This window comes from Nocardia fusca NBRC 14340 (assembly GCF_001618425.1).
Classification (GTDB): domain Bacteria; phylum Actinomycetota; class Actinomycetes; order Mycobacteriales; family Mycobacteriaceae; genus Nocardia; species Nocardia fusca.
The window spans coordinates 55,689-110,029 of record NZ_BDCU01000054.1; the positions used below are offsets into that span (position 1 = coordinate 55,689).

Consider the following 54,341-nt stretch of genomic DNA (forward strand, 5'->3'; position numbering starts at 1 on the left):
GTGATCGGCGGCCTGCCGGGGGTCGTCGTCGGAGTGGCGTTCACCGCGGTCGTCCTGGTGGGCTGGGCACGGTCGCTGTACGCGCGGCATCTGCTGCCGGTGCTGTTCGGTATCGCGCTGATCGAGGTGCCGGTCGTCTTCGAACGCGGCATGCTCGGCAGCGCCGAAACTCTCGGAAAATATCTGCAGGTCGTGGTGCTGGCCTGGCTGGTCCGGCTGGCCGTGGGCCAGTGGCGGCGCGTCCACGGACCGCCCGGGCCGCCCGGCGAACCCGATGGACAACCACCGGCCGGACCCGTCGCGGTACCGGTCGGCGCAAGCGTGAGAAGCGAAGGAACACAATGATGGAACTGCCCGACTACCTGCGCCTGCTGCGCCGCTACTGGGCGGTGCTGCTGGCGGGAGTGGCGCTGGGCGTGGGACTGGCGGCGTATCAGGTCCAATCGACGCCGACCACCTATACGGCCACCAGCACCCTGTACGTATCGATGGCCACCGGTACCTCGGTGGCCGATTCCTACCAGGGCGGTCTGGCCGCCCAGCAGCGGGTGCGGTCCTATCTCGAGCTCGTCACCAGCGACCATGTGGTGGACCGGGTCATCGGCCAGCTCGGACTGAATCTGGACCGTGACGAACTCCGCGCCGCGATCACCGCCGACACCCCGCCGGCCACCTCGCTGCTGCGGGTCTCGGTGACCGACGAGGATCCCGAGACCAGCCGGGTGCTCACCGACCAGGTGGTCGCCCAGTTCCGCGCACTGGTCGACGAACTGGAGACCATCGAGGTCACGGCGGCCCCCGCCGCGCGCGTCGCGGTCGTCGACGCGGCGCAGGCACCGGTCGAGGCGAGTGGCCCGGGCGGGGCCCGGCTGTACGCGGTCGGCGCACTCGCCGGCCTGCTGCTCGGTGCGGGCCTCGCCTACCTGCTGGATCGGCTGAACTCCCGGATCCGCGACAGCGCGGAACTCGCTGCGCTGGGACAGCCGGTGCTGGGCACGGTCGCACCGGGCACCGACCGGGAGCCGGCCGAGCTGCGGGCGCTGCGGGCGCGGCTGCCCGAGGCGAAACCGCTGATCTTCACGGCGCCGGACGCGAATCCCGAACCCGCCCTCGTCCTCGGCTCGGCCTCGGTACTCGGCGCCACCGGCGCACAGGTCCTGGTGATCGATGCGAACACGACCGGCCACGGTGTCTCGACCCTGCTACCCGAATCCGCGCTCCAGTCGCCCGCGGCGGCCGGCGACTGGCCGGTCCGGGACGGGAAGCAGGCCCGGGAGCTGGTGACCGCCGCGTCCGGCCGCACCTCCGCGGCGATCCGCGGGGAGATCTTCGACCCGCCGACGGTCAAACTCGATCTGCGGGGTAAGCCGGCCGCGGCGCTCGACGAGCTGCCGGCGCCCGCGCCGGCGGTCCCCACCGAGACCGGCGCGCGGGCGGCGGACGGGCTGGCCGCCGTCCTGCGCGAAGACGTCCATCTCGACGAGGCCTTCGTGGCCTGGCCGCAGCGATCGGTGGTCGTGCTGGCCCTGGGCAGCGCCGACGAACGGACGCCGGATCTGCTGGCCTCCGCGCGCTTCGAGACGATTCTCGGCGAGGTCGCGAAACGCTTCGACCGGGTGATCGTCGATATCGCCGACACCGATGCCCCGGCCGTCGCGCCGAAGGCGGCGGGCACTGTCGTGGTGGTGCGGCTCGGTAGCGGCCGGCGCGACCGGATCGAGTCGGCGCTCACCGCGCTGACCGCGGCCGGTGCCACCGTCTCCGGGGTGGTCGCGGTGGCGCCCCGCCGGACCTGGTGGCGGCGCTCGTGAGCGAACATCGAGCGCGCCGGGACGACGGAAAGCGGCGGATCCAGCGGCGTGATCTGCTCGCGGCGAGCCTGGGCGCCGCCGGAATCGGCGCCGTCACGGTCCCATTGGCCGCGTCCGGCCCGCCCGCGCCCATCGTGCTGGCGACCGGCACCGCCTCGCCGACCGTGCGTGATATCCGCGCGTTCGGCGCGGTCGGCGATGGGGAGGCCGACGATACCGAGGCACTGGCCGCCGCGTGCCGCACCGACGGCGCCCCACCGGTGGTGTATCTACCCGCCGGCGAATACCGGGTCACCGCCTGGCCCGACCTGCCCGACCACTCCGTCGTCTACGGCGACGGCGCCGATGTGACCACGGTGTTCTGCGACCGGGACACCACCCTGGTCGATCTGGAGGGCAAACAGCGGGTCCGGTTCGCGCGCATGGGGTTCTACCTCTCCGGGCCGCAGGCCACCGCGGTCCGGCTCACCGAATGCTTCCGCTGCAGCTTCGATACCGTCCTCATCCGCGGCAACCACCTCGCCGACAACTATCCCCGCTACGCCGCGCAAACGGGCGTGGTGCTGGAGGCGAACACCGGCGGCACCTCGTTCATCGACTGCGATATCAATAATTTCGGTGTCGGCCTGGCCACCTCCTGTATCCAGAACTACGTCACCTCCTCGAAGTTCTCCGGTAATCGCATCGGGGTGCTCGGCACCGGCAACGACCACAACGCCGGATTGTCGCTCACCAATGTCGAATTCGTCTCCGACAACGATCCGGCGACCACCGACCGCCACCTGTTCGTCGACGGCGCCGCCAACAACTGGTGGCTCACCAATGTGTGGTTCGAGGGCGCCGATATCGCGGTGCAGGTCGGTACCGCGGGCAAGGGCGGCCCGTCCCAGTTCGGCATGGTGAACTGCAAGGTCGCGGCGCGTTCGTGCGATATCGACCTGATCTATTGCCGGCAACCGTATCTGGCGAATATCGCATTCGACGCCGATCCCGGCGGCAGCCCGGCCGAACTGCGGATCGCCGAGGCCGGATGCCCGGAGGGTATCGCGGTGAATCTGATCTCCGGCGCGGGCACCGAGATCGGCCCCCGGGTGTTCCCCAGCAACTGGCAGGTCCTGGGCCGCGGCCAGACCCACCGGCCGACGTTCACCGGTCCGGTCACCGCCCGCGCCGAGGGCGCCGAGGAGATCCTGCGTGCCGTCGCCCCCGACGGCGCCGGCCTGGCCTCGGTGCTGGCGAGTGGGGCGTGGTTGTCCGACCACGCCGACGCCGGTGTCGTCCTCCGGGATCCGGAGGGCGGGTACTGGCGTCTCGTGGTCGCCCCCGACGGCGCCCTGCGCACCGCGCCGCTGGGCCGCGACCGCCCGGTGCGCTGAGATGACCGCACCTATCCCGGACACCCGCCGGCGGCGGTGGCGGGTGCCGGTCGTCCTCCTCACCCTGGCGAGCCTGGCGGCGGTCGCCGGATGGCCGGTATTCGTGCGACCGCAGGTGGATCCGCTCCGCCGCGCCGACGCCATCGTGGTGCTCGGCGGGACCCCGTACGAACGATTCGATGTCGGACTCGAACTGGCCCGGCAACAGTGGGCGCCCGAGTTGCTGATCGCGGCGTCCACCGGACTCGACGATCCGCGGATGGACCGTTACTGCCGTACCGGATACCCGTTCCGGGTGACGTGTTTCGAACCTCACCCGTGGACCACCCGCGGGGAAGCCCAGGAGATCCGCCGCCGGGCGGAGGCGGGCGGCTGGCGGCACATCATCGTCGTCACCTTCACCCCGCACGTCTCCCGGGCCCGCTATATCGTCGGCCGCTGCTTCGACGGTGAACTCACCATGATCGCCAGCCCGAGCCGTACCGACCCCGTGTTCCAGGCCTGGATGTATGTACGGCAGACCGCCGGATACCTCAAGGCCTTCACCGAATCCGGCTGCTGAGCCGCGAAGGAGCGAGTGTGATCACCGATTTCGGCCGCAGCGCCGGCGTCCAGGCGCGGCTGCACGACCTGGTGCCCGGTGGCGCGCACACCTATGCCCGCGGCGCCGACCAGTACCCAGAGCATATGGCGCCGGTCTTGGTGCGCGGACAGGGCTGCCGCGTCACCGATTGCGACGGCAACGAATTCGTGGAGTACGGGATGGGCCTGCGGTCGGTGACGCTCGGGCACGGCTACCGCCCGGTCGTCGACGCGGTGACCGCCGCCGTCGCCGACGGCGTCAGCTTCTCCCGGCCCACGGTCACCGAACTGGCCGCCGCCGAGGATTTCCTGGCGCTGGTCCCCGGCGCGGACATGGTGAAATTCGCCAAGAACGGCTCCGATGCCACCACCGCCGCGGTGCGGCTGGCGCGCGCGGTGACCGACCGGATCACCGTCGCCGTCTGCGCGCAGCCCTTCTTCTCAGTGGACGACTGGTTCATCGGGACCACCGCCATGTCGGCCGGAATTCCACCCCAGCCGACCGTCTCCTTCCCCTACGGCGACCTGCCCGCCCTGGAACAGGTACTGGCCGGGCGCGAGATCGCCTGCGTGGTCATGGAAGCCGCGACCGCGCTGCAGGAACCGCCGCCCGGCTATCTGTTCGGCGTGCGGGAGCTGTGCGACCGTTACGGAACGCTGCTGGTGTTCGACGAGATGATCACCGGATTCCGGTGGGCGGCCGGCGGGGCGCAGCAGGTGTACGGCGTGGTGCCGGATCTGTCGTGCTGGGGAAAGGCGATGGGTAACGGTTTCCCCATCGCCGCCCTCGCCGGGCGCCGGGAATACCTCGAACTGGGCGGTTTGCGGACCGACGCGGCCCGGGTGTTCCTGCTGTCGACCACCCACGGCCCGGAAACCGGTGGGCTGGCCGCCTTCCGGGCCGTCGTCCACGCCTATGCCACCACCGACCCGGTGGGCCGGATGGAGGCCGCCGGCCGGCGACTGCGGACGGGGATCGAGGAGATCACCGCCGAACTGGGTATCGGCGACCGGTTGTGTCTCGCCGGACGCCCGTCGTGCCTGCTGTTCCGGACACTCGATCCCGACGGCAACCCGTCCCAGGAGTTCCGCACACTCTTCCTGCAGGAACTGCTGCGACAGGGCGTACTCGGGCAATCGTTCGTCACCTCCGCGGCACATACCGACCGCGATATCGACCACACGATCGAGGCCTGCCGCCACGCCGCCGCGGTCTACCGGCGGGCACTCGACCAGGGTACGGTCACCGGCCTGCTCGAAGGCCGCCCGGTGGCGCCCGCGCTGCGCGCCCACGCCGCACCCCGCCGGCTGCTCACGGAGGTCGCCCGGTGACCGCGAACCCCGCCACCTCCGGCCCGGCCGCCCACACCGGCTCCAGCGAACGGCCGACGGCGACCGACCGGCCGGGCGGCCCCCGGCTGGCGATCGTGCACGAACGGTTCACCGAATACGGCGGATCGGAAGCGGTCGTCGGCGAACTGTGCCGGACCTGGCCGGACGCCCGGGTGTTCGCGCCGATCGTCGATCCCGCCGCCGCCCCGGCGATCGCGCATCCACCGTGGGACACCGTCTCCGGCACCCGGCTGTCCCGCCTCTACGCGCTCACCGGCAAGCGGTCACACGCACCGTTGCTGCCGCTGGTCCCCCGCGCGCTGCGCCGGCTCCCCCTGCGCGCGGATTTCGACGCGGTGGTGGTCAGCCATCATGCTTTCGCGACCCAGGCGGTCTTCGCCACCGACGCACCCGTGATCGCCTACGTACACAGCCCCGCCCGCTGGGCATGGGATCCCGCGTTCCGGGCCCGGGAAGCCGACGGCCCCGCCGGGCGCGCCGCGCTCGCCGCGCTCGGTGTGCTGGCCCGACGCACCGAAACCGCCGCGGCGCCCCGGCTCGCGGCGGTGGTCGCGAACAGCCGCGCGGTGGCCGACCGGGTCCGGGACTGGTGGGGACTGCCCGCCACGGTCGTCTATCCCCCGGTGCACCTGGATCGCTTCGTCCAGGATCCGGCGGTACCGCGGGAGGATTTCCTGCTGTTCGCCGGCCGTCTGGTCCCCTACAAACGCCCCGACCTGGCCATCCGTGCCGCCCAGCGGGCCGGCCTGCGCCTGGTGGTGGTCGGCGACGGCCGGTACCGCCGCCGGCTCGAGGCGATCGCCGGCCCGGAGACCACCTTCCTGGGCGCCGCCCCCGACGCCGTCCTGGCCGATATGTACCGCCGCTGCCGCGCCCTGCTCATGCCCGGGGTGGAGGATTTCGGGATCGTCCCGGTGGAGGCGATGGCCTGCGGGGCGCCCGTCCTCGCGGTCGGGGCAGGTGGCGCCCTGGACACCGTGATCCCCGGGCACACCGGCGGACATATTGCGGGCGGAACCGACGAGGAGGTGATCGACGGTTTCGCGGCCGCCCTCCGCGACCCGTCCACCACCGACCTGGACCCGGCCCGGATCCGCGCTCACGCGGAGACGTTCGCTCCCCCGGTGTTCCGGGCCCGCATGGCGGAGACCGTCCACCGTGTACTCCGAACCTGGAGCGTCCCTCCAATGCCGCCGGACGGCCACGGCAGTTGTGCGCCTTCCGGCGCTACTCGCCGAGCCGATCACGGAAAGGTGCGTACCAGTCCCGGGGACGCCCCTGGATCTCCCGTATCTCCCCGACCGTATCGTTGACGACGGCGAAACTGGTGAAGGTGAGTGGGTAGTATTCCGGCGCCATGGCGTCCCGGCGGGTCAGTACGCGGAGCTTGCCGCCGGTTCCTCCGTGCGTCTCCAGAATCGCCCGGAAACCGGCTTTTTCGTCCTGGTGCACCACCAGTGCCTGCCGCGACCGGGGTGCCGCGAAGGTGAGACGCCACACCGTCTCCCACCGGCCGTCGTCGAGTGCCGTGCGGCTGCCCCATACCGTGGGGCGCAGGTCGGCGGCGGAATAGTCGGGGGGTTCCTCTGTCATGTTTCGGGGGTCACTTTCGCGATCCATTCCATCTGATCGTTCAGCACGTGGAACGACCAAGGATTGAATATGGTTTCGTCCGGCACACCGTGTCCGACCGGCCGGACGGTGACCAATCCCTGCTCGACCAAGTTCTGATAGGTGGATTCCGGCAGTCGGCCGACCAATACGGTAGACGGAGAAGTCGCGGTGCTGTGCCGCAGGCCCCATTCGTACGCTGCCTGGAAACCCGGCGATTTCCCGCTGTCCACCTCATGGGTGAAGAACGCTCCGGGCCGGCTCACCGCCCCGCCGGCCGAGGCCGTCCGGGCCACCTGCGCATTGAGCCCAAACAGCATGATGTACTCGGCGTGATCGGCCGAGGTGCCGTGCGCGAAATCGCGGTGCGTACGGGCCGGTTCGCATCCCTTTGGCACCAGTCCCATCGGATCGCACCAGGTGAGGGGATTGTGCGGATACGCGACCGGATTCGGTGCCGGACCCAGCCCCAGCGGATCCCGGGTGAGATACCGTCCGGTGGCGGGATCGTACATCCGGTGCAGGTTGTAGTGCAGTCCGCTTTCGGGATCGTAGAGCTGGCCGGGGAACCGCAGCAGTGAATGCCGGCCGCCCGACCAGGTCGTCTCCCCCCACAGGGTGTGCGTGACCCCCGCGGCCACCTGCCCGGTCGCCGTCAGCAGCCGGATCGGCGCCCCGACAAGATCGGTCACGATGGCCGCGAACTCGCGTTCGGCACCGTCCTGGTCGATGATCTGGGTGAGCGGGATATGCGTGCCGGGCCGGTAGGACCAGTGGGTGGTGGTGTCCTCGGCCGTCTGCTCGGTCACCCGGTTCCCGTCCCAGGTGTACTCCGTCTTTTCGAGCACGGTCTCGTCGTCGGCCAGTCGCTGTTTCGCTGTACGCCGCCCCAGCGCGTCGTAGGTGTAACACCAGCGGTCACCGGCCGGGGTGCGCAACTCGGTCAGCTGATCGAACGCGTCGTACCGGTAGTGCCGGATGTCCGGGGTACGCGTGGGCCGGCTGGTGCTGCTGCGAACGAGCCGGCCCGCGGCGTCGTAGTGGAACCGGGTGCGATCACGGCGGACCAGCGTGTTCCTCCGATACTCGCGACGGTCCCGGCCGGACGACGGGTCCGGCGCGTCGGTCGATCCGGTGGAGATCACCGCAGCAGGCGTCCCACCTGTTGCGCCGTTCACCCCGGCGGACAGGATATTGCCGAGCCTGTCGTAGCGGTACTGCTCGAGGACCCGGTCACCGCTGACGATATCGGTGACGCGGCCGATCTCGTCGAGGGTGTATTCGCGGCGAACCGGCGCCCCGTGGCCTTCCACGGTCGCCTGCTCGAGCGGGTAGCCGTCCGGGCGCCAGACATAGTCGTCCCGCCGGATCGGTGCGCCGTCATCCGGCCCGGTGGCCGCCGTACCGACGATCTGCGCGATCGTGTGCCCCACCCCGGAATACACCCGGTCCACTGTGAGAGCACCCGTCCGCCAGCCGGTGTGGCGGCCGAGCCGGTCGTAGGAGAAGTCCAGGCGCCGACCGTCGCTCCGCATCCCCGTGACGCGGCCGGCCGCATCGTACTGCCAGCCGGTGACCACTCCGCTCGGTGCGCTGTACGTGACGCGCCGGCCGTGCCGGTCGTACTCGAAAGTGCTCGGCGCCCGGTCGTCGACCTGCTGGGCCAGCAGCCGGCCGTCCCGGGCATGAGCGAACCGGACGGTATGGGTGACGGCGTCGTGGAGACCGGAAACCGCGGTGGTCATTCGACCCGCCGCGTCGTAGGTGTAGTGCCGCCACTCACCGGTGTCGGCCACCACCTCGGTCGCCCGGCCGAGCACGTCGTAGCGGTGGGTACGAGTGACCCCGGTTGCCGTGGTCACGGTGGCGACCCGGCCGCACGGGTCCCTGGTGTAAACGGTGAGCGCGCCCGAGTAATCGGTTTCGCCGATACACCGGCCCGCGGCATCGTAGGTGTAGTGCCATGTATCGCCCAGCGGACTGGTGACCTCGACGAGTCGGCGCTGGGTATCCCAGGTATAGCGTGTGGTGGCGCCGTCCGGGCCGGTTCGGCTGCGCAGCAGATCGAAGGCGCCGTGGTCGAAGCGCGTCCGGTTACCCGCTCGATCGGTGTGTTCGGTGAGGTTGCCCTCGCCGTCGAACGCCCATCGTTCACCGTGGCCGTCGGGGTCGACGCGCCTGACGAGCCGGTCGTCGCCCGACCAGATGTAGGTCGTGACTCCGCCGAGGGCGTCGGTGACGGTGACCGGGCGGCCGAAATGATCGCGGGCGACGGTCGTGACCGCGCCGTCGGCATCGGTCACCCGCACCGGCAGTCCCGCCGCGTCGACCTTGATACGGGTGCGGGCACCGGTGGATTCGGTGACCGTGGCCACTGCACCCGACCGGTGGTGGCTGTATTCGGTCCGTCTTCCGTCCGGCGTCGTCATTGCCGCGAGATCGCCCGCCCGGTCCCACTCGCGAAGGTGCGACGCACCATCGGCATCGATGATCGCGGCGACCCGCTGCCGGTCGGTGTAGGTGATGCGGACCGGCAGCCCGTCGGGCCGAACGATCTCGACCGGATTTCCGTCGGCGTCGTATCGATAGGTGGTGGCGGCACCGTCGGCGGCGACCAGGCGCACCGGACGTCCGTCTTCGGCGTACTCGGTGAGGGTGCGTCCACCGACCGGATCGATACGCTCACACAATCGGAACGCGCGGTCGAACGAATACTCCGTCGCCGCACCGGCCGAGTCGATATGAACCGTCCGGCGTAGTCCCCTCTTCGGGTCGGTGGAGTACTCGAAGCGGGCATCCAGGATCCCCGAACTGCCGTGCTGAGCGACGACCCGGCCGCTACCGTCGTAGGTGTTGCTCATCCGATTGCCGTTCGAATCGGTCCACGACGTCATCCGCTGCTCGGCATCGTAGGTGTAGTGCGTTACCGCCCCCACCGCGTTGCGGACCGAAGCCAATCGACCTGCCCGATAGCGGAATTCCCGAACGGTATCGACACTGTCCTCGGCGGGTGCCCGCCCGAGGACACGAAGGGCGACCACCCGGCCGTTCTCGGCATCGATGCGCACTCGGTAGCCGCCGGAATGGTCGATGGCCACCGGGGTGCCGTCCTGGTCGTAGTGGAAACGGATCCGGTTGTCGTACCGGTCGCAGATGGCGGAGAGAACGTAGCCGCCGTGTTGCCGATCGACTGTGCCGGGTTCTCGCACAGCGAAATGCCAGGACAATTCCCGATCGGGATCGGTCACGACATAGCCGCCCGCTGTCCCGGCGGCCAGTGGCCACTGCGGTCCCCCATTGATCGGGAGGACGGGCCGATTCTGCTCCGGATGCGAGTAGACCAGCAGCAGGCCGTCCTCGCCGACGAAGGTCAGGGTGCCGGCGTCGACGACGACGCGCATATCGATCGTCGCCGACCAGGACGGGCCGAACCAGCGCCCGAAGCGATAGCCCGATCGATGCCGGCGCCGCAGCACCAGCGGCAGTACTCCGGGTAGCCGTAGATCGGTCGCCGGAAGCACGAATTCACCGGTGGCGACATCGACCGGATCATTACATACGGTCACCTGGTCAGCTGTTCGGTTCATTTCGGAGCGGTTCGTCAGGGCGGTGTGGGCTACGCCGCGATCGGCCGTGGCGCGGTCGATCGCATTTCGCTGCGCGGAGCGGGACTCCGTACCGAGCATCCGCGGTGTATCGAGCGGTGGGGCCGGTGTGGCGCCGCGAACCCCGGCGGTCGCCCGCGTCTCGGCGTCGATATGCGTCTTCGCGGCCACCTGCAACGCGTTGTCGTGGTTGGGGGAATGCCTGCTCCAACCGTCCGCGATGTTTCTCGCGATACCACCCAACCGTTGACCTGCGGCCACCACGAGCCTTTTCGACACGGACACCGACCGCCCTCCCGCTCCTCCGTCCCCTCCGCATGATCGCACAGGCCCGCCTCACCCGTGCTCGTCCTCCACCCCCGGTCACCGCGCACTCCCGCCGGAACGCGAGAGGCAGGTTCCGCACCGCGCTGAAGGCCGATGAGAACTATTGCCATCGATGCCTGCCCATGCAGTTTTCGCGCCTCCGGCACGATCCTCGGCTCTCTTGTCGGGCAGCGGGCGTTTCCGGATGCCGGGCACGGGTCACACCGCAGCGAGTCGCGGGCTTCGACGAGTCCCGCCGGGGGTTCACGCTGGCTCGCCTACCATGTGACTGCGCGGATCCGGGCCCTGCCGGTGCTCCGGCGGCGTCGGGACTGTCCGGCGCTGAACGGCGCCGCGTGGGCCGCCCGGGCGAGCCGCCCGCCGGAGTCGACACCGCGGCACCGCTCGGCCGCGCGACGATGCGTGTGGCCGGCGGCCGCGGACGGCGGCCCGTACCGAGAACCCCTGATCCGGAAGGCAGTATGAGCGCGACTTCGATCGAGAGCATTCTCCTCGGCAGCACCGACCCCGACCGTCTCCGCGCGTGGTATGCCCAGGTGCTGGGCGTCACGCTCGATAGCGACGGTTTCCTCGACTTCGGTGGTGTCGGTGTGCTCACCGACACCCGGGACGATCTCGCCCCGCGCACCGCCGAACCGGGACGAGTGATCATCAACTATCACGTGCCCGATATCCACGCCGCCGCCCGGCGGCTCGAGGCGTTCGAAGTCCCCTGGGTTTCCGGCGTGGAATACCGCGAGGCGGGACTGTGGTTCGCCACGGTCGAGGATCCCGACGGCAACTACGTCCAGCTGATCCAGACCACCCCCACCTACTGGGCCGAGAAGAAACGCCGCGCGGGCGCGACCGCGGGTCCGCTGGATCACGCCCGGGCAGCGGTCCGGTTGCCGGCGCGGGATCTCGGGCGTGCCCGCAGCTGGTACGCGCAGCGCCTCGGACTCGAGCCCGTCGAGGAACGGGACGGCGGGTTGCGTTACCGGTGCGGCGGTACCGAATTCGTGGTCTTCACGTCGACCGGCCGCGCCTCGGGCGACCACACCCAGATGGGTTTCACAGTGCCCGATCTCGATCTGACCGTCGCGCAACTGCGCGAACGCGGGGTGCAATTCGAGAGCGAGGTCGTCGAGGTGCGTGGTCACTATCCGTCGACCGGAGCATCCGGGGAACGCGCCACCTGGTTCCGGGACAGCGAGGGAAACCTGCTGGGACTGGGACAGTACGTCTACGACTGACCCGCCACGACCGGTATCCGGCCACCGCGGCACCGTCCGGCCGACCCAGGGCAGCGACCGGGGCAAACCCGCGGGCGATGAGGTGTCGGGGTGAATCGATAGTCTGCCGGAATGGTCAGACCGGATCCGGCACTGCGGCGTCTGCTGCGCGAAACAGGAAAGTTGCTACAACTGTATGGTTTTCACGGCGCCGACGCCCCCTGGGTGCGGGTCGAGCCGGAGGGCGTCGCATCCGTCGGCCGCACCCGGGTGTCGCGGACCTGGGCCGACGGTCAGCAGGTCCTGCGATTCGGCCTGCATCTCGACGCCACCCCGCGGGCATGGTGGGAATTCGGCAACTGGCGCAACGAACGGCTGGGACTGGCCCCGGTCCCGCTGGAAGAGGCCACCGGCCCGGACCTCATCGACGACCACGGCCTGCCCGAGGAGCTCACCCGGCCGTGGTCGCTGCGGGTCGATCCGGAGCAACCGGGCGGGCACGCACTACAGACCGATCTCGACACCATCCGCGCCGAACTCCCCCGCCGGGTCCACGCCTACGCGCGCCGGGCGATCCAGCTCGCCGACCCCGACCGCTACCTGACCGAACTCCTGGCGCAACCCGACGACCGCATCGGCACGCAGGAGGCGATCGTCGTCCTGCTCGCCGATCGCGGACCCGGACCGGAGCTCGACCTGGCGATCCACCGGCTGCGGACCTGCTCCGCCCACCGCACGGCGTCGGAGTTCACGGAGGAGGTCATCACCTACGCGCAGACCCGGGCCGCCACCGTCGTCTGAGCGGTGGCCGCGCCCGGGCAGTCAGCGGCGGAAGAGCCGGCGCACCCGGGCGCGAATCCGGGCGGCGCGTGATTCCGGTTCCGGGATCTCGACCGCCTGCTCGGCGGCCACCGCCTGCGCGAACCGGGCATGTAACTGCTCGCGGACCTCGTCCGGAGTGTAGGTGCGACGGCGGCGTTCGGCGCGCACCACCACCACACCGGTGGCCACCACACCGGCCGCTCCCGCCAAACCCAATACCTTCCACCACCTCATAACGCATAGGCTACGTCCATGGCGGGTGCGGATCTCGGTCTCGACCGGGCTGTCGAGATCACCAGGACAGGCGATATCTGGTTGTTCCGTGGGCATTCCACGGCCGACCGGATGATCCGGATGACCACGAACAGTCCGGTCAACCATGTGGGTATGTCGGTGGTGATCGACGATCTTCCCGCGCTGATCTGGCACGCCGAACTCGGCCGGTCGCTGCCCGATATGTGGTCGGGCACCGCGCATCGCGGCGCTCAATTGCACAATCTGCGCGATGCGGTGCTGACCTGGGCGAACCGTTACGGTCAGCAGGCATGGCTGCGTCAGCTCGAACCGCCCGCCACCCGGGAGATGGAGGACGGCGTGCTGCGCACGGTGGCGAGACTCGACGGCACCCCGTTCCCGTCCACCGCGGCCCTGGCCGGGCGCTGGTTCCGCGGCCGGGTCCGGCTGCCGCGCCGCCGCTCCCGCCCGCCTGCCGCCCGCGAGGTGGAGAACGCCTACTGCGCGGAGATCGTGGCAGCCACCTACCAGGCGATGGGGCTGCTCCCGGAGACCCGCAGCCCCGACTGGTACGACCCCGGCCGATTCTGGAGCGGGGACCGCCTGCGGCTCAGCGGCGGCCGTACGCTCAGCGGTGAGATCGCCGTCCACGCCCCGCCCGAGCCGGCGAACTGAAGTCGCCGGCCGGGGACTGCCACGGTCTACCGTGGCGCCCGGGAGTCAGCCGGCGGCGCGCTGATACGCCTCCAGCACGACACCGGGGATGCGGCCGCGATCGGGTACCTCGTGCCCGTTGCGCCGAGCCCACTCCCGCACCGCCTTCGCCGATTGCGGACGTTCCGGTGTCTGTCCTTTCACCCGGCGCTGTTTGCCGACTCTGCGGGCGAACGGCACCCACTTGTCCAGTGCCGCGCGGAATTCCCGCGCGTTCTCCTCGGAAAGGTCGATTTCGTACAGCAGTCCGTCGACTCCGAACGATACCGTCTCCGCCGCGACGGATTCGCCGTCCAGATCATCGACCATTGTGACAATTACCCTGCGCGCCACACCCACATCCCTTCACTCACTACACCACCGGCCGACCCGGCACGCGACACCGTACTGGTACCACCCTCGGATACCGCCTCAGAAACGCTGAGAAACCAATGAGAAAGAGGCACTTGGACTCTCGTCCGACAACGCCGGAGCGCCGCGGCGACTCCGGCAGGGTGGTACCGCTGCCCCGGAAAGGCTTCCGGCGCTGCCGTGTCCGGCAGTGCCCCGACGCCGGCTGCGGGGCCACCACCTCGGCATACAGCGCCCTCCGGTATGCCGACGGCGCTGCGCGCGGCAACGATCAGGTCACCGGCGCCCGTCCACATCCCGGCGACGGTGGTGGTTCCCGCAGGAATCGGAGCATCCGCTCGGCGGCCTCGCGCGCGCTGTGCCCGTCCCATATGGTGGGCACCTGCCGTTCCGGGATCCGGAACAGTCCCCAGTGCCGCATCCGGTAGTGGTTGGCGATCTGCCCGGTCGGCAATATCGCGTACACGACGAACCAGCCACCGCCGAAACACAGTTCACCGTCGCTGTGCCGGATGCTCTTGTGCACGTCGTATCGGCCGCCGCGCGCCCATTCGTTGAATACGAGCGCGTTGTACAACATTCGATAGTGATACAGCTCGGCGAACGTATGGACGCCGTCGCTGGTGTTCTCGTCCGCCTCGCCGTGCACGCCGCCTCCAGGTCGCTCACTGTGGTGGTGATCGGACGAGTACCCGATCCGGCTACCATTCGACGCGATGCACATCGACTCGATGCTCGATTCGCTGGACGGACTGTCCGTGGGAGATGCGCTGGGGCAGCAGTTCCCCGTCATGCGCCGGTCCCTCGACGATCTCCGGGCAGGTGAGCTGCCCACCGAGCGGCCCTGGGCGTGGACCGACGATACCGAAATGGCCTGCAGCGTGGTCGCCGAACTCCTGCGCAACGGTGCGATCGACCAGGATCGGCTCGCCTCCGCATTCGCGCGCCGCTTCCGGCCGCACCGCGACTACGGGTTCAACACGGTCGGGGTGCTGCGCCGGATCGGCGCCGGTACACACTGGCGGGACGCGGCCGGGGAGTTGTTCGAGAACCAGGGATCTCGCGGTAACGGGGCGGCCATGCGGGTCGCCCCGCTGGGTGCCTGCTTCGCGGGCGATCCGCAACGGATCGTCACCGAGGCCGCCCGGTCGGCCGAGGTCACGCATACCCACCCGGAGGGGATCGCCGGCGCGGTCGCGGTGGCGCTCGCCGCCGGCCTCGCCGCCCACACACGGCGGGCCGGTGTCCGGCCCGCCCCGGCGGAGTTCGTCACCGCCGTTCTCGACCGGCTGGCCGACAGCGAGACGACCCGGCTGATCCGCCGGGCCCGGTCCATGCTGGGCGCCTCCGCGCCCGAGGCCGCGCACGAACTCGGCAACGGCTCACTGGTCACCGCGCAGAACACGGTGCCGTTCACGATATGGGTGGCGGCGACCGCCCTCGACGACTACCCGGCCGCGATCACCACCTGTATCGCGGCGGACGGCGATATCGACACCACCGGCGCCATCACCGGCGGCATAGTCGCCGCCCACACCGGCACCGGGGCCGGCCGGGCCGGCGCGGTGCCGCGGCAGTGGCTCACCGCGCGGGAACCGCTGCCCCGCTGGTTCGACCCGGAACGCCGGCCACCCCGGCCGAAGGGGCTCGCCCGCATGCGCCGCTGGTTGCCCGGCGGCTCGTGACGGACCGGCGAGCACACGTTCATCGACCGGCGCCGATCGAATTTGGCAGCGCGTTATCGCAGGCGAGGCCGACCGGCGAGCTCAGTGGATGTGGTCCTGCCAGTCCGCCGGTACCCGATCTCGCGGACCGGGGACGGTCTGCGAGCTCGGATGATCCCGCGGCGGCGCGAGTTCCGGGCCGGCCCCGTACATTTCCCCGGACCGGTAGTCCCAGAACCAGTCCTCGCCCGGTTCGTAACTCTGCACGAACGGGTGCCCGGTCGCGGTGAAGTGCGCGGTGGCGTGCCGGGCGGGAGAGGAATCACAGCAGCCGATATGACCGCACTGGGCACACCGCCGCAGATGCACCCACCAACCCTGCGCCTTTTCGCATTCGACACAGCCCGGGCCGCTGGGCGGCACGGCCGGGTCGATGCCCTCGATGGCCTGAGACATCATGTACCTCCGCAAATGCCGATGGGGGACGGTTGTCGCGCCGCACGCCCACCGGGAGCAGCGCGGGGCCGGTAGCGGGAACTCGGACGCCGCCCGGCCACGACCGGAACCCTACCCGTCCGCAGGGCCGATCGCCGCGCACGCGGACCGATCATCCGAGGTCGGTGGACCTCCCCATCCCGTCCTCAGCCGAGCAGCCGAGCAGCCGGGCGTCGAGTCCGGCGAGGTAGTCGCGGCCGTAGCGACCGTTCTCCAGGGTTTCCAGTAGCGGCCGCGGCAACGCTCATCCGGCCCTTCGACCCGACCTCACCGCGCCAGGGACGCGCCCACCCACCCGGAACATATCCGTCCAGCCAGGCGCCTATGGCGGAGGGCGGCCCGAGGTCGTGGTGGCAGTAGTAGACCGCCTGCGCGGACGCGATACCGGCAGGGGTGTCGTGGGTGACGGCGGCCTGGATCGCGGCATGGTGGAGCACATCGTCCACGGTGGGCAACAGCCCGATCGGCGCGGCGCGCATGGCCGCACCGCTCTTGTCGCTGTCCGGCCGGATCCGGCGCAGGAACTCCTCGCCGTCGGAGACCGAGAGGAGGAAATCGTAGAAACGGCCCGCATAACCTTCCCGCCGATCACGGTGGAAGACCGTGACGAAGCGGTCCGCCAGGTTCGCGGGCGTCCACGGCTCGCCGGCCACGAGGAGTTCGGCGACGGCGAGACTCATCTGCGTGTCATCGGTGTAGGCGCCGGGTCGGATACCGGCGTGCCTCGGATGCTGCACGTACCCGCGCAGAGTGTTGTGTTCGGCCACGAATTGCGGCTCCGCGTATTCGAACCCTGCCCCGTAGGCGTCACCGACCGCGGTTTCGACCAGCACCGGTCCCCTCCCCGCCCGGCCGTCCCGCCGGTCACACCGATAGGGACCGAACGTACCCCGCCACCGGCACGGCCGTGCTCCGTTTCGCCGGCCCGCACCCGGGTACGCGCCCGACGCCGGCAGTCGCCGGCCACGGCAACGGGAGGAGAGCGGCATGGCGGATGTGCACGGACACCGGCTCACCGGAATCCGGGCGGCCACCACCCTGGTGGATCTGGGTTTCCCGGCGATCACCGCGGGGGTGATCGCGCGCCGCAGGCCGATGCTCGGACTGCTGGAACGTCTCCGTGCCGACGAACGCGCGATCGAGCGGATCCGCGCTCTGCGCGCGGAGTTCGGCCGCGGACCGGTCGAACTGGTGGTGCCCGGCCGCCGGATCGTCGTGGTCCTCGACCCCGAAGATGTCGGCCGCGTCCTCGACGAAGCGCCCGCGCCGTTCGACCCGGCGAATCGGGAGAAACGGGCCGCACTGGGACAGTTCCAGCCACACGGCGTGCTGGTCTCCCGGGGACAGGTCCGCGAACGGCGGCGCGCGGTGAACGAGGCGGCACTCGACACCGGCGCATCGCTGCACCGGCTCGCGACGCCGTTCGCGGCGAAGGTCGCCGACGAGGCACAGGATCTGCTCGCCCGCGCCCAGGGGCGCGGGGTGCTGGACGCCGGGACGTTCACGGCCGCGTGGTGGCGGCTGGTGCGGCGGATCACGCTCGGCGAGCGGGCCCGGCACGACGACGCGATCACCGACGAGTTGTGGCGGCTGCGGTCGGCCGCGAACTGGTCGTTTCTGGCACCCCCGCACCGCAAGCGCCGCGACCGGTTCCTCACCCGGTTGTACGACTACGTGGAGTCTGCGGAACCGGGCAGCCTGGCGGGCGCGCTGGCCGCGGTACCCGCTGCCGGAGCGATCGACCCGGTGGGCCAGATGCCGCAGTGGTTGTTCGCCTTCGACGCTGCCGGGATAGCGCTCTCCCGGACGCTGGCCCTGCTGGCCGACCATCCGGACCAGCGGGCGCGGGCCCGTGCGGAAGCCGAGGATCCCGGCACGGCCGGGTTGCGGCCCTATCTCCGCGCCTGCGTGCTCGAATCGATCCGGTTGTGGCCCACCACTCCGGTCATCCTGCGCGATACCACCGAGTGGACCCGGTGGCGGTCCGGCTCGGCGGAGTTCGCGCTGGAGCCCGGGGCGGCACTGGTGATTGTGGCTCCGGCCTTCCATCGCGATCGTGACACGCTACCCTTCGCCGACCGGTTCGTCCCCGAGATCTGGCTGGACGGGCGCGCGCAGCAGTATCCGCAGCTGGTGCCGTTCAGCGCCGGCCCCGCCGAATGCCCGGGACGGAATCTGGTCCTGTTCGTCACCAGCGCACTGCTCGCGCATATGGTGTCCGGGCCGGAGTTGCGCCTGCGCTCGCATCTCCCGCTCGGCCCTGCCGCACCACTGCCCGCCACCCTGAACAACTACGGCTTGGAGTTCACGGTCGTGCCCGGCGCCGAAGCCCCGAGAATCGCGGACGCCGCCCCGCGATGAGCACGGCCACCGCGGCCCGCCGCCTCGTCCCGGGGGGCCGCCCCCGGTCAGCCGAGCGTCGCGAGCAGGTTCCGGCAGGCCTGTTCGCAGCGCCGGCAGGCCTCGGCACACACCTCACAGTGCTCGTGCATGCCGGCGTGCCGCAGGCATTCCTCCCGGCACGCCGCGCAGGCGGCGACGCAGGCCTCGAGCAGTGGCCGAGTCGGTGCGGTGCGACCGCCGGTGTGCCGGGTGAGCACGCGACCGGTGGTATCGCAGATCTCGGCACAGTCCAGGTCGGTGCGAATACAGGCGACCAGGTCGGCCACCGTGGCTTCGCTGAGGCAGGAATCCGCGCATGCGGTGCACACCTGCGCGCACGAGAAACATTCCTCGATACACCGGGTCAGGGCGGTGCGGTCGATTCCGTCCAGGTCGTGGGGGTACAGGTCCAGCATTTCGGCCGCATGGGTCATGGCGCGCTCCTCGGTCCGGTCGGCGAACTTCCCGGGCGTGCTACCCAGCGACCGGGCCCGCACACCTCCGCCGGCGAGGCGCCGCATATCGCGACGCCGGACTCAGGTGTGCAGAACCTCCGACGGCGAGCGTCCGTAATGCCGGCGGTAGGCGATCGCGAAGCGGCCCGGGTGGGCGAAACCCCACCGGTGGGCGATGGTCGCGACGGTCCGCCCGTCCCCGGCCCCGGCGGCGCGCAGGTCGTCGTGCGCGCCGGCCAGCCGGAGCCTGCGCAGGTACCGCAGCGGTGTCGTGCCGAGATGGCGCCGGAACGCCAGTTGCAAGGCGCGCGGTGTCACGAACACCGCGGCCGCCACCTGCGTGATCGTCACATCCTCGTGCAGATGCGATTCGAGATAGGACACCGCGCGGCGCACCGTCTCCGGGTGGGCGTCGCGGCGGTCGGCGGCCGCGGCGTCGGTCACCGCCGTGGTCGGCATGGTGGCGAGCACGGTCGCGGCGAGGTAGTCGGCACCGGCCGCGGCGAGCAGTGGACTGTCCGCGGTGGCGGGATCGTTGGCGACCCGTTGCAGGTGGGTGATCACCGCCGTCAGCTGCCGGTTCGCCGCCTGGCTCACCGGTCGGTGGCCACTGAGCCGGAGGGTGTCCGCTGGGTCGCCGGCGGTCGCGAGGCGGTCCAGCAGCTCCGGGCCGAACATGGTGATGTCGTAGCGCGCGGAGCGGACCACCCCGGAATACGGCAGATCGTGCGGGGTGAGCAGGCCGGAGTCGCCGGAGGTGAAGGTGTCGCGTCCCCCACCGTGGTAATCCTCCTCGATCGTCCCGGAATGCACTGTCACCAGGCAGACCTTGTTCAGCGGGTCGGCGTCGTAGGCCATATCGAAACCCAGGTCCAGCCGGTCGAGACTGACCGGGCCGAGCATGTCGCGGCGGATGCGGGTGCGCACCCCCCGCTGGCCGTCGTTGCCGATCTGCATCCGGGTGTAGGCGTCGTTGAGGAATGCCTCGGTCGCACCGAGGTCCTCGCTGTCGAACGCCAGACTCTGCATGAGCAGCCTCTCGTCGGGTCGAACGCACCATCGTTCGTCGCGCAGGTGAAACGGTGGTCGTTCTCTTCTACGACACCATGTGTACTCGCCCGGATCAAACCGGTTGACGAACGCGGTGGCCCCGACGGCCCGCCGATCCCCGGCAGGCGACGCCCTCGAGAAGCCCGCACACCACGCTCATGACCGCCATGCACCGAGCCGTACGGCTGACGCATTGCCGGTAGTGCTGTCGCCTCCGGACGGGACGCCCGGAGAGGTCCAGTATCCGCGACCGGAGCCGCCCGCATCAGCGGAGCGACCGGCCGACCGGCTCCACTGTCCGGAAAACGAAGCCCACCGACCTCGGAGATTCACAAAACGAAGAAGGTGGGCCGATCTTGATTGCGCACGCCCTCCTGCGGTAGCCAGGGATCGTGTCGCCCTCCGACGGCGCGGATCGAGGCGGAGGCAACCGAAAGGTAGGTTTTCGATGACGACTGTGGCCGCATACGGCTCCCCCACCACCGCGCGGCGGGCCAGCCGCGGTACCGACAGCTACGACGGGATCGAGCCGCTCCTGGAGCAGCTCGCGGAGATGGACAGCGACAACCCTGGGCGACCGGAGTTGCGCGAAGAGATCATGCGGCGTTGCCTGCCGCTCGCCGATCACATCGCGCGCCGGTTCACCGGCCGCGGGGAGACCTACGAGGATCTGCACCAGATCGCCTCCCTGGGCCTGGTGCTGGCCGTGGACCGTTACGACGCCACCCGGGGCGCCAGTTTCCTGGCCTTCGCGGTACCCACCATCATGGGCGAGGTCCGCCGCCATTTCCGCGACCACACCTGGGCGGTCCGCGTCCCGCGGCGGTTGAAGGAAACCCAACTCGCCCTCGGCCCCACCATAGAACGCCTCAGTCAGGAACTCGGCCGCACCCCGACCGCGCTCGATATCGCCGTGGCGATGAATCTCGACCTCAACGAGGTCACCCAGGCCCTGCTGGCCGGTAATGCCTATCGCACCGATTCGCTCGACGCCTCGGTCGAGCAGAACGACAACAGCGGAACGGCGGCGAAGAACGCCGACACCCTCGGCGACGAGGATCCGTCCTACGAGATCACCGAGAACGCGCTGACGATCGCGCCCCTGCTGCGGGAGCTGCCGGCCCGCGACCAGCGGGTGCTGCATATGCGGTTCTTCGAGAACCGCACCCAGGCCCAGATCGCGGCCGAACTGAACGTCTCCCAGATGCAGATCTCGCGCATCCTGTCGCGGACGCTGGCGCTCCTGCGCGACCGCGCCCTGCGCGACTGACCGCCCGGCGACCGCGTACCGCACCACACCGGCCGAGCGTCGCGGGGCGATTCGCCTCGCGGCACTCGGCCGGAGCATCGATCAACGGTGTCGGCGAACAGTCCTCACTTCGCGGGCATCGCGTACTCGGCTTCGGATCGCCGCCCCCGCATCGATATCTTTCGTTGGATGCGCACGTGACCGCATGTCTCAAAACCTTGGTATCGAGACAGCTATTCGCCCCCACGCGGGCACCGGGTGCGCGGGACTGCCCCGGTCCGCCGATCGCGGTCGGCGGACTGCTCGCGAGCGTTTGCTCGCGTAGAAATCACGATCTCCGGCGGTGTGATCACCGTTGCAGGTTCGCTATGAGCTCCTCCGCCACCGGTGTCAACTGCTCCGGCCCCACCTGATTCAGTGTCGATACGGTGACCGTCAACCGCTCCTCGCCGACCGGGAACACCACGGCGAGCTGGTGACCGAACAGCGGAACCTCCCCGTATCCGGCGGCAGCGCCGACCCCGGGCACCTCTCGATAGGGGACCACGGTCTTGTCCTCGGAACCGGTGTACCGGCCGATTCCCTCGGTGAACTCCTCGTCCAGTGCCTCCCCATCGGTTGCCTCCGGCGGCGTGACGCCCAGGCTCGTGTTGAGCCACCACGGAGACCCCTCGGCATCGTCCTCTGGGAAGTACTTGCATCGGTAGGACATCACCTGTGTTCGCCCGGGCCCGGCCCTGCCCACGTGGTCACCGACCGGCGCACCCAGCGCTCCCCGGAGCGACTCGCCGGTGACCAGCGCGCACATCTTCTCCTCGGTCATCTCGTCCAGCACCGAAGAACTCGTCGCCGCATCGGTCAGCGAACAGGACGACGCGGCGAGCGCGGCGGCCACAATGGCCACGGCCTTACGGAACATCGGATCTACCACCTTGTCTCACACCAGCGCGCGTATCCGCGGGCAGCGGTACGGCGGCTTCCAGGAGAGACGTCCGACAGATCACGATCACCCGCACCACGGCACCGGATGTCCATCGCCGCGCCCCTCCCCGACATTGTCTCGGCCCGACGTTATTTCACGGTGAGGGCATCCGAAAGCCCCGATCCCTCCGGCGGCCTCCTGCAGTGCCTCGGCGGCGCGAGTGCCCACATCGACCGAGCGGGCCGTCTTCGGCACCCATGGCGGCAGCCCGCACCATCCGGCGTGGTATCGCAATCTCATGGCGAACCCGCGGGTCACCGTCGAGGCGGGCCCGGAAACAGCGCCGGCCGTAGCGCGGCTCGCGGAAGGCGCGGAGCGCGAGCGAATCTGGGCCGAAGAGATAGCGCTCGTCCCGAAGTTCGCCGAGTTCGAAGCAGCCGCTGGTGGATCTCGGCTTCGCCACCCGACGTCATCAGAACACACCGACAAACGACGTCCGAATTCGGATCCGGCCCACTTTCCGTGACGACGTGCCGGGGGTCCGGGGCGCCGTCGTTGTGCGGCTGTGCGGGTCGGCGGCGCCCGGTACCAGGCGGGGCCGGCACCGGCGCGGCGCGGACCGGACGGGGTCGGTGCGGCGATCTCCGGCTCCGCCGGTCCGGCATCGCCGCCGCAGCACATCCCCCGGGCAGTACCTACCGTCCGCCGATTCGGCGTACCGGCCCTCACTGTCGCGCACGGTCACCGTCCGTCCCGCCGCGGCTCGCCGAGCCGGCGGTCTCCGGCCGGCTACGACCGTTGAGGGTGACCTCGATTCCGCTCCCGCGGCGCACCGTGTTGTAGATAGGACAGGTGGCGACGAAGTTGTCCACCAGCGCCCATCCGTCCGTGTCGCCGACCCCGTCGATACCGATCTCGAGTACGGTGCGGCGATAGTAGGTGGGGTCGTCCTCGTCACGGGTGTGCGACGCCGTCGCCGTCACCCGCACCGCGGGCAAACCCGCTGCCGCGGCATGGTTCTCGATATTGGCGAGAGCACAGGACGCCAGCGCGGCGAGCAGCAGTTCGCCGGCGTGGATCGCCTCACCACCCACCAGCCGTGAATCGCTGACCAGGTGGTTGGTCCGTGCCGAGACGATGAACCGGCCCGGCGTCGCGACCTCGGCCGCCACCACCACCTCACCGCGCGTCCCACCGGTTTCCGAGCCGGTCACGCCGCGCCACCCGCGCGGGTGGTCCATTCGCCCCGGGCCGGACGGTCGAGCCCGAGGTTCTCGCGCAAGGTGGCGCCCTCGTACTCGGTGCGGAAGAGTCCGCGTTTCTGCAGTTCCGGCACCACCTGCCGGGTGAAGGTCTCGAATCCGCCCGGCTGATACGGGACCTGGAGGGTGAAACCGTCGGCGGCTCCGTCGGTGAACCACTCCTGGAGTCCGTCGGCGACCTCGGCGGCCGTTCCGATGAAATCGCCCTCGGTCCGGCCGCCGTACTGTTTGCCCAGCTGGCGCAGTGTGAGACCGTCGCGCTCGGTGATCTCCCGGACCTCGTGGTAATGCCCCTCCACACCCGGAACCTCCACCTCGGGCAGGCGTTCGTCCAGCGGGAAGGTGGAGAGGTCGACGTCGAGGTGATAGGCGAGCGTGGACAGGCCACCCAGCGGCGGGACCAGTTCGAAGATCTCCGCGGCCAGTTCCTTGGCCCGCGCCGCGGTCGGCGCGACGATCGGGGTGATCGACGGCAGGATCTTGATCCGGTCGGGGTCGCGGCCGAAGGTCGCCGCCCGCTCTTTGATCTCGGTGTAGAAGGACTGCGCGGACTCCTTGGAGGCGTGGCTGCAGAAGATCACATCGGACCAGTGCGCGGCGAAATCCTTACCCTTCGACGAGGCGCCGGCCTGGATCAGCACCGGGTAACCCTGCGGCGGCCGCGGCACATTGAGCGGGCCCTGCACGGTGAAGTACTGCCCCCGGTGATCGATCCGGTGCACCCGGTCCGGATCGGCGAACAGCGGCGCCTGCTCGTCCAGGACCAGCGCGTCGTCTTCCCAGCTGTCCCATAGTTTCGCCGCCACCTGCAGGAACTCGTCGGCGCGTTCGTAGCGGGTCGAGCGGTCGAACTGCGCGTCGAGGTTGAAGTTCCGTGCTTCGGATTCCTGGAACGAGGTCACGATATTCCACGCGGAGCGGCCCGCGGTGAGGTGATCGAGGCTGGCGAAGGTTCGTGCGACGCTGAACGGCTGCGCGTAGCTGGTCGACACTGTCGCCGCGATACCGAGATGCCGGGTCACTGCGGCCATCGATGCCATCACCGGTAGCGGATCCACCCGCAGCGAGCCCAGCGCGCCGTACCGCAACTGCGAATCGGTACTGCCGCCGAAACGGTCGGGGACCGAGAGGATATCGGGGAAGAACGCCAGGTCGAACCGGCCGTCCTCCAGCGTCCGCGCGATGTTGTGATAGTAGGAGGCGTCCAGCCAGCCGGGCACCGATCCCGGATAACGCCAGCCACCTGGGCGGCCCGGGCCCGCGGTGACAAACGCGGCAAGGCGCATTTTCTTGCTCATCGAATGGTCTCCCGATCTCTCTCGATCACGACGTGGACAGCTCGGCGCGCACGGCGTCGGCGACCGGCGCGAACCGGTCGTCGGCGAACCAGCCGCGCACATCCACCGCCTCCGGATACACACCGAGCTGGTGAAAGTTGTCGGCCAGATCCTGGGTGCCGTCGACGGCATCCTGTCCGATCACACCGAAATCTCCCGCGCCCGAGTACGAGAGGCGCCGCTGCTGGACCAGGTCGTAGTAGACCTCCTTTTCCAAGGTGGAGTCGCCGAATCCGCCCAGCGCCGCGAATTCGGCGACCGCGGTCTCCGGGTTCGCTTCGATCCAGCGCTGCGCATCCCGGACATTGCGGACCAGGGTGGCGACTTCGCGCGGATGGTCGAAGGCGAACCGTTCGGAGGCGACGAAGAACGCGTAGTCGTAGGTGCGTACTCCGGGCAGTACATCGGCATCGTGTTTGCGCCGGGCGAGTTCGATGGTGGGCTGCCAGTTGATCCAGGCGTCGACATGCCGCTGCGCGAACGCGGCTTCCGCGTCGGCGGCGGTGAGGTTGACGTACTCGATATCGTCGATCGTCAGCCCGGCGGACTCCAGATACTTGACGAGACTGTAGGTCCCGGTGGTGCCCTGGTGATCGGCTACCCTGCGGCCGGCGAGATCGGCCGCGGACTTGATGACGGAACCCTTGTGGACCAGGATGTCGACCTCGTTCGCCGGCAGCGGATAGGCGACCAGCGGCACCACCGGCACACCGCCGCCGATGGCGTAGATGACCGCGGTCGCGGTGGCGAAGGAGAACTCGATACTGCCGGCCTTGATCGCTTCCATGACCGGGAGCGACGCGGGGAACCCGGTCGGGAACGAAACCGGCAACCCTACCTCGGCGCTCACGTCGAAACCGCCGAGCCGGTGCGACAGGATCGTGCCCGGTTCGGCCTTACCGTCGCCGATCAGGGCGTACCGGATCTCGGTCAGCGCCGCGGGCGCCGAGGAACCCGGTCCGCAGGCCGACAGGGCCGCGGCGCCGGCGACGCCGAGCGCACCGAGACCGGTGACCTTCAGGAACCCACGCCTGTTCAGCGATAACGGTGACGTGCTCATACTGTGGTGCCTTTCCGGGATTGCCGCACCGAACGGTCGGCGGCGAGGAGATCGTCGAGGAGACGCTGCTCGAGATCGGCGAGCTGTGCGTCGCCGCGGCGGCGTGGCCTGGGCTGCTCGACGGTGAGGTCGGTGGTGATCCCTTCCGCGGTCAGCAGCAGCACCCGATCGGCCAGCATCAGCGCTTCTTCGACATCGTGGGTGACCAGTACGACGGTCCGCGGATCCTGTGCCAGCAGCGATTCGACGAGTCCGTGCATATTCACCCTGGTGATGGCGTCCAGGGCGCCGAACGGCTCGTCCAGCAGCAGGATATCGGGATGATGCAGCAGCGCCCGTGCCAGCGCGACCCGCTGCCGCTGACCGCCGGAAAGCTCTGCGGGCCAGTCCTTCTCCCGGCCCGCGAGGCCGACCCGGTCGAGCAGCCGGCGTGCCGCGTCCTCCCGGCGCCGGGTCGCCAGCGTGACATTGCCGAGCACCGATTTCCACGGCAGCAGGCGGTCCTCCTGGAACATCATCCGGGCCGAATAGGAGGACGCGCCGACCGGTGTCACCGTCCCCTCGGTGGGCGCCTCGAGTTGCGCGAGCAGGCGCAGCAGACTCGATTTGCCGACACCGCTCGGACCGACCACAGCGACGAACTGGCCCGGTTCGACCGTGAGGTCCAGGTCACGCAGAACCCAGTTGTCTCGGTACCGGATACCTGCCCCGCGCAGCGTCAGGCCCACTCGCTGCTTCGTCCGCTCGCTCACGATCGCACCTTCCGCATCGTCGGATTCCAGCGCAGGGCCCGGCGCTCGACGAGCCGGGTGATCTGATCGGCGAGCAGACCGGCGAAGGCATAGAGCACGATCGCCAGCACGATACGGTCGGTGCGCAGCATCTCCCGGCCGTTCTGCGCCAGATATCCGATGCCCTCGCGGGTCGCGATGGTCTCGGCGACCACGAGCGTGAGCCACGCGACGCCCAGCGCGTACCGGATCCCGGTCAGGATCATGGGCATCGCGCCCGGCACCACGACGTGACGGATGAGTCCCCAGCGGGTGAGTCCGTAGGAGCTGCCCAACTGGATGAGTTTCTCGTCGACGGTGCGGATTCCGCTCACGGTGTTGAGGTAGACCGGGAAGATCACCCCGAGGGTGACCAGCACCACACGCGGTGTCTCGCCGATACCGAACGCCGCGATGAGCAGCGGCACCAGCGCCAGATGCGGCAGCGCCCGCACCATCTGCAGACTCCGGTCGAACACACCCTCCGCCAGCCGGGACAGTCCGACCGCGAAGCCGAACGCGAGACCGATGGCGGCGCCGATACCGAAACCGATCGCCACCCGGCGCAGGCTGACCAGGATGTGGTCCGGTAGTTCGCCGCTGCGCCACAGCGCGCCGGCGGTATCGAGCACCACGGACGGTGCGGGCAGGACCGCCGGCGAGATGATCCCGGCGCGCGAGGTCCACTGCCAGGCCGCGACGATGAGCACCGGCACCACCCAGGGCAGCAGCGCGCGCGGATTCCAGCCGAACCTGCTGGTCAGCGCCTGTCGCCGCGGTGCGGCCGGAGCCGCCGCGGCCACCGATCCGGTCATCGGCGGTCTTCGTTCACTTGCGGATACATGACTCTCCTGTCGTGCTTCTCCAGGCACGGTAGAGCCGCCGCATGCAACTGTCGCCAGTTGTATACAGCTGCGTTCAGAAGTCTGTTCTTCGCGCCGCCACTGTGATATCGGTGAACGATCGCGTCCCCGCTCCGAGGAGAACCCCATGCCCGAATCCCGTGATTCATCGGATTCGCCGTACCGCCGGTTGCGCTCCCGCATCGTCGGCGGGACCTACCCGCCCGGCACCCTGCTGGTCCCGGCGAATGTCGGAGCGGACCTCGGCGTCTCCCGCACCCCGGTGCGGGAAGCACTGATGCGGCTGGAGGTCGAGGGACTGATGACGAAGGAGACACGCGGTTTCGTCGTCCGGGTCCGCACACCGGAGGAGATCCTCGATATCTGCGAAGCACGAATCGCCCTGGAAGCCACCGTCGCCCGCAGCGCGGCTGCCCGCCGCACCGAGTTCGATCTCGCCAAACTCCAGCACCTGCTGGACTCCACCCGGGGACTCAGCGGCCAGGAACGGCTCGACCGACACGCGGAATGGCATGTCGCACTACGTCATGCCGCCCACAACACGACCACGCTGGAACTGATGGCCCTCCTCGATGCCCGCCTGCGGGTCTACGACGGCGCGGGCTCGCGCACCAGGGACAACCTGGATCTCATCGAGGACGAACACATCCAGATCTTCGAGGCGATCCGCGACCGCGACCCCGAACGCGCGGCGAAAACCATGGAGACCCACCAATCCCGCACCCGCGACCTGCGCCTCGCCGAGATGACCCACCGGCGCTGACCGGACCACGCCGGGATCGCCGAACGCGCCGACCCCCCGTTCCAATCGTGGGCGCGTCCTCTCGGCCCATCCCACGATGGCCACCCGGGCCCGCCCCACCGACACAACGGCGGACCCGGCAGCGAATCGTTCGCACTCCGAACACAAACGACCGGATCGGCGCGCCGCCTCGCGCCGCCCGGCGGGAGCCCCTCCCCCGGTTCAGATCATCGAGCGGTGCATGCCCTGCGGTTCTCCACCCAACTGTGTCAGTGCCGAGGCGTGGAAGATGGAGCCGGGCACATGGATCGCGTGCGCCAGGCCGGCATGCGCGTCCCGGAAGAACCGTTGCATGGGGAATCGGTAGTGCAGCGCCCCGCCACCGGACCTGGCGAAGATCTCGTCCACCGCGCGGACCGCGCGCCATGCCGCCGCGGTCTGGGTGCGCCGGCCGATCGCGCGTTCTTCGAAGCCGATCTCCCGGCCCTTTTCCGTACTGTCCCAGAACCGGTCGACGTTCTCGAGCAGCGCCGCCCGGGAGGCGGCGATTTCGGCGGCCGCCTCCCCGATCGCGAACAGCACGTACGGGTCCTCCTTGATCGGGATACCGGTCACCGCGACCCGCTCGCGCTGGGCGGCGATATGGCAGGCCAGTGCTCCCTCGGCGATGCCGATCACCGCGGAGGTGATACCCAGCGGGAACATGCAGGAGAAGGGCATCTGGTACAGGGTTTCGGTCCGGCCCGCCCGGCGCACGGCGGTACCGTCCATCACCTCCGCGGCCGAGAGTGTGCGGTAGGCGGGAACGAACGCGTTCTGCACGAGCAGATCCTTGGACCCCGTGCCGCGCAACCCGATCACATCCCAGGAGTCCGCGACGATCTCGTAATCGGACCGGGGCAGGATCACGTGCAGCGAATCGGGCGGCAGTACCGGCTTCCCGGCAGCATCGCCGACCAGCGCACCCAGGAACGCCCACTGACAGTGGTCGGTCCCGGAGGAGAACGACCAGCGTCCGTTGAGCAGGTAGCCGCCGTCGACGGGGGTCGCCACGCCCATCGGCGCGTACGGTGACGCGACCCAGGTGTCCGGATCGGTGCCCCAGATCTCCTCCTGCACCCGGGGATCGGCGAAGGCTAGCTCCCACGGGTGCACACCGACGATACCGGTGACCCAGCCCGCCGCCCCGTCCATCGCGGCGATGGTCATGGTGGTCTCCGCGAATTCCCGGGGATGGCATTCGAGTCCGCCGTATGTTTTCGGCTGTAGCATCCGTATCGCACCGGATTCACGGAGTCGGCGCGCCGAGGTGTCGGCGAGGCGCATGAGCCGGTCGCCTTCGGTTCCCGCGGCGCGGATTTCTTCCGCGTACTGCTCGATCCGGTCCGTTACCTGCCCCATGGCCCAACTTCCTGTTCGATGTCCCGCGCAGACGCGTACACCCACGTCTTCCCGCTGCCGAGGCTGCCGGCCGTGTCGCTGTTCTGTCACAGAGCCTTCCGATGAGCGAGACGATCACCGGAGTCCGGCGGCTCAGTGCGATCCCAGCGCCTCCAGCGGTCGAACGCCTGTGTGCGGATCCGTCCGGTCGCCCGGGCCGGGGAAGAGGGTGCGCGAGATCTCGCGGGACAGGTTCACCACCAGCGGCGCGACCCGGTCGATTCGCGCGGTGCGCGCGTCACCGCACAGTGAGACCGCGGCGACCGGACCGGCGTCACCGCGCACCGCGGCGCCGACACAGGCCACCCCGGGCGCCGATTCGCTGTCGTCGAAGGCGAGCCCGCCGCGCAGCCGGATACGACTGAGCTCGCGGTGCAGCATCGCGCGCTCGGCGATCGTATTGCCGGTGCGGCGGGGCAGCGCCGGGCGATAGAGGCGATCGACCGACTCCGGTTCCAAACCCGCCAGAATCGCTTTCCCACCGGCCGTGCAGTAGGCGGGGGCGGATCCCCCCACCCGGGAGGGCAATCGGGCGGCGAACCGCCCACCGACCTTGTCGAGATAGACGGTGTCGCCGCCGTCGAGCACCGTCAGGTGCACCACCAGTCCGGTCCGCAGATGCAGTTCGTGCAGCAGCGGGGCCGCCGCTGCCCGGATCCGGTCGTGCCCGTCACCGCCGAGTCCGCGGGCGCGGCGGCCCAGCGCGTACCCCAGGGAGGTGTGCTCGACCCAGCAGGACTCGGTGAGCTGGTGCAGGATGCGGTAGACGGTGGAGCGCGGCAGCCGCGCACGCCGCGCGACCTCCTCGAGGGACAGCCGCGAGCTCCGATTGTCGAACGCATCCAGGATCCGGGTCATCCGCTCGACCATGGACAGCGGCAGGTCCGGTTTGCCGGTCTGCTCGGCGATACCGTTCCCCGAATCAATGATGGTCATCGACTTCTCCAAAAGCGCTGCTCAGAAGCCTTTCATAGGCAAAAACTGAAATTGATTCTCGAATCACAGTAACACCCGGCAGCTCCCGCGGAGCGGAAACGACGAGTTACCCGCAAGCACAGCTCGTGACCCGGTCCGGACCGGTCCGGCGACCGCCGCGCGTACCTCTCCCCCGTGGACCTGCCCGCCCCCGCGGGACCAGCGCGCCCGACCCCCGGACCGTGGTCTCGCTCAGTGGCAACGTCCGCAGGTCTTCCCGGCGCGCCGTGAGAGGTTGTCAGCCGCTACGCACCGTGAACGAGAGGGTCGCCACCATGACGACACCGGCAGACGCACAGCAGCGCCTCAATGAAGTCATCACGCGGCTGACCGGACCGGGTGGCCGGTTCGAGATCACCGCGGAAGAGGTGCTCGGCGCCACCATGCCCGTGCTGCGGCATCGCGGGCGCGCGGTCGGCGACCTGGTGGCCGCGTCCCGGGCCTGGAAGGACCGCGACTACCTGGTGACCGCCGACCGGCGTATCTCCTATGACCAGCACGCCGATGCCGTCGCCGCGCTGGCCACCGCATTGCGCGACGAGTACGGGGTGGGCCGGGGCGACCGAGTCGCGCTGCTGGCCGCCAACTGTCCCGAATGGGTGACGGCGTTCTGGGCCGCACAGTGCCTGGGTGCCGTCGCTGTCGGGCTGAACAGCTGGTGGATGCCCCGCGAGATCGAGTACGGACTCCGGCACAGCCGCCCGCGGGTGCTGATCGTCGATGCCAAACGTGCCGCTCTCCTGGCCGATATCGATACCGCGGAAATCGCCGTGCTCACCGTCGAGGCCGACGTTCCGCGGCTCGTCGCGGCCCACTCCGGCGCCGAATTGCCCCGGGCCGAGGTCGACGAGGACGATCCATCGGTCATCCTCTACACCAGCGGCACCAGCGGCCGGCCCAAAGGCGCGCTGCATTCCCAGCGCAACCTGCTCGCGGTCGTCGACTACCACCGCTTCTCCGACGCCATGGCGGCGGCGTTCACCGGACACGCCTACTCCGACACCGAGCCGAGTCAGCTGCGCTATCTGCTGACCTCACCGCTGTTCCATATCGCCGGCCTGCACAACCTGGTGGTGCCACGACTGGCGACCGGGAGCACCGTGGTGATGTACCAGGGCGCGTTCGCCGCGGATACGGTGCTGGGACTGATCGAACGGGAACGAGTCACGAACTGGGGTGCGGTGCCGACCATGGCCACACGCCTGCTCGAGCACGACGATATAGACAACTACGATCTTTCGTCGCTGACGGCATTCGCGCTCGCCTCGGCCCCGTCGTCGATCGCGCTCAAAGACCGGCTGCGGCAGCGGTTCCCGTTCGCCCGCGACGCCCTGGTCGACAGCTACGGGCTCACCGAATGCAGTACCGCCATCGCGGTCGCCACGACCGCCGAGCTCGAGCAGTACCCCGGTACGCTCGGCCGGCCTATTCTCACGGTATCGGTCGAGATCCGTGACCCGTTCGGGGAGCGTGTCCCCGACGGCACCGAGGGCGAGGTGTGCGTGCGCAGCCCCTTCGTCATGCTCGGCTACTGGGCGGACGAGGCGGCCACCGCCGCTGCGATCACCCCGGACCGCTGGTTGCGCACCGGCGATTTCGGCGTCCTGGAGGACGGCCGGCTGCGGTTGACCGGCCGCCGCTCGGACCTGATCCTGCGCGGCGGCGAGAACGTGTACCCCACCGAGATCGAGCAGTGCCTGGACGAACATCCCGCCGTCGCGGAGTGCGCCGTCGTGGGTGTTCCGCACGAGGATCTGGGGCAGGAGGTGGCGGCGATCGTCGTGGTACGCCCGGGGGCGAGCGTCGACGAGGCGCGAATGCACGAGTACGCCGCCGCGCGGCTGTCGTATTACAAAGTGCCCGGCCGCTGGCGGATCACCACCGAGCCGCTGCCGCGCAACGCCACCGGGAAGGTGATCCGGCGCGGTCTCACCGCCTGAACGACTCCGGCCACTCCGCGAGCAGCAGATCGCACGCCGTCCGCAGGTCCGCTTCGGCGTCGGCGATGGTGATCCGGCCGTTGAGACACGACTGGATGATGCCGAAGACCGAATGGATCAGTACCCGCAGCAGCCGGGCATCCCGTTCGGTGACCTGCTCGATCCCGGCGGCGTCGTACAGCAGTTGCCGGAAATTGCGGTCCACCCCGGCCGTATCCGGCACCGCGGACGCCCGGGCCGCGCTGTTGGACTGGATCATCGCGGTGGCCAGCAGTGGCCGGCCCAGCAGTACGCGAACCACCTGCAGCAATCTGTCGTGGACCGCGTCCCGGGCGCTGCGCTCCGGGTGGGACCCCCGGGCGTACTTCGCGCGCATCCGGTCGATCTGGTCGAGCATGACCGCCACGAACAAATGGGTTTTGGACGGGAAGTACCGGTACAGGGTGGCGACCGCGACACCCGCGAGTTTGGCCACCTCGTGCATCTGGACTCGGTCGAGTTCCTTGTCGGTGGCCAGCGTCGCGGCGGCGTCGAGGATCCGGCCCACACGGGCACGCTGCTCGGTGGAACTCGGTGCCGCGGCATCGCGTGTCTCGGCGATCCTCGGCATAACTCCCCTTCCTCGTCCCACCTCCCGGTATCCGTCCCGCCGGCACCGGCCGCCCGAGACCGGCAGCGGACTTCTTCCTCGGGTGAGACCGTCCGCCGCGGAGTCGACGCTACCGACCCGGCACCACCGCCCGGTGGCCGCGGTCCCGGCCAGTGAGAGCGCCGGCCGCGAGCCCGGCCACGGCCTCCTATGTGGCCGCGAAATGGGGTGTGACCGGTCTGCCGGGCCGGCCGCGGGGATGCCCGATCAGAAGCGTGACCGCCGGAAACCGCCCTCGGAGTCGAGCACCTGCCCGACCACCCAGCGGCCCGCGTCGGAGACCAGCCATTCGATCAGCCGGGCCGGGTCGTCTGGCCGGCCGGCCCGGCCGCGCGGAAAGGCGCAGTGGACCTGTTCGACGAATTCCGGGGGCAGGTCCGTGGTATTCGGGGCGAGGAAGCCCGTATCGACCGGGCCGGGGTTGACGGTGTTGAGCACGATGCCGCGGTCGATCAGTTCGTCGGCGACCGTCGCCGTCATGCCCGCCAGCACCGATTTCGCCGAGCCGTAGGCGATTTCGCCGCGCATCGGCGCCAGATGCTGACCGGAGGTCATCCAGATCACCCGGCCGCGATCGGCGACCTCGCCCCGATCGGGACGGAACTGCCGCGCGAACGCCCGGGTGAGCAGCAGCACCGAGCGGGCGTCCACGGCCCAGTGCGCGTCCAGCATCGCGGCGTCGATATCGAACAGGGTCCCGTCGCCGCCGCTTCGGGCGTGATTGGCGATCAGGATGTCCACCTGCCCGAATTCGGCGACCGCGGCGTCCACGACCTCCGCCGGTGCGGCGGGGTCGGCGAAATCGATACTGTGGTCCACCACCCGTGGCGCGGCGGACAATCCGCGGCGGATCGCATCGATATCGTCGGCGCCCCAGGGTTGTTCCTCGTCGTGGGGCCGCCAATGGGTCAGGTAGAGCGCGGCGCCCCGATCGGCCAGCCGCCGGGCGATCGCGTAGCCGATCCCGGCGCGGCGTCCCACTCCGGTCACCACGGCCACTCGTCCGGTGAGATCTCCCTCGGCGTGCATCACCGGCCATTGCACTGTCCACCGGCCGTCGGCGCAAGTGATTTCCGGCACGGGTCACCTCGCGGTACCGGTTCGGCGACAGTACCTTCCACACGGCCGCGCACCATCGGTGCGATGATCGCTGTGCAGCGCCCGGTTTCCGCGGGCACAGTCAGGAGAACGGAGGCCGCCGGGTGGGTATCGGAATTTCCGGGGTGAGTGTGGGCCACTGGACCGACGAGGTGGGCCGGACCGGCTGCACGGTGCTCCTGTTGCCGGCGGGCACCGTCGCCTCGTGCGAGGTGCGCGGCGGCGCCCCGGCCAGTCGTGAACTCGACGCCCTGTCCCCGGACAAAGCCGTGGTCGCCATCGATGCTGTCGTACTGACCGGCGGGTCGGCCTTCGGTCTCGCCGCGGCCGACGGTGTCATGCGCTACCTCGAAGAACAGGACCGCGGCGTCCCTACTCCCGCTGGGCGGGTACCGATCGTCCCCACGCTGGCACTCTTCGACCTCGGCGCGGGCGATCCCGCGGCCCGGCCCACCGCCGAGTCCGGTTACCGCGCGGCCCGGGCGGCCGCCGGGGAGCAGATCCTCGTGGGCCGCGTCGGCGCGGGCACCGGCGCCCATACCTCCCAGTGGCGCGGGCCGCAGCTGCGCCGGCCGGGCGGCCTGGGCTACGCCGAGCGCCGGCTGGGTGATCTGGTGGTCGGTGCGCTGTGCGCGGTCAACGCTTTCGGCGATATCGACCTCGGCGCGGCGGATATCTCGCTGGACGCGGTACTGCGGCTCGAGGGCGGGTTCGATTTCGCGCGCACCCGCGACCACACCACCATCGGCGCTGTTCTCACCAATGCCCGGCTGGACAAACCGGGCTGCCGCATCGTCGCCCAGGGCGCCCACGACGGCCTGTCCCGCGCCCTGACGCCGCCGCACACCCGCTTCGACGGCGACGGCTTCATCGCCGCCGCCACCGGCGCTGTCGACGCACACGTCGATACGGTGCGGCTGATGGCGCTGGCCGCCGTCGTCGACGCGATCCGCTCGGTCGCCGCCCGCGAAACCTGAACCGGCGCGGACGGTCCGCTCGCACCACGCCTTCGGCGGGACGTCACCACCGGAAGCGGCCTGGTGACCGGATAGCGACCGGTCGGTGATTCAGCGGCCGAACACCGTGTTCAGTACCTCCGCCGCGGCCCGGTTCAGCGGCGCCAGTACCCGCCGGTTCAGGAATACGAGCGGGCGCACGACGACGAAATCCCACACTGCCGCCAGCGCACGCAGCACCGGACGCAGCACCGTCCGATAGACGAAGACACACGGCACCACGACCAGCACCCGCACCACCGCGGTCGCCCCACGCCAGCCATAGGACACGATCGTCGCGAGGAGCATCCAGCACGGCCGCAGCACCCATCGCCACAGCAACTGCAGCGGCCACACAACACTCCACCGCCACAGCCACTCCACGGTCGACTCGATCGCACCCAGCACCGGTCGAAGGACCCAGCGCCACAGCAGTTCGAGTCCCGGCAGCAGCAGCCGCTGCCACAGCCATCGTTCGATCGCATGCCGCAGCGGCCGCAGCAGCCAGTCCATGAGCAGCGCCCCCAGCGGCGTGAGCACCATGCCCCACACCACATGCTGGAGCGCCCACCCCCACACCACATCCTTGACGAACAGCCACAGCGGCCGCACCACCCAGTACCAGAGAAACCGGCCCACCGGCACCAACAGCCGTTCCAGTACGTAGACGCCCGCCGCGACGACCGCCCGCCCGCACAGCTTCACCGCCTCCCAGAGCAACCGCAGCGGCACCAGCAGCACCACCGCCAGGCCCCGCGCGACCCATTCGCCGATCGACACCCGTTGCCGGGGTTCCCGTGGATCTGTCGAAGACATCGAATCCTCCTCCCGCCCGGAATCATCGCACCCCCGGGCACCACCGGTACAGGTAGTCCCCGGTCTGCGGCCGAGTGGAGATCCGCGGCGTTGGCGGTCGCCGCGCTGATCGGCCGGGAGCTGCCCGGCACCACGGTCGGCACCGCGATCGTGTCCATCCACCCGCGCCACCCCAACGCGCTGGCCATGCAGGCGCAAACAGCACAGGCCGCCGTCGGCGGCCGTTTCGAACTCGGCCTGGGCCTGTCCTTGCCGGAGATCGCCGCCGGCTACGGAAATACCCACCCACGCATCCGATACCTGCGCGAATACCTCACCGCCCTGCGCGAACTGCTGCACACCGGCGCAGTCGACCACACCGGCGAGACACTGGTGGCCAAGTCGCCGACACGCAGCGCGATGCCGGCCCTCCACTCGCCGGTGCCCATGCTGCTGGCTACTTCCGGCCCACTGACCCTGCGGGTCGCGGCCGAACTCGCCGACAGCGCCCTTCCACTACTCACCGGGCCGAACACGCTGGCCGACTTCACCATCCCCACACTCGCCCGACGAGCCGCGGCAGCCGGTCGGACGATGCCGCGGGTGCTGGGCATGGTGGGTGGAGTGGTGACCGCTGACGTGGCAGGCGCACGCGAGCGAGCAGCGCAGCAGATGAACAGATACGGCGAGATGCCCGCGTATCGGGCGCTACTGAACACTCACTCGGATCCGGCTCGTCGGGCCGGCTTTGCGCGTCGGCAGGCCCGAGCGGATCGGTAACTCGGCCACCCGGCCAAGCACCGGGACAGCATCGGCCGGATGTCACACACGACGAGCCGGCTCCGTCGACTCTGCAGCAGACAAGAACCATGCCATACCCGCCCAGACCTACGGAGTTCCGATGACCGCTTCCGCCCGGACCGCCCCCGTCCTCGTACGTTGCGCTGAGGCCGAGACCCTCCAGGACGGCGCGCTGAGCCTGATCACCCTCCTCGCCGACGCCGGCGCCACCGGAGGCGCACTCACCGCCAACAAAGCGACCCTGCACAAGGGCTCACCCGGTGCGCCCGCGCATTTCCACACCGCCGCAACCGAGATGTTCCTGGTGCTCGAAGGTTCCGTGCGGATCCTGCTCGGCGAGCAGGTCGTACGGCTCGAACAGGGTGATTTCCTGACGGTGCCGCCCACGGTCCCCCATGCCTTCGCCCCGGCCGCCGGGACCGAGGCGGAACTGCTCGTGGTCTTCACCCCGGGACTGCACCGATTCGACTACTACCGGCTGCTCGAGCGGGTCCACCGCGGCGAGGCGAGTGTCGAGGAGATCCGCGCGAGCTCGCAGCGCTACGACAACCACTACGTCGACAGCCCGGTCTGGCGCGCCGAACTCGCCCTGGCCTGATCGCTCGAGCTCGCCGCAGCGGCACATACTCTCGAGTCGTCGCCGGATAACGGCTTCCACCGGCGGCTCGCCCGACAGCAGCACGACCGTGGAGCGGCGAGCGGCTCCTGTACCCCGGGCCGGTTCGCTCGACGAGCCGATACGCAGCCGGAACGCGATTTATCGTTGGTAGCGGGGTTCGCCACACGACAGTTTCACCATCGGCGAGATCCTGGCCTACGAAGCGCTCGGCCTCACCCCGGAGGGGACCGCGGAAAGATTTGTCGCGGACGCCGTCAACACCTACGGCGGGCAGATTGTGACCAATCCCTCCGGCGGAATGCCGGCCAAAGGCCATCCGCTGGGTGCTACGGGAGTGGCGCAGTGCGCGGAGAACCGGTCTGGCTGCTGCGTGGGCAGGCCGGTGCCCGCCAGGTCGATTACGCGAACCCGGCCCTACAGCACAACGTCGGGCTCGGCGGCGCGGCGGTGGTGACGCTGTACGCGAACACCGGGTCGATCCATCGCTGAGCCGCAGGTCAACGGCTACGCACCCGGACCAGCGTGCGCGGCGCCACGGCAGCCATATGGCTGGACAACACCATCAGCATGAGCACTGCGAACCCGGCGGCAGCCGTCGCGTAGACCATCATGGGGAACCTCCTCGTACGGTTTCCCGGTCCACCTTTCCCGCCGAACCTGGCAACAACCTGTGCGCCGCTCGGTAATGCGGTGTGTGTTCAGTGGTGGCGGATACCCTCGCTGCCGACGAAGCTCGCCTCCTCCGGGCTGACCAGACCCAGCAGGGTGAGCGGGCGCGAGGCGAACGCGTTGGTCAGATAGGTCAGCGTGATCGCCCAGCGGTTGATCCCCCGGGGTAGGGCGTAGGTGTGATAGGCGCGGGTCACCGCCTTGGCGGGCAGGCCGGAGAGCCGGACACCCACCGGATTCGCGACGGCGAAGCCGGGTCCCAGATCCACCACCAACCCCATATCACGGTGTTTGTACACCGTCTGCGTGCCGATCCCCATACTGGCGGCCACATTGCGGGCGAGGACCTTGCCCTGGCGGGTGGCGTGCTGCGCGGTCGGCGGGGTGATCTTGCCCGGTTTCGTCAGGTCCGGGACGGCGGCCGCGTCACCGCCGGCGAAGACGTCCGGGTGGCCGGGTACGCGTAGATCGGCGTCGACGGTCAGCCGGCCGCGTTCCATCGGCAGGCCCAGGGTGCCCAGCACGGGCGCGCCGGTCACGCCCGTCACCCAGGCGACGGTGTGCGTCGCGATCCGGGTGCCGTCGGTGAGCACGACATGGTCCTCGGCGAGCTCCTTCAGCGACATCCCCAGCCGGATATCGATACCGCGGTTGCGCAGCACGGTCAGTACCTTGTCGCTGAGCTTCTCGCCGACCTCCGGCATCACCCGGTCCGCCATGTCCAGCAGCACGAAACGGACCTCGGCGGGGTCGAAACCGCGGCGCTTGGCGTAGGTGTCGGCCAGGGCCCGCAACTGCGCGACGAGCTCGGTACCGGCGTAGGAGGCACCGACCACGACCACGGTCCGGCGCGTCCGGCGCAGCTCCGGGTCTTCCTCGTGGTCGGCCAATTCCAGCTGCCGTAGCAACTGTTCCCGCAGATACAGCGCCTCGGCGACCGTTTTGAGGCCGCGGCCGTGCTCGGGGAGGCCGGGAATGTCGAAGAGCCGGGTCACCGACCCGGGGGTCAGCACGAGCCGATCCCAGGACAACTCCCGCGGAGCGTGGTACTCGCTGGTCACCGTGACCGTTTTGCCGGCAAGATCGATCGTTTCGGCCGTGGCGACGACCAGCCGGACCCGCGGCAGGGCGTCGGCCAGCGACACCGCCACGAACCGCGGGTCGATGAGCCCGCCGGCCACATCCGGCAGCAGCGGTGTGTACAGCATGTAGTCGTTGGGCGTGACCAGCACGACCTCGGTATCGCGTTCCTGCTTCGCCAGCAGGCGGCACAGGTTACGGGCACAGGTGAACCCGGCGAAACCGCTGCCCACGATCACCACCCGCTGCGGTCCGCCACTGCGGTCGACAGAACTCTCGACGTCGGGCACGGCCACCTCCTCCTTCGTCTCGGTTCCCCCGGCGGTTCCCGCGAGATCGCCGCCGAAACATCCGGCGGCGACCGGGCGGCAGCGCACGTCAGTCGGTTTCGGCGAATTCGAACGGCAGCGCGTCGATCGCTTCGCGGTACCGCCGCTCCAGCTCGTCCGCGTCGGGCGCCCCGATATAGAGGGTCGCGAGCTTGTACCGATAGGAGTCCTGGTTGGGCAGGTCCGAGAGACGCTCACCGGGCTGGACCTCGATATGCACCACCGTCCCTGGGAAACGGCGCTGCAATGCGGCGATATCGGCCTCGCCGGGCACCGCGCGCACGATCCCGTCCTCGTACCGGGGCACCATGCACTGCGCGGCGACCGCGAATTCACCCTTGCGATGTGGCATCCGGGGCCGGTCGCCCAGGGCGATATCGATGGCGACACCGTGGTTGGAGCTACCGTCGACCTTCGCGAACAGGTTGCTGTGCGACTGCGAGATACGCGTGTTGACTTCGATCAACCACAGTTTGCCGGTCTCGGCATCCCACATGAACTCCGAGTTGAAGCAACCGTTGTCGTATCCGGTGTGCCGCAGATAGCGCTCGGTGACATCGATCATTTGCTGCTGGACGTCCTCGGGGACGGTCCGCGCCGGATAGTCCAGGTGGGCGAAACTGTGCCCGGTGGCGTCCTTGCGCATATCGAACAGGCCGTGCACATGGTATTCACCGCGGAACATCGTGCCCTCCGGTGCGGCCTGGGTGCCGGTGACGACCTGCTCGGCGAGGCAGGTGCGTCCCCCCGCCACGCGGATCTCCTCCGGCACGTCGACGCGCTCGAGTGCGCGGTCGAAGGGGTCGGCGATCCGGCCGATCTCGGCGCGGATCTGGGCGATGGCGGTGGCGAACACCTCGGCGTCGGTCACTTCGAATCCCAGTTGCGAGGAATGGGATTTGATCGGCTTCACCCAGAAGGGAAACGGAATATCGATTTTGTCGAGCGCGTCGGGGTCGAACGGATCGAAGGCACAGAAATCCGGCACACATTCCGGCACCGATTCCCGCTGTAATACCCGGCTCCAGTATTTGTGCTCGTTCTTCAGCACGCTTTCCAAACCGGGCGAGGGCAATCCGAATTCATCCGCCAGGATGGGCACGAGCACACTGGTCGGGAAATCCCAGTGCGCGATGATCGCATCCACCCGGCCGTCGAAGGCACGCAGCTCCGCCCGAGCCCGGTCGAGCAGCTCGTCGAAGTCGAACTCGTCGGCCGTGATCAAGGTGTCGTAATCGAGCAGGCCGTGCACCGAAAATCCACCCGGAACTTCCGCGGTCGAGATTTCATCACGCTGGGAATCGGTCAGAGCAGGTACGAAAATATTTTTCCTCACACAGAGCGGCTAGCCATTTGTCCCGGGCTCAAACACTTCGGCCGGTGAACGAAAATCGCGCCCCCGGAACCGTCCGGGAAACGAAGCGTCCGGGGGCACGAAAGATCGTCACGACGGCGCACGATTCACGATTCGTACCAGATCGCCCAGCGCCCGGCGGGCCTCCGGGATATCGGCCAGCGGCCAGGCATGGAACATTCCGGCGAATTCGTGATATTCGAGTGCGACGCCTTCGGCGGCACAACGCGCGCGGAACCGGCGCGCGTCCGCGAGCAGGACATCCCTGGTCCCGATGAACAGGCTCAACTCTCCGGGCGTCGCGGCCGGGGCGTACAGCGGGCTGACCACCGGATCGGTTCTGTCGAGGTCACCCGCGTACAGCCGGCCGGCCTCGGTCAGGCCCGCGACACCGAGGTAGGGGTCGCTGGGATCGAGCTCCCGCGCCCACGGGTCGGTCATGGTCACATCGAGCCACGGGGAGATCAGCACGACCTCCTTCGGCGCCACCCCACCGGCCGCATCGAGCGCGCGGGCCAGCACCAGCGCCAGCGCTCCCCCGGCCGAATCCCCCATCAGCACCTTGTCGTGCGACGCGGCGCCGGCGAAAGCCGCGTCGTGCGCGGCGAGCACCATGGAGATGGTGTCGCGAGGGTGGTTCGCCGGGGCGAGCGGGTAGAGCGGAACCGTCACCGTACATCCGGTCTCGTCGATCAATCGCGACACGAATTTCCAGTGGTCGCGCTGGATCTGGTGGACGTAGGCACCTCCGTGCAGGTACATCACGTGCCGGGAGGTACCCGCGGCCCGTGGCCGGATCGTGTAGACCGGCCGCCCGTGTATCTCCCGGCAGGTGACCCGGTGCCGCCGCCCCAGCGCGGCCGGCGGCCGGTCCCGCGCGGGTTGCTGACTCTTGCGGATGCTCTCGCGCAGCGCCTCGGCACTGGAGAAGGGTTTACCGGCCCGGGTCAGCCGCAGGGCGGCGATCAGCATCCGGCCGCGCAGACTGGTCGCGGCGGACTCCCGGGGGACCGCCGACCGCACCTCAGACATGGTCACGGGGGATCCTCCTGTCCCAGTTCCGCGAGAATGTGCGCTGCTCGCCCTCGAAACCGTCGAGTTCGGCGTGCACCAGGAAGTGGGTGGGCGTACAGGTGACCCGGGTGCGGGTCTCGGTCCTGGTCCGCCACTCGCCGCGGCCGAAACTCATCGACCACGAGGTCTCCGCGGTGGCCGAGCAGAAGTCGTCGGCCTGCCAGCCGTAGCGTTCCCGGACCTTCCGGTCCACTTCCAGCTCGTGTTCGTCATAGCGGACCAGGCCGGCGTCCTTGACGATCTCCAGGGCGGACCGATAGTCGACCAGGTCGCGGGAGACCGTCCATTTCTGATCACCGGGACTGATATGGGTCACTGCCATCGGTTGTGTGCCCTCGGGCTCACCGAACGGCTGTAGCGATCCCTCCTCGGCGCCCGCCATCGGCCGGATCGGCAGCCGCAGAGCGCTCCCCGCCGTGTACACGGTGACCTGCGCCGGCTCCGGCGGCGGCCAGGCCAGCGGCCAGTACGACGTGGACAGCGACAGCCGGATCCGGTGGCCCGCCGGGAACGCCTGGGCCACGGCATTGAGCTGCACGGTGACGCGGTAGCGCTCGCCGGGGTCCAGGGGCCGGGGATCGTCGTGACCGTCCCGGTGGGTCAGATTGAGCAGGCCGTAGGTCACCCGGGTCGCACGGCCGTCCGGCGCCACATCCGACAACCTGGCCGCGACCATGGCGACCGGTTTGTCCGCCGACACCTCGACGGTCACTGTCGGCGCGCCCAGTATCTCGCACCGCTGCGCGAGGGCGTCGGTCTCGAAGACCAGCGAGCCGCCGTCCTCCTCGCGCTGGTCGTAGGGCAGATCGGGCGGGGCGTTGTAGGACGCCCACTTTCCGGCGAACTGCCCGACCGACAGCGGCGATTCGACCGGCAGCGCCACCTGCGCCACCTCCTCGCCGGGCTCGGCGATCCGGTACCGCCCCAGCGGGTATTCGGTGAACTCGATATTCGGCGAGGGCCATTCCGGCTCCCCCACCCACCGGCCGGGCCGGTCCTCGTAGGCGGTCGACGGCGGCACGCTCTCCTGCATCCAGGTTTGCAATACCGGCCCGTCCAGCACGCCGTTGTCGACATCCTTGAGCCAGTGATCCCACCAGCGCACGACTTCCTGGAGATACCCGATCGCGGGTCCGGGCTCGCCCAGATGCGGATACTTGTGCGACCACGGACCGATCAGTCCCTTCCGCGGGACGTCCAGGTTGGCGAGCAGCCGCCCGACCGCGTTCGAATAGCCGTCGGCCCACCCGCTCGAGGCCAGGACCGGCACCTGGACGGCGGCATAGTCCTCGCACACCGAGGCCCGGCGCCAATAGTCGTCGCGCCGCTGGTGCTCGAGCCAATTGGCCGCCCACAGACTGCAGTTCTCCAGCCGCTCGAACCACATATCGCGCCAGCGGTCGCCGACCAGTGCCGGATCGGGCGGCAAGGTGCTGTAGGCGAACATGGTGGCGGATTCGGCGATATTGTCCGAGAGCAGCGCGCCGCCCATGTAGTGCATATCGTCGGAATAGCGGTCGTCGGTGAACGAGGAGATGACGATGGCCTGCAGGTGCGGTGGTTTGCGGGCCGCGATCTGCAGCGAGTTGAACCCGCCCCAGGAGATGCCCATCATCCCGATCCGGCCGTCGCACCAGGGCTGCGCGGCCATCCACTCCATGACGTCCTCGGCATCGCGATGCTCTTGTTCGAGGTATTCGTCCGCGAGTACGCCCTCGGACTCCCCGGTACCGCGCAGATCGACTCGGACGCAGGCATATCCGTGGCCCGCCATGTAGGGATGGTGAATGGAATCCCGGACGGCGGACAGATCCCGTTTCCGGTAGGGAATGTATTCCAGGATGCCGGGGACCGGCCGGTCGTCGGCGGCGACCGGCCGCCACACCTTGGCCGCCAGTCTGGTTCCGTCCGGCATCGGAATCCACAGATGCTCATCCACGGTGATCTGCTGGGGCAGCGATGTCACTGTCCGCATCGATCCTCCTCGTCGTGCTCACGATCCGCCCGGCCGTGCCCGGGCACGGCGGCCACCGCACGCGGACAGCGTCCTGTGCGGTGGCCGGCGCGGATCTTCACTTCTCGTCGAACCCGCACACCGCCTACCCGCTCGCGCCCCGCCTACACGGGGCGCCGGCGCGGTGTGCGCTGGTCCCGGTGCCGTCCCGCGCGGGACGGCACCGGGTACGACTGTTCTCAGGCCGGGATGCTGTTGGTGTCCCGCTCCCAGATCCGGTGTCCCGCCAGCAGCGTGGCGAACGCTTCGGCGAAACCGTCGGACACCGTGTCACCGCTGCGCAGTACCCCGTCGGCGGGGGTGTCCGGCTGTGGGGGCTCCGTGATACCGCCCGCCCGCAGGACCTCCGTGCCCGCGCCCAGCGCGGCGACCGGCTTCGCGTGCTTGTACGCCTCGGTGACGAAGTGCACGGCCGGACCCGCCGCGGCGAGGGCACGCGCGCATTCCTCGCCCCCGCTCACCACGACCGCGTCGTAGAGGACCGAGGCCATGGTCGCCAGGGTCCGGTCCACCGTCAGGGCATCGCCGCCGGATCCGCGCAGTTCGCCGCCGTGCGGTGCGAGGACCTCGGTGACGGCACCGCGGTCGGCGAGGGCGCTGCGTAGCTGTTCCACGCTCGCGGTATCCACGCCGTCGGTGGCCAGGATGGCGATCTGGCGGGTGGCGATGGTCTGCGGGGGATCCTTCAGCTGGGACAGCGCGGGTGACAGCGCGACCTCGGACACCTCCTGCGCGGCCGGGGCCGGCAGGCCCAGCTCCCGCGCCACCCGCTCGGACAGCTCCGGGTCGACGCGCACCAGCTCGTCCAGCACCCGGGTCCGGATCTCCACCTCCCGGCATTTACCGAGTTCGAAGGCGAACGCTTCGACGATGTGGGTGGCCTCCGGTTCGGTCATACTGCGCCAGAACATCCGCGGCTGCCGGTAGTGCTCCTTGAAGCTCTCGCTGCGGGCCCGGATCGTCTCGCCCTCCACCCGGCGGGTGTAGTGGCGGTAGACGTCCTCGTCGGCCAGCGCGGGGCAGCCGCCACCGAGCGTGTTCTTGGTGTAGAACGCCCGGCCGTGCGGAATATCGTGGCGGCTGTATCCGTCCTGCTGATGGGTGCGGACGTCGGCCAGCGGACGATTCACCGGCAGATGCGCGAAATTCGGGCCGCCCAACCGGATCAGCTGGGTGTCCAGGTAGGAGAAGTTGCGCAGCTGCAGCAGCGGGTCGTTGGTGAAATCGATACCGGGCACGATATTGGCCGTATGGAAGGCGATCTGCTCGGTTTCGGCGAAGAAATTGTCCGGATTGCGGTCCAGCACCAGCTCGCCGACCGGGCGCACCGGCACCTGCTCCTCCGGGATGATCTTGGTGGCATCGAGCAGGTCGAAATCGAAGTCGAATTCCTGCTCCTCGGGAACGAGCTGCACGCCCAGCTCCCAGCGCGGGAAGTTACCGGCCTCGATATTGTCCCAGAGATCGCGCCGGTTGTAGTCGGGGTCGCGGCCCGCCACCTGCTGGCATTCGTCCCACAGCAGTGAGTGCACGCCCAGACTCGGCTTCCAGTGGAACTTCACGAAGGTTCCTCGCCCCTCGGCGTTCACCAGCCGGAAGGTGTGCACACCGAAACCCTGCATCATCCGGTAGCTCCGCGGCAGCGCACGGTCGGACATGAGCCACATGATGGCGTGCAGGGTTTCCGGCTGGGCGGCCACGAAATCCCAGAGCGTGTCGTGGGCCGACTGGGCCTGCGGAATCTCGTTGTGCGGTTCGGGCTTCACCGCGTGCACGAAATCGGGGAACTTGATGCCGTCCTGGATGAAGAACACCGGAAAGTTGTTGCCGACCAAATCGTAGTTCCCCTGCGGGGTGTAGAACTTGGTGGCGAAGCCGCGCACGTCACGGACCGTATCGGCGGAGCCCCGGGACCCGGCGACCGTGGAGAACCGGACGAACACCGGGGTGCGCAACTGCGGGTCGGTCAGGAATTTCGCGACCGTGTAGTCGGCCAGCGAATCGTCGTACGGTCGGAAGTATCCGTACGCGCCCGCGCCGCGGGCATGGACCACCCGCTCGGGAATGCGTTCGTGATCGAAATGGGTGATCTTCTCCCGGGCGTGGAAATCGTCGACGAGGGTCGGTCCGCGCTCGCCGACGGTCAGCGCGTCGTCGGTGTGGTCGACGCGCACCCCCTGCTGGGTGGTGAGGTACCCGCTCTCCCGATCCTGCCGCAGCGGGTCGAGCTGCCGCTGCTTCGGGTCGTCGCCCCCGCGCCCTTCACCGAGCACCCGCTCCTGCGCATCGGACGCGGCGGGGTCGGCGGACGGCTGTGAGTTTCGGTCCATAAGTGTCCTCCTCGCTGGCGGGATGACCTGGTGTCCCCGAGCCGGGCGCAACTCGCCCTGGTCGGGCGGCTTCCCCGCAGGGGCGGTGCTAAACAGTGCCCGGTGAGCGCCCGAATCCCACGGTTCTCCGGTCCAGGGGCCCTGCGCCGAGCCCGGGCCCGGGTCTCGTACCGGCCGGTGGGGGCAGGCCCCGCGCATCGGCCGGGAACCGGGCTCAGTCGCTCGCCAGGCGCGCCCCGAAGGTCACCAGCGCCGCCCCCGCCACGGCGTCCAGCAGCCGTCGCACCACCCGGCGGGCCAACCAGGGCCGGACCCGGTGGACGAACGCCGCGAGGCACAGCAACCACAGCGAACCGAGCACGGCCACGGTATAGGCCAGCAGCAAGGCGTGGGCGATACCGGAATCCGCGTGCAGGAACTGCGGGAGGACCGACAGATACAGGGCCAGGATCTTCGGATTGGTGATATTGCTGTGGAATCCGGCGCGTAACGCGCGATCACCGCCGCCGTCGGCCGCCCATCCGGGACCGTTACCGCAGCAGGCGGACCACAGCGCCCGCGCCCCGAGGAAGCACAGATAGGCCGCGCCGAGCCACCGCAACGCCGTGAACACCGGTTGCGATCCGGTGATCAGCGCTCCCACACCCAGTGCCGCCGCACTGCCCTGCACGAGACTGGCGGCGCAGATACCGGCAACCGCCCGGGCGCCGCCGCGAAGCCCACCCAGCACCGAGTGCTGCAGGGTGATCACCGTATCCGGCCCGGGCGCCAGCACGACGAGGACCACGACCGCGAGGTAGCCGACATATTCGTGCACTGTCACCTCGCCGGTCTACCCGGCAGGTGGGTGCCGAATCGGTGCAATCGCCGCCATTCGCGGTCCTCGGTGCCGAGGTGGTCACCGGGCCGCACCGAGCAGTTCGGCCCCACCGACCGGCGGGACAGCACCGCGTAACCCGGATGAGTCAGCCGCGCTCCGTCCGCAGCAGCATGTGCAGCGCGGCACCGGCTTCGAACAGGGCCGCGGACCGGGCGTCGAGCCCGGAGTCCCGTGCCGCCAGGGCTCGGCCGATCTCGTCCCAGCCGTGGGCGCCCCGCAACGAGGGAATCAGCTCCCGCAGCGTGGAGATGCCGTACCCGGCGAGGCGAAGCTGGTGAACCAGCCGCGCGATCCGGACATCACCGGGCAGGTACCGGCGGGTCGCGCCCTCGGCACGCTGCGGCACGACCAGTCCCTCGGCGTCCCAGTGCCGCAGCGTCGAGGGCCGGATCCCGAGCGCGCGCGACAGTTCGGAGATACTCATGGCGTCGGCCGGCCGGATATCGCCGAGTGGCTCGCCGGCGATGGCCCGGGCCGCCTCCCGCGCGAACGCGAGGTCCCGGCGCTCCCGGTCCAGTTCGGCGTGTGCGCGATCCAGCAGCGCGAACAGCCGGGACGGGCCCCGCTCCCGCGCCTCGCGCAGGATCCGCTTCGCTTCGACCGGGCCGACGCCGGCCGCCAGCGCGCGATAGGCGCGGACCGACCACAGATGGGCTTGCCCGTACACCCGGTACCCACTGGGCGTGCGTGGCACGGGCGGGAGCACACCGTCACGTTCGAGGTTGCGGATCTGCTGGACCGAATAGCCGGTAGCGCGGGCGATATCGGCAGTCCGCAGACCTGCGGAGTTGTGACTTCGCTTCGAACTCTCCGGCCGTTTCTCACCACAACTCTCCATAAGCACTTCAATGTAACGCTCGAAGGCATGAGCATCGACGAGATCATCGAATACCTCGGCGCCCGCGACGGCGTACTGATCCAGCATCCCCGTCCCGGCGACGGCACCCCCGAGATCGCGTGGGGCGACGCGTTCTTCTTCTACGCACCCGACGGCGCGGTCCCGGCCAACACCCAGCCCTTCGCCACTATCGTCACCAAGAACTACCCCGGCGACGAGCGGTCCCGGCTCGACCGGCCCGGCGTCTTCCGGGTGAACATCCACGTCGGTAGAGAGCTGTTCACCACCTGGACCGGCCGCGCTCCCCGCGACCCGGAACCCGCCGGCACGGACCCCGCCGTGACCGACACCGTGATCGCCCATCCGGTGTACGGCGAGCTCGGATGGCTGGCCGTGGTGGCGCCGGGCCCGAACACCGCCGAAACAGTGCGGGAACTTCTCGAGGTCGCCTACGACCGTGCCCGGGCACGGACCCACCGGCGGTCCGGGAACCGGTGACCCGGCCGACCGGCCGGGCCCGGCTCGGCTCCGGTCTCAGGCCACGACCGGGCGCTGTGCGACGCCCACGTATTCGCTCAGCGGCCGGATCAGCGCATTGGATTCGCCCTGTTCGATGCTGTGGGCGGTCCACCCGGTGATCCGGCTCATGACGAATATCGGCGTGAAGACCTCGATATCGAAGCCGAGGAGGTGGTAGGCGGGGCCGGTCGGGAAATCGAGGTTCGGCTCGATCCCGGTGGCCTCGTCCATAGCGCGCTCGAGGGCCTCGTACAGACGCACCCACCGCTGCCCGTCGGTGGCCGCGGCGATTTCCAGGAAGGCCTGTTTCATGGTGGGCACCCGGGAGTCACCGTTCTTGTAGACGCGGTGGCCGAAACCCATCACCTTCTCCTTCCTGGCCGGCCTGTCGCGCAACCACTGCCCGGCCAGTGCGGGTCACCGATCTCGATCATGTGCCGCATGACGGCCTCGTTGGCGCCGCCGTGCAACGGGCCCCTCGAGCGCGCCGATGGCGGCGGTGACGGCGCTGTAGATATCCGACAGCGTCGAGGTGACCACGCGGGCGGCGAATGTGGAGGCATTGAACTGTGCTCGGCGTAGAGGATCAAGCGAGACCTCGAACGCGTGCACCAGTTCCGGCGCGGGGATGGTTCCGTAACACATGTGCAGGAAATTCTCGGCGTAGCCGAGGTGGGAATGCGGCGCGACGGGATCGAGACCGCGGCGACGGCCGCGACGATCGTCGGCAGCACCGCGAACATCCGCAGCGCCTTGGCACGATCGGCCTGCGCGGAGTTGTCGTCCTCGGCACCGAGGTAACTGATGGCGGTCCGGACGACGTCCATGGGGTGGCAGGTCTCCGGCAATTTCGCCACCAGCGACAGCAGCGACCGGTCGGCGCGGCGCGAGGCCCGTTCCCGTCGAAGGTGGAGGTCAGGCGCATCAGTACCGGCACCGGCCCACACCGAAACCCCGGCGGCGCATTCACGTTCGCGCCGAACAGCTTCGCAGAGGCCGGCACCGCGCGCGCCCCATCGGTAGCACCAACGACCACCACCCGCGAACACCCGGCCCGGCCCGGTGCGTAGAACGCCGGTGTCACGCCCGATCCGCGAGGCGACAGCCACCGGACACGGCGTGCCCGGCACAACCGGCAGGTCTTCGGACTCGCGGGCACCGACCTCGCCCGGTCCGACCCGGGTCCGCATTCGGGCTGCTACTACCACGCCGTCGCTTCCCGGACCCCGGCCCAGTACGTGTGACGGCGGTCGCTCCCGCTCACCGCTGCGGGACAGTCCCGGATTCCCACCGGGTTCCCTCTCACCTACCGCACGATCTCACGACACCGGACGACAGGCGTCCACAGCCCGCGCACACCGAACCCGCGCGGGATGAACCAGCTGCACCGGCCAGAATATGCCCGGCTCGAGCTCGCACTCCAGTGGGAAGGGGCCGCAGCCGGCCAACGAGCGCACTGATCCATCAATTGGGTGCGGTGGGATGCGGGAAGGGACAGAGAAACGCCGCCGGGCAATGAACCCAGCGGCGCTCGGTCCGGAAGCCGACGGCTGATAAGCGCCTCTCGGCGAGTGGTCGCTCGTAGCGACAGAGGGAGCGGCCCGGGACTGTCCGGACGCCGACCGGGGTTTCAACAGTGACGGCCGGGAGGCCCTTCCACCGGGCACGTGACGCCCGCCACCAGGCATCCCATCACACGGGGAACCGAGCGCCCCGGCCGGATGCGGCAGCCATCGACCGCCGGATGCGGCAGCCGTCCGGGGCCGGACAGGATCGCGGATTCCGCCGAACAGGACGAGGCCCCGGATCTCCGTGCGGCACTACCCCGAGCCCCGAATAGTGGAGCCGCCTCCCGGAACTGCGACGCACCGAGAAGCAGGCCGAGCCGCCCACGCGCCGCGCGAGCTCGGAGACCGAGCATAGGCCGGGCGGAAATCCGACAACACCCCTCTCAACCTGCCGATTTCCGGTCTCGAACACCTCTGAGGTAATCTCATCGAGCGCCGGAACACACGGCGCAACGGGCTGTGGCGCAGTTTGGTAGCGCACTTGACTGGGGGTCAAGTGGTCGCAGGTTCAAATCCTGTCAGCCCGACACACAGAAAACCCCTCCTGAACAGCTCAGGAGGGGTTTTCTTTGTCATCCGACAACCCGGAGAGCGGGACCAGAACGGGACCGCAGGTGCTTGGAGAGCTTGTCCCCGGCGCCGGTGATCTCCTGTTGATCCGGGTGTAGATATCGCTCGGTCGTCCGACTGTCGGCATGCCCGGCGATCTTCTGGAGCACGTGCAGGCTCACCCCGGCATCGGCCATCCACGTCAGACCGGTGTGCCGGAGATCGTGCCGCCGCAGATGCTCATAACCGAGCGCCGTAACCACCTCATCCCAGTGCGTGGCGTCCCGCAGAACACCGGTAGCGATCCGCCCGCCCCGAGGCCCGCGAAACAACCGGGCATCAGGCTTGTCCCGACCGATCGCATCAAGACGGTCGGAGACCAGTTGCCGAACTTCGTCGATCAGCGGAACATACCGGGCACGGTTGCCCTTGGTGCCCTTGTCTTCCAAGCCGCCGGGGCCGGGTGTGGTCTGGCGACGCACGCGCCATGTCCAAGTATCGGTGTCGATGTCGCCGACACGGCAGCCGGAGACCTCGCCGATTCTGGACGCTGTGCACGCTGCGAAAATCACCACATCACCCCATCCGGGGTACTGATCCGCCGAACGCTGCACCAGGGCATCGGCGAGCGTCGTCAACGCGGTCCAGTTTGGCAACGCGAGGGCCCGCGGATCGTCCAGTTCGTCCTCGACCTGCTGGTACAGCTTCTGCCAGCCACGCACTCGGGCCGGATTGGTCTCCCGGAGTCCGTCCCTGACCGCCTGCTCCATCACCCGTACCAGCACGGCGAGGCTGTTCTTCACCGACGATTTCCCGACGCCCTTACCGATCCAGCCCACCACCGCACGATCCACGGCACCGTTGGTCAGCATGGCGACCGAGAGATGCCCGAGAGTCGGCACCACCCGTTTGCGCCAACCCGCCTTGTAGGGATCGGTGCTCTTCTTCTCGAGGCCCCGCAGCGCAAGGTCCATATTCGCTTCGCCGTATTCAGCCAGCGTCATCGTTGCCGTCTTCGGGTCTATGCCCTGGGCCGCGTACCGGACGAGACGAGCAATCCACGCCTCCGCCTCTTCCCGATTCGCGAACGGTTCCGACAGCGAAGGCCGCTTCTTGGTGGCGGGATCATTCCAACGAACCCGGGCCTTGAACGGTCGCCGTCCGTAGTCCGAGCGTTCCTCGATGTCTGTCGAAAGACGCACTCCGACAGGGATATTCACACGCTCAGACATCACGCGGCCAGCTTGGCCGGGTCGGTTCGCTTCGCTCGAAGCCACATCTCGATATCTTCCGCCGCATACTTCACGACGCGAGCCGACACCCGGACGAAGGCAGGCCCATAAGGAGGGCTGGCCGTCCGCCACCGCCGCAAACTCGACGAATCGACGCCCAGCAGCACAGCCAGTTCCGCCGTCGTGTACCACCGACCATCGACGAGTTGGGTTTCCATCTTGCCTCCTATGCCGCTACCGGGATTGCCGAAGTGTCTTGCTGCGCTGGTGGACCGGCCTCGAGGAGTGCGCGGTTGTACTCGGCACGCCAGATCTTGCGCCGCGCGATCTCCGACAGGATCAGGTGATCCCGAGGTGGGGCCGAACGGTCGCCGGGCCGGACGACGGACAGTTTCAGGTGGGAGGTGTCGGGTTTGACGATCCCCACCGAGGCGAGGAGTTGCCGAACGAACTCGGCGCGGTCGGCCTTGTGGTCCGGGAGGGTCTTGTTGGACCACTGGCGAGAGACCAGGACCCGGCGTCCGGGTAGTCCGAGGGTGTCGCGGCGGTGTGCTTTGCCTTTGCAGCGGCCCGGGGTGGTCTTCTCGTCCGCGCCTTCGGGAACGATGCCGTAGCGCAGCCAGACCGGGCACCGCTTCGAGCACGGTGTGTGCTGCAACTCCGCGTGCAACCGGTTGTAGTGGTGGCGGGTCCGGTCGGAATCGGTGTCCAGCACTTCGGCGATGGACTTGGTCAGGTACTTCGTGACGTAGCCGATCGCACGGTCGGCTTTTCGGCCGGCAACGTAGCCACGGATATCGGCGCGGTCCATCTGATCGCCGAACCGCACCACATGCGCCGGATCCAGATCCTCCACATCGTCCAGGAGGTCCTGCACGTCATCGAACGCCAGCAGCCCCGAGCCGGTGGCCGGGTCGATGAAGGTCAGGCGGGCCGGATCCCAGACCGGGAGAACATCGCCGGGGTAGACCTCACTGTCGCGGGTGTGCAGGGGCCACCACACCTGGTGGTAGGTGGCGGCGGTGACCTGGCGGATGATGTCGCGCGACACGGTGCCCCGGATCAGGATGTGCAGGTGCGGGGCGCCGCGCTTCTGTGGTTCGACGGTGGCGAAGTACTGGATGTTCCAGCCCACCGCCCGCCGTAGGTTCTGTATCCAGCGGTCGAACAACGCGGAGAAGTGGACGATGTCGCGGGCGGCGCGCTCGTAGTCGTAGGAGCCGGGGTCCCGGGGTGAGCCGTCGCCTACCGTTTCGCCCTTGTCGTTGATCGCGCCGTCGCGGTTGATGGCCCCGTAGGAGGGCATGGTGAGGGTGATGAACATCGAGGGCTGGTGTCCGGCGTAGGTGCGGCCGACCGTGGTCTTTTCGACCTTGAGCCGGGGCAGGTTCGGGGCGTCCTGGCGGCGACGGGTGGAGCGAGCGCGCCGGGGTTTCGGATCACGATCGAGGGCGGGCAGCCGTCCCCGGAACCCCGGAATTCTTCATTTCCGCGTCGAGGTCGGCGACGACTTCCCGGATGCCGGACATCATGTCCTGGTCGCCATCGGCTTTGGCCTGCTGGAAGGTCTCGAACAGATCGGCGCGGGCGGCCAGGAGCGCGGTTTGCTGTTCGGTCGGCGGGATCTTTTCGTTCTCCGGTTCGGAGGCGATGTGCCAGCCTTCGCGGGACTGGGTGATGCGCAGGAACCGGGCCTTGTCGGCGCAGGCCGGGCACACGGAGGCGATGGTGGCCTTGCACGGGGCGCCGAGGTACTCCTCGGTGAGGGTTTTGGAGTTGTAGGCCAGCATCGGGATCGGGCGGGCACAGATGTGTTCTTGCTGGGCGAGTTCGTGGGCGACATCCCGGAAGTCCGGCAGGCTGCGACGCTGTGCCGCTGTCTGCCGGACCGGGACGACCCCTTCATCGGTGGCCGTGGTGGTATTCATCAGGCGGTGACTCCTTGGGGTTTGGTCCACTGATCGACCCGGGGCGCCAGCACCGTGTCGGCCAGGGCGTCGCCGTGGCGGATGACGAACTCGACGGTGCCGGGGCCGACGAGGTGGGCGTATCCCTGCTCGGCACCGAATGCGTGGGCGAAGGCTTCGGCGCTGTTGGCGTAGCCGGTCGGGGTCTGGCCCTCCAACATCCGCACCTGCACCCGGTCGGTGTGCTCTCCCAGGCCGACGGCGAGCAGTTTGGGTACCGCGACTCCGGTTTCGGTGGTGACGGTCAGGTAGCACGCCTTCATCCGGCGCACCCAGTTCCGGCGATACCGCCACCAGGTCAGGAAGCGGGACCGGGCCCGGTCGGTGATCCACCGGTCGAAGGTGGCCCGGTGGGCTTTTCGCCACAGCAGCAGCACT

General features: G+C 69.3%; 49 protein-coding genes, 1 tRNA gene, 4 pseudogenes and 1 riboswitch (1 of these 55 only partly in view). Of the genes and pseudogenes, 21 read left to right on the forward strand and 33 right to left on the reverse strand.

The window, feature by feature from the left end; genetic code table 11:
- From NF4_RS31595 to NF4_RS31620, 6 genes and pseudogenes are all read left to right on the forward strand, one after another.
- Positions 1-345, forward strand: partial view of a hypothetical protein gene (locus tag NF4_RS31595; RefSeq protein WP_063814762.1) — the 3' end only. The gene continues 1,074 nt to the left of window position 1, outside the view; 345 of the gene's 1,419 nt are visible here — the last part of the coding sequence; the start codon falls outside the window, past its left edge; its stop codon occupies positions 343-345.
- Positions 342-1,811, forward strand: coding sequence for a hypothetical protein (locus NF4_RS31600; protein WP_084533709.1), 1,470 nt, complete (start codon positions 342-344; stop codon positions 1,809-1,811). Before NF4_RS31595 ends, NF4_RS31600 begins: the two co-directional genes overlap by 4 nt.
- Positions 1,808-3,187, forward strand: a complete 1,380-nt coding sequence (locus tag NF4_RS31605; RefSeq protein WP_232330738.1) for a glycosyl hydrolase family 28-related protein — start codon at positions 1,808-1,810, stop codon at positions 3,185-3,187. The genes NF4_RS31600 and NF4_RS31605 overlap by 4 nt, the downstream gene beginning before the upstream one ends.
- A gap of 1 nt (position 3,188) precedes the next feature.
- Complete coding sequence (locus NF4_RS31610) at positions 3,189-3,749, forward strand: YdcF family protein (RefSeq protein ID WP_063131059.1); 561 nt, start codon at positions 3,189-3,191, stop codon at positions 3,747-3,749.
- 20 nt (positions 3,750-3,769) lie between these two features.
- A complete protein-coding gene (locus tag NF4_RS31615; protein WP_063131099.1) occupies positions 3,770-5,101 on the forward strand; it encodes a glutamate-1-semialdehyde 2,1-aminomutase in 1,332 nt (443 codons plus the stop codon).
- An 86-nt stretch (positions 5,102-5,187) separates the two neighbouring features.
- A pseudogene (locus NF4_RS31620) lies at positions 5,188-6,291 on the forward strand (glycosyltransferase); the annotation flags it as partial.
- Positions 6,292-6,349: 58 nt separating this feature from the next.
- On the opposite strand, the gene NF4_RS38265 reads toward NF4_RS31620, so the two are convergent.
- Together NF4_RS38265 and NF4_RS39875 are read right to left on the reverse strand one after the other, a co-directional pair.
- A complete protein-coding gene (locus NF4_RS38265) occupies positions 6,350-6,715 on the reverse strand; it encodes a hypothetical protein (RefSeq protein ID WP_157120708.1) in 366 nt (121 codons plus the stop codon).
- Positions 6,712-10,623 (reverse strand): DUF6531 domain-containing protein, encoded by a 3,912-nt coding sequence (locus tag NF4_RS39875; protein WP_157120709.1) that lies wholly within the window; start codon positions 10,621-10,623, stop codon positions 6,712-6,714. The genes NF4_RS38265 and NF4_RS39875 overlap by 4 nt, the downstream gene beginning before the upstream one ends.
- A gap of 503 nt (positions 10,624-11,126) precedes the next feature.
- Here NF4_RS39875 and NF4_RS38900 point away from each other — a divergent pair.
- Positions 11,127-11,897: a VOC family protein gene (locus tag NF4_RS38900; RefSeq protein ID WP_198165544.1), complete on the forward strand. Its 771-nt coding sequence runs from the start codon at positions 11,127-11,129 to the stop codon at positions 11,895-11,897.
- Between the two features lie 111 nt (positions 11,898-12,008).
- Positions 12,009-12,677, forward strand: a complete 669-nt coding sequence (locus NF4_RS31635; protein ID WP_063131061.1) for a hypothetical protein — start codon at positions 12,009-12,011, stop codon at positions 12,675-12,677.
- Positions 12,678-12,698: 21 nt separating this feature from the next.
- On the opposite strand, the gene NF4_RS31640 is transcribed toward NF4_RS31635, so the two are convergent.
- Complete coding sequence (locus tag NF4_RS31640) at positions 12,699-12,932, reverse strand: hypothetical protein (protein WP_063131062.1); 234 nt, start codon at positions 12,930-12,932, stop codon at positions 12,699-12,701.
- Positions 12,933-12,950: 18 nt separating this feature from the next.
- Here NF4_RS31640 and NF4_RS31645 point away from each other — a divergent pair, with 18 nt between their 5' ends.
- Positions 12,951-13,607, forward strand: a complete 657-nt coding sequence (locus tag NF4_RS31645; RefSeq protein ID WP_063131063.1) for a hypothetical protein — start codon at positions 12,951-12,953, stop codon at positions 13,605-13,607.
- A gap of 45 nt (positions 13,608-13,652) precedes the next feature.
- On the opposite strand, the gene NF4_RS31650 is transcribed toward NF4_RS31645, so the two are convergent.
- On the reverse strand, positions 13,653-13,979 hold the full coding sequence (locus NF4_RS31650; protein ID WP_063131101.1) for a histone-like nucleoid-structuring protein Lsr2: 327 nt from the start codon (positions 13,977-13,979) through the stop codon (positions 13,653-13,655).
- Between the two features lie 289 nt (positions 13,980-14,268).
- Entirely contained in the window at positions 14,269-14,646 is a 378-nt protein-coding gene (locus tag NF4_RS31655; protein WP_063131064.1) for a WDGH domain-containing protein, read from the reverse strand.
- A gap of 67 nt (positions 14,647-14,713) precedes the next feature.
- On the opposite strand from NF4_RS31655, the gene NF4_RS31660 reads away from it, so the two are divergent.
- Positions 14,714-15,682, forward strand: coding sequence for an ADP-ribosylglycohydrolase family protein (locus NF4_RS31660; protein WP_063131065.1), 969 nt, complete (start codon positions 14,714-14,716; stop codon positions 15,680-15,682).
- 81 nt (positions 15,683-15,763) lie between these two features.
- Here NF4_RS31660 and NF4_RS31665 read toward each other — a convergent pair whose 3' ends face one another.
- Positions 15,764-16,117, reverse strand: a complete 354-nt coding sequence (locus tag NF4_RS31665; RefSeq protein ID WP_063131102.1) for a UBP-type zinc finger domain-containing protein — start codon at positions 16,115-16,117, stop codon at positions 15,764-15,766.
- A 185-nt stretch (positions 16,118-16,302) separates the two neighbouring features.
- The gene (locus tag NF4_RS31670) at positions 16,303-16,989 is read right to left on the reverse strand and encodes an ADP-ribosylglycohydrolase family protein (protein WP_063131066.1); all 687 of its coding nucleotides are present in this window, start codon (positions 16,987-16,989) and stop codon (positions 16,303-16,305) included.
- Between the two features lie 154 nt (positions 16,990-17,143).
- Between NF4_RS31670 and NF4_RS31675 the strand changes: the two genes are divergently transcribed.
- Positions 17,144-18,517, forward strand: coding sequence for a cytochrome P450 (locus NF4_RS31675; RefSeq protein WP_063131067.1), 1,374 nt, complete (start codon positions 17,144-17,146; stop codon positions 18,515-18,517).
- A gap of 47 nt (positions 18,518-18,564) precedes the next feature.
- On the opposite strand, the gene NF4_RS31680 is transcribed toward NF4_RS31675, so the two are convergent.
- Together NF4_RS31680 and NF4_RS31685 are read right to left on the reverse strand one after the other, a co-directional pair.
- A complete protein-coding gene (locus tag NF4_RS31680) occupies positions 18,565-18,972 on the reverse strand; it encodes a four-helix bundle copper-binding protein (RefSeq protein ID WP_063131103.1) in 408 nt (135 codons plus the stop codon).
- Positions 18,973-19,074: 102 nt separating this feature from the next.
- Complete coding sequence (locus NF4_RS31685) at positions 19,075-20,022, reverse strand: helix-turn-helix transcriptional regulator (RefSeq protein WP_063131068.1); 948 nt, start codon at positions 20,020-20,022, stop codon at positions 19,075-19,077.
- 469 nt (positions 20,023-20,491) lie between these two features.
- Between NF4_RS31685 and NF4_RS31690 the strand changes: the two genes are divergently transcribed.
- Entirely contained in the window at positions 20,492-21,313 is an 822-nt protein-coding gene (locus NF4_RS31690; RefSeq protein ID WP_063131069.1) for an RNA polymerase sigma factor SigF, read from the forward strand.
- Between the two features lie 328 nt (positions 21,314-21,641).
- Here the strand turns inward: NF4_RS31690 and NF4_RS31695 are convergent, their stop codons facing one another.
- Positions 21,642-22,211 carry a hypothetical protein gene (locus tag NF4_RS31695; RefSeq protein WP_157120710.1) on the reverse strand — a complete coding sequence of 190 codons (570 nt, stop codon included), beginning with the start codon at positions 22,209-22,211 and terminating at the stop codon, positions 21,642-21,644.
- A 223-nt stretch (positions 22,212-22,434) separates the two neighbouring features.
- Here NF4_RS31695 and NF4_RS31700 point away from each other — a divergent pair, with 223 nt between their 5' ends.
- Entirely contained in the window at positions 22,435-22,740 is a 306-nt protein-coding gene (locus NF4_RS31700; RefSeq protein ID WP_232330739.1) for a nitroreductase/quinone reductase family protein, read from the forward strand.
- 199 nt (positions 22,741-22,939) lie between these two features.
- On the opposite strand, the gene NF4_RS31705 is transcribed toward NF4_RS31700, so the two are convergent.
- From NF4_RS31705 to NF4_RS38275, 5 genes are read right to left on the reverse strand one after another with little or no spacing between them, the layout of a single operon-like run.
- Positions 22,940-23,428, reverse strand: coding sequence for an OsmC family protein (locus NF4_RS31705; RefSeq protein ID WP_232330740.1), 489 nt, complete (start codon positions 23,426-23,428; stop codon positions 22,940-22,942).
- Positions 23,425-24,774 carry an LLM class flavin-dependent oxidoreductase gene (locus NF4_RS31710; protein ID WP_063131071.1) on the reverse strand — a complete coding sequence of 450 codons (1,350 nt, stop codon included), beginning with the start codon at positions 24,772-24,774 and terminating at the stop codon, positions 23,425-23,427. The genes NF4_RS31705 and NF4_RS31710 overlap by 4 nt, the downstream gene beginning before the upstream one ends.
- Before the next feature lie 25 nt (positions 24,775-24,799).
- Positions 24,800-25,873 carry an NrtA/SsuA/CpmA family ABC transporter substrate-binding protein gene (locus NF4_RS31715; RefSeq protein WP_063131072.1) on the reverse strand — a complete coding sequence of 358 codons (1,074 nt, stop codon included), beginning with the start codon at positions 25,871-25,873 and terminating at the stop codon, positions 24,800-24,802.
- On the reverse strand, positions 25,870-26,625 hold the full coding sequence (locus NF4_RS31720) for an ABC transporter ATP-binding protein (RefSeq protein WP_157120711.1): 756 nt from the start codon (positions 26,623-26,625) through the stop codon (positions 25,870-25,872). Before NF4_RS31720 ends, NF4_RS31715 begins: the two co-directional genes overlap by 4 nt.
- Positions 26,622-27,458, reverse strand: a complete 837-nt coding sequence (locus NF4_RS38275; protein ID WP_157120712.1) for an ABC transporter permease — start codon at positions 27,456-27,458, stop codon at positions 26,622-26,624. The genes NF4_RS31720 and NF4_RS38275 overlap by 4 nt, the downstream gene beginning before the upstream one ends.
- Positions 27,459-27,633: 175 nt before the next feature.
- Here NF4_RS38275 and NF4_RS31730 point away from each other — a divergent pair, with 175 nt between their 5' ends.
- Positions 27,634-28,269, forward strand: a complete 636-nt coding sequence (locus tag NF4_RS31730; RefSeq protein WP_063131073.1) for a GntR family transcriptional regulator — start codon at positions 27,634-27,636, stop codon at positions 28,267-28,269.
- A 201-nt stretch (positions 28,270-28,470) separates the two neighbouring features.
- Here NF4_RS31730 and NF4_RS31735 read toward each other — a convergent pair whose 3' ends face one another.
- Complete coding sequence (locus NF4_RS31735; protein ID WP_063131074.1) at positions 28,471-29,649, reverse strand: acyl-CoA dehydrogenase family protein; 1,179 nt, start codon at positions 29,647-29,649, stop codon at positions 28,471-28,473.
- A 132-nt stretch (positions 29,650-29,781) separates the two neighbouring features.
- Complete coding sequence (locus tag NF4_RS31740) at positions 29,782-30,624, reverse strand: IclR family transcriptional regulator (protein WP_084533713.1); 843 nt, start codon at positions 30,622-30,624, stop codon at positions 29,782-29,784.
- Between the two features lie 314 nt (positions 30,625-30,938).
- Between NF4_RS31740 and casG the strand changes: the two genes are divergently transcribed.
- Positions 30,939-32,603 (forward strand): steroid-24-oyl-CoA synthetase, encoded by a 1,665-nt coding sequence (casG, locus tag NF4_RS31745; protein ID WP_063131106.1) that lies wholly within the window; start codon positions 30,939-30,941, stop codon positions 32,601-32,603.
- On the opposite strand, the gene NF4_RS31750 is transcribed toward casG, so the two are convergent.
- Both NF4_RS31750 and NF4_RS31755 read right to left on the reverse strand, forming a co-directional pair.
- A complete protein-coding gene (locus NF4_RS31750) occupies positions 32,593-33,213 on the reverse strand; it encodes a TetR/AcrR family transcriptional regulator (RefSeq protein WP_063131075.1) in 621 nt (206 codons plus the stop codon). The genes casG and NF4_RS31750 overlap by 11 nt on opposite strands.
- A 246-nt stretch (positions 33,214-33,459) precedes the next feature.
- Positions 33,460-34,332, reverse strand: coding sequence for an SDR family oxidoreductase (locus NF4_RS31755; RefSeq protein WP_232330741.1), 873 nt, complete (start codon positions 34,330-34,332; stop codon positions 33,460-33,462).
- Positions 34,333-34,454: 122 nt separating this feature from the next.
- Here NF4_RS31755 and NF4_RS31760 point away from each other — a divergent pair, with 122 nt between their 5' ends.
- Entirely contained in the window at positions 34,455-35,327 is an 873-nt protein-coding gene (locus tag NF4_RS31760; RefSeq protein ID WP_063131076.1) for a P1 family peptidase, read from the forward strand.
- Between the two features lie 90 nt (positions 35,328-35,417).
- On the opposite strand, the gene NF4_RS38905 is transcribed toward NF4_RS31760, so the two are convergent.
- Positions 35,418-36,161, reverse strand: a complete 744-nt coding sequence (locus NF4_RS38905) for a hypothetical protein (RefSeq protein WP_198165545.1) — start codon at positions 36,159-36,161, stop codon at positions 35,418-35,420.
- Positions 36,162-36,251: 90 nt separating this feature from the next.
- Between NF4_RS38905 and NF4_RS38910 the strand changes: the two genes are divergently transcribed.
- From NF4_RS38910 to NF4_RS37170, 3 genes and pseudogenes are all read left to right on the forward strand, one after another.
- Positions 36,252-36,920, forward strand: a complete 669-nt coding sequence (locus tag NF4_RS38910; RefSeq protein WP_063131078.1) for an LLM class flavin-dependent oxidoreductase — start codon at positions 36,252-36,254, stop codon at positions 36,918-36,920.
- 121 nt (positions 36,921-37,041) lie between these two features.
- Positions 37,042-37,539: a cupin domain-containing protein gene (locus NF4_RS31775; protein ID WP_063131079.1), complete on the forward strand. Its 498-nt coding sequence runs from the start codon at positions 37,042-37,044 to the stop codon at positions 37,537-37,539.
- A 184-nt stretch (positions 37,540-37,723) separates the two neighbouring features.
- Positions 37,724-38,049: pseudogene (locus NF4_RS37170) on the forward strand (thiolase C-terminal domain-containing protein); the annotation flags it as partial.
- A gap of 209 nt (positions 38,050-38,258) precedes the next feature.
- On the opposite strand, the gene NF4_RS31780 reads toward NF4_RS37170, so the two are convergent.
- The 7 genes from NF4_RS31780 to NF4_RS31810 form a co-directional block, all read right to left on the reverse strand.
- Positions 38,259-39,599, reverse strand: coding sequence for an NAD(P)/FAD-dependent oxidoreductase (locus NF4_RS31780; protein ID WP_232330742.1), 1,341 nt, complete (start codon positions 39,597-39,599; stop codon positions 38,259-38,261).
- An 88-nt stretch (positions 39,600-39,687) separates the two neighbouring features.
- Entirely contained in the window at positions 39,688-40,890 is a 1,203-nt protein-coding gene (locus NF4_RS31785) for an ATP-binding protein (protein ID WP_232330743.1), read from the reverse strand.
- A 192-nt stretch (positions 40,891-41,082) separates the two neighbouring features.
- Positions 41,083-42,024: an alpha/beta hydrolase fold domain-containing protein gene (locus tag NF4_RS31790; RefSeq protein WP_063131081.1), complete on the reverse strand. Its 942-nt coding sequence runs from the start codon at positions 42,022-42,024 to the stop codon at positions 41,083-41,085.
- A complete protein-coding gene (locus NF4_RS31795) occupies positions 42,017-44,041 on the reverse strand; it encodes a CocE/NonD family hydrolase (protein WP_063131082.1) in 2,025 nt (674 codons plus the stop codon). Before NF4_RS31795 ends, NF4_RS31790 begins: the two co-directional genes overlap by 8 nt.
- A gap of 218 nt (positions 44,042-44,259) precedes the next feature.
- Positions 44,260-46,410: a catalase gene (locus tag NF4_RS31800; RefSeq protein ID WP_084533715.1), complete on the reverse strand. Its 2,151-nt coding sequence runs from the start codon at positions 46,408-46,410 to the stop codon at positions 44,260-44,262.
- A 214-nt stretch (positions 46,411-46,624) separates the two neighbouring features.
- Positions 46,625-47,233, reverse strand: coding sequence for a LysE family translocator (locus NF4_RS31805; RefSeq protein WP_063131083.1), 609 nt, complete (start codon positions 47,231-47,233; stop codon positions 46,625-46,627).
- Between the two features lie 142 nt (positions 47,234-47,375).
- Positions 47,376-48,128, reverse strand: a complete 753-nt coding sequence (locus tag NF4_RS31810) for a MerR family transcriptional regulator (protein WP_063131084.1) — start codon at positions 48,126-48,128, stop codon at positions 47,376-47,378.
- Between the two features lie 27 nt (positions 48,129-48,155).
- Here NF4_RS31810 and NF4_RS31815 point away from each other — a divergent pair, with 27 nt between their 5' ends.
- A complete protein-coding gene (locus NF4_RS31815; protein WP_063131085.1) occupies positions 48,156-48,626 on the forward strand; it encodes a DUF6194 family protein in 471 nt (156 codons plus the stop codon).
- A 36-nt stretch (positions 48,627-48,662) separates the two neighbouring features.
- Here the strand turns inward: NF4_RS31815 and NF4_RS31820 are convergent.
- Positions 48,663-49,777, reverse strand: a pseudogene (locus NF4_RS31820) (citrate/2-methylcitrate synthase).
- Positions 49,765-49,994, reverse strand: a riboswitch (cobalamin riboswitch). It overlaps the preceding pseudogene by 13 nt.
- A 674-nt stretch (positions 49,995-50,668) precedes the next feature.
- Here NF4_RS31820 and NF4_RS31825 point away from each other — a divergent pair.
- Positions 50,669-50,742 (forward strand) — tRNA-Pro (locus tag NF4_RS31825).
- A 45-nt stretch (positions 50,743-50,787) separates the two neighbouring features.
- Here the strand turns inward: NF4_RS31825 and NF4_RS31830 are convergent.
- From NF4_RS31830 to NF4_RS38915, 5 genes and pseudogenes are all read right to left on the reverse strand, one after another.
- A complete protein-coding gene (locus NF4_RS31830) occupies positions 50,788-52,041 on the reverse strand; it encodes a site-specific integrase (RefSeq protein WP_232330744.1) in 1,254 nt (417 codons plus the stop codon).
- Positions 51,996-52,214 (reverse strand): helix-turn-helix transcriptional regulator, encoded by a 219-nt coding sequence (locus NF4_RS31835; protein ID WP_063131087.1) that lies wholly within the window; start codon positions 52,212-52,214, stop codon positions 51,996-51,998. The genes NF4_RS31830 and NF4_RS31835 overlap by 46 nt, the downstream gene beginning before the upstream one ends.
- Before the next feature lie 8 nt (positions 52,215-52,222).
- Complete coding sequence (locus tag NF4_RS31840) at positions 52,223-53,476, reverse strand: replication initiator (RefSeq protein ID WP_369690963.1); 1,254 nt, start codon at positions 53,474-53,476, stop codon at positions 52,223-52,225.
- Positions 53,436-53,924, reverse strand: coding sequence for a replication initiator (locus NF4_RS40195; RefSeq protein ID WP_369690962.1), 489 nt, complete (start codon positions 53,922-53,924; stop codon positions 53,436-53,438). Before NF4_RS40195 ends, NF4_RS31840 begins: the two co-directional genes overlap by 41 nt.
- Positions 53,924-54,341 (reverse strand): annotated as a pseudogene (locus tag NF4_RS38915) (hypothetical protein); the annotation flags it as partial. The pseudogene NF4_RS38915 and the gene NF4_RS40195, both read right to left, overlap by 1 nt.

What these genes read in the sequence shown, in the direction of transcription:
- NF4_RS31730 (WP_063131073.1), top strand. Translation starts at nt 27,634, where the DNA reads ATGCCCGAATCCCGTGATTCATCGGATTCGCCGTACCGCCGGTTGCGC.
- NF4_RS31775 (WP_063131079.1), top strand. Translation starts at nt 37,042, where the DNA reads ATGACCGCTTCCGCCCGGACCGCCCCCGTCCTCGTACGTTGCGCTGAG.
- NF4_RS31635 (WP_063131061.1), top strand. Translation starts at nt 12,009, where the DNA reads ATGGTCAGACCGGATCCGGCACTGCGGCGTCTGCTGCGCGAAACAGGA.
- NF4_RS31610 (WP_063131059.1), top strand. Translation starts at nt 3,189, where the DNA reads ATGACCGCACCTATCCCGGACACCCGCCGGCGGCGGTGGCGGGTGCCG.
- NF4_RS31645 (WP_063131063.1), top strand. Translation starts at nt 12,951, where the DNA reads ATGGCGGGTGCGGATCTCGGTCTCGACCGGGCTGTCGAGATCACCAGG.
- casG (WP_063131106.1), top strand. Translation starts at nt 30,939, where the DNA reads ATGACGACACCGGCAGACGCACAGCAGCGCCTCAATGAAGTCATCACG.
- NF4_RS31600 (WP_084533709.1), top strand. Translation starts at nt 342, where the DNA reads ATGATGGAACTGCCCGACTACCTGCGCCTGCTGCGCCGCTACTGGGCG.
- NF4_RS31795 (WP_063131082.1), bottom strand. Translation starts at nt 44,041, where the DNA reads ATGCGGACAGTGACATCGCTGCCCCAGCAGATCACCGTGGATGAGCAT.
- NF4_RS31715 (WP_063131072.1), bottom strand. Translation starts at nt 25,873, where the DNA reads ATGAGCACGTCACCGTTATCGCTGAACAGGCGTGGGTTCCTGAAGGTC.
- NF4_RS31640 (WP_063131062.1), bottom strand. Translation starts at nt 12,932, where the DNA reads ATGAGGTGGTGGAAGGTATTGGGTTTGGCGGGAGCGGCCGGTGTGGTG.
- NF4_RS38900 (WP_198165544.1), top strand. Translation starts at nt 11,127, where the DNA reads ATGAGCGCGACTTCGATCGAGAGCATTCTCCTCGGCAGCACCGACCCC.
- NF4_RS38275 (WP_157120712.1), bottom strand. Translation starts at nt 27,458, where the DNA reads ATGACCGGATCGGTGGCCGCGGCGGCTCCGGCCGCACCGCGGCGACAG.
- NF4_RS31790 (WP_063131081.1), bottom strand. Translation starts at nt 42,024, where the DNA reads ATGTCTGAGGTGCGGTCGGCGGTCCCCCGGGAGTCCGCCGCGACCAGT.
- NF4_RS31680 (WP_063131103.1), bottom strand. Translation starts at nt 18,972, where the DNA reads ATGACCCATGCGGCCGAAATGCTGGACCTGTACCCCCACGACCTGGAC.
- NF4_RS40195 (WP_369690962.1), bottom strand. Translation starts at nt 53,924, where the DNA reads ATGAATACCACCACGGCCACCGATGAAGGGGTCGTCCCGGTCCGGCAG.
- NF4_RS31835 (WP_063131087.1), bottom strand. Translation starts at nt 52,214, where the DNA reads ATGGAAACCCAACTCGTCGATGGTCGGTGGTACACGACGGCGGAACTG.
- NF4_RS31660 (WP_063131065.1), top strand. Translation starts at nt 14,714, where the DNA reads ATGCACATCGACTCGATGCTCGATTCGCTGGACGGACTGTCCGTGGGA.
- NF4_RS31685 (WP_063131068.1), bottom strand. Translation starts at nt 20,022, where the DNA reads ATGCAGAGTCTGGCGTTCGACAGCGAGGACCTCGGTGCGACCGAGGCA.
- NF4_RS31810 (WP_063131084.1), bottom strand. Translation starts at nt 48,128, where the DNA reads ATGGAGAGTTGTGGTGAGAAACGGCCGGAGAGTTCGAAGCGAAGTCAC.
- NF4_RS31675 (WP_063131067.1), top strand. Translation starts at nt 17,144, where the DNA reads ATGGCGGATGTGCACGGACACCGGCTCACCGGAATCCGGGCGGCCACC.
- NF4_RS31690 (WP_063131069.1), top strand. Translation starts at nt 20,492, where the DNA reads ATGACGACTGTGGCCGCATACGGCTCCCCCACCACCGCGCGGCGGGCC.
- NF4_RS38905 (WP_198165545.1), bottom strand. Translation starts at nt 36,161, where the DNA reads ATGTCTTCGACAGATCCACGGGAACCCCGGCAACGGGTGTCGATCGGC.
- NF4_RS31710 (WP_063131071.1), bottom strand. Translation starts at nt 24,774, where the DNA reads ATGAGCAAGAAAATGCGCCTTGCCGCGTTTGTCACCGCGGGCCCGGGC.
- NF4_RS31815 (WP_063131085.1), top strand. Translation starts at nt 48,156, where the DNA reads ATGAGCATCGACGAGATCATCGAATACCTCGGCGCCCGCGACGGCGTA.
- NF4_RS31695 (WP_157120710.1), bottom strand. Translation starts at nt 22,211, where the DNA reads ATGTTCCGTAAGGCCGTGGCCATTGTGGCCGCCGCGCTCGCCGCGTCG.
- NF4_RS31740 (WP_084533713.1), bottom strand. Translation starts at nt 30,624, where the DNA reads ATGACCATCATTGATTCGGGGAACGGTATCGCCGAGCAGACCGGCAAA.
- NF4_RS31735 (WP_063131074.1), bottom strand. Translation starts at nt 29,649, where the DNA reads ATGGGGCAGGTAACGGACCGGATCGAGCAGTACGCGGAAGAAATCCGC.
- NF4_RS38265 (WP_157120708.1), bottom strand. Translation starts at nt 6,715, where the DNA reads ATGACAGAGGAACCCCCCGACTATTCCGCCGCCGACCTGCGCCCCACG.
- NF4_RS31750 (WP_063131075.1), bottom strand. Translation starts at nt 33,213, where the DNA reads ATGCCGAGGATCGCCGAGACACGCGATGCCGCGGCACCGAGTTCCACC.
- NF4_RS31800 (WP_084533715.1), bottom strand. Translation starts at nt 46,410, where the DNA reads ATGGACCGAAACTCACAGCCGTCCGCCGACCCCGCCGCGTCCGATGCG.
- NF4_RS31665 (WP_063131102.1), bottom strand. Translation starts at nt 16,117, where the DNA reads ATGTCTCAGGCCATCGAGGGCATCGACCCGGCCGTGCCGCCCAGCGGC.